The organism is Actinacidiphila epipremni (assembly GCF_012034175.1).
Classification (GTDB): Bacteria; Actinomycetota; Actinomycetes; order Streptomycetales; family Streptomycetaceae; genus Actinacidiphila; species Actinacidiphila epipremni.
This window is the reverse complement of sequence record NZ_JAATEJ010000005.1, coordinates 1-57,671: the sequence shown is the minus strand read 5'-3', so window position 1 is coordinate 57,671 and position 57,671 is coordinate 1. Positions and strand designations below refer to the sequence as shown.

The window sequence follows — 57,671 nt, the reverse complement described above, 5'->3', positions numbered from 1 at the left end:
GCTGCCGGATCCGTACGGCGACGGCCGTGGCGATGGCGGCGACCACCACCGCGGTGATCGCGACCGGCAGGACCGAACCGGACGAGTGGCCGACGGCGGCCGTGGGTTCGGCGTCCTGGGTGACGGGCGCGGAGGCGGTTCCCGAGGGGGTCGGGCCAGACGGTGCCGGGGTGGCCGGCGCCGGGCACGGCGACGCGGTGGGGGTCGGGGTGGGCGTTGCTGTTGCCGTGGGCGTGCGGGTCGGGGTCGGGGTCGGGGTGGGCGTTGCTGTTGCCGTTGCCGTGCGGGTCGGGGTCGGCGTCCGGGTCGGGGACGGGGGCGTCGCCGTCATGCAGGGCGTGGCCGTCGGGGACGGGGTGCCCGACGGGTGCGGGGACGCGGACGGCGGGGACGTGCTCGCACCCTTGGCCGGCGGCGCCGACCTCCCGCCGGAACCGCCCTGCGCCGGGGGCTTGGCGCCGCCGCTGCCGCCCGACGCCGATCCGGAGCCGCCGGACCCCGAACCGCCGCCCACCGGAGTGGTGTTGTGGGCGCGGACGGTGTCGGGGGAGAAGGTGGGCCGCCCCTGGGTGCCGGCGATGTTCGTCGCCCCGAAGATCCACAGGTCGACGCTGCCCGGCTTGGGGTGGTAGCTCATGGCCCCCAACTGGCTGTAGCTCCACGTGTTCTGGCCCGGGTCGGCGTGCCAGTACGACCAGTACGCGGTGGCCGGCGGGGTGAGCACGCACGCCTCGTCCTTGGGCGTCGGATACTGCTTGCCGCCCTGGTAGCCGGCGTAGCCGATCCGGCAGATGAAGGCCGGGCCGTCGTGCTGGGTGCCGGTGGTCTGCCAACCCCCCTGGTTGAGCAGGGTGTAGCCGGTGGTGGGCGTGGTGCCGCAGGAGCGCAGCAGCGGGCCGCCCCAGTGGCTGAAGTCGACGGCGAGGACGACCCCGGAGCTGGTCGTGCACTGGCCGATGGGCAGCGGGCCGGCCGCCGCGGGCGAGGCCCCCGCCGCCACGGCGGCCAGGACCAGCGCCCACACGGCGGCCAGGCACGCGGCCGTGCGCCGCAGGGAGCCGCGGATCACCGGTGGCCCCCGCTGCCGCGGGCGCCGGTGCGCCGGGTGGCGACCAGGACCGTGCCGGAGACGGCGAGCAGCAGCGCCAGGCACGCGGCCAGGAGCACATCGGTGCCGGTGGCGGCCAGCGCGCCGCCGCCCCCGGAGCCGGTGCCGCCCGAGGTGCCGCCTCCGCCGGACCCGCCGGACCCGCCCGTCGAGCCGCCGGAGGACCCGCTGCCAGGCGCCGCGGTGATCGGCGCGAGCGCGTGGGTGAGGGAGGTCAGCGGCGTGCCGGCCAGGGCGGGCACGGCCTGCGTGGAGGACCGCAGGTCGGAGTCCCCGGCCGCGTCGGTGATCCGGAAGCCCCCGTCGCCGTTCTGCACCGTCCGCAGGAACTTCTGGCCCTCGGTCGCCTGGACGGGCCGGATCTTGTCGGTGGCCAGCAGCGCCTGGACGGCCAGCGCCGTGGAGTTGCTGCTGACGCCCGCCGCGCCCTGGTAGCCGCCGCTCTTCTGCTGGGCCTTGACCAGGTAGCCGCGGGCCTTCCCGACGGCGCCGGCCTGCCCGGGCACCAGGGTCAGCGCCTGGAGGGCGTAGCCGGTGGTGTCGACGTCGGAGGCGCAGTCGGCGCCGGCGGCGATCAGCGTGGAGGAGAACCCGCCGTCGGCGCACTGCAGTTGCAGCAGGCGCGTGACGGTGGCCGCCGGCGGCTCGACGCCGCCGCGGGTCAGGGCGAGCACGCCGAGGGCCTGCGAGACGGTGGAGTACGCCTGGCCGAAGTCGCCGGCCGCGGTGCAGCTCCCGTCGTCCGCGGCACCGGTGCACACATGCCCGGTGAGGGTGGTGAGCAGGTCGAAGCCGCCGAAGTGGTGCGGGTCCTGGCCCATGACCTCGGCGAGCAGGGCGAGTTTGGCGGCGGAGCCGCTGTAGGGGCCCGGGTAGGCGGAGGCGCCGGCCGGGTCCGCGTAGTCCGCGACATGGGCCGCGAGGTAGGCGGTGACCTTCGTCAGCGCGTCGTCCTGGCCGCCGATGGCGGCCAGCGCGAAGGCGAGGTCGGCGGTCAGGCCGTAGTCCGGGCCGTAGCTACTGGACAGGTGGTCGGTGCCGCCGAGCTGCTTGACGAGGTAGGCGGCGCCGGCCGCGGCGGCCTTCTGGTCCTGCGTGTCGCGCAGCAGCGTGCCGAAGGAGGTGCCGACGGTGCCGCCGGTGGCCTGCGTGGAGGCGCGGACGTCGGACTTCGCCTGGTCGCTGTCGGCGGCGACCTTGAACCCGCCGTCGGCGTTCTGCTGCCCGGCGAGGAAGGCGCGGGCCTTGGTGATCTGCGGCGCGTACGTGGCGGCGTCCAGGCTCAGGCCCTGGATCGCCAGGGCGGCGGTGTTGACCGAGTCCCCCGCGGTGCCGTGGAAGCCGCCGTCGGCGAGCTGCTTGCCGGCGATCCACGCGGCGGCCTTGGCCACGGCCTTCGCGGCGGCGTCACCGGGCGCCAGGTCGAGGGCCATCATCGCCATCGCCGTGCTGTCGATGTCCTGGTCGCCCGCGGAGGGGATCAGGCTGGGGAAGGCGCCGTCGGGGTCCTGGAGGCTCTCCAGGTACGCGACCGGGCCGGCCGCGTGCGCGGAGTCGCCCGCCCGCAGCTGGGCGATGACACCGAGGGACTGCGAGAACACCGACGTGGCGTAGGCGTAGTTGTCCTTGGCGGCGCAGCCGCCCGAGGTGTCGGCCTTGGCGCAGACCGTGCCGTCCAGCGCGGCGATCAGGTCGTGGCCGCCGAAGGCCCGCGGGTCCTTGCCGGTGGCCTCGGCCGCGACGGCCTCCTTGGCGAGCGAGCCGCCCTGGGCGTAGGCGGTGCCGATCAGCGTCCAGTCGTCGATGCCGCGGCCGGCGCCGTCCTTGCCGTGCTGGAGGAAGTCGGTCATGCCGGCGAGCGTGTCGTCCGCGCCGCCGGTGGCCGCGAGGGCGAACACGCCGTCGATGGTGAGGCCGAAGTCCGCGAAGCCGGTGCGTTCGGAGCCGGGCGTGGACTCGTAGTAGTGGCCGTCCTCCAGGTTGTCGCCGTCGATGAGGAAGGCGACCGCCTTGGCCAGGTCGGGCGATGCGGCTGCCGGGGAGGTCGGGCCGGTCGAGGGGCTGGTGGGCGGCGTCGTCGGCGGGGTGGTCGGGGGCGTGGTCGGAGGCGTGGTCGGCGGAGTGGTGGGCGTCAGCGGGTGGCTGAGGCTGCCCAGGTCGGTGCCGGCGGCGGCCACGGTCGCGGCCGTCGAGGCGTACAGGTCGCCGTCGGTGCCGCCCGATCCGTCGGGGGCGAAACCGCCCGTCGCGGTCTGCCGGGCCGCGAGCCAGCTGCGCGCCCAGGTGGCCTGGTCGGTCTTGCCCGCCGCGGCGAGCGCCTGGGCCGCCCACGCGGTCGTCCCGGTGTCGCCGGAGGACGCGCCCTCGTACGGCAGGTAGCCGCCGTCCGCGGACTGCTGCTCGACCAGGTAGGCGGCGGCCTTGCCCACGGCGGCGCCGGTGCCGGGCAGGTGGCTGAGGGCGAGGACCGCGTCGGCGGTCGTGCCGGGGTCGGAGGTGCAGGTCTCGCCGGGCGAGAGCATCGAGCCGGAGAAGCCGCCGTCGGCGCACTGCATGCCGGTCAGCCGCGCGACCGCCGCGTCGGGCGGTGTCACGCCGCCGCGGGCCAGGGCGAGCAGGGCCAGGGCCTGGGTGCCGGGCGAGAACGCGCCGTAGAAGTCGCCGGCGGCGGTGCAGTTGCCGAGGCTCCCGGCCGCCGTGCAGACATGGCCGGTCAGGTCGGCGAGCAGGTCGTGCCCGCCGACCTCGGCCGGGTCGCCGCCGAGGACCTCGGTCAGCAGCGCCAGGTTCGCCGCGGCGCCCGGGGCGGGCACGGACGCCGGGCCGTCGGGGAGCAGGTAGTCGTCGGCGTGCGCGGTGAGGTACGCGTCGATCGCCCGCAGCGTGTCGTCGTGGCCGCCGCCGGCCGCGGCCAGTGCGAGCGCGGTGCCGGCGGTGGCGTTGAAGTCGGTGCCGAAGCCGTCGAAGACGTGGTCGCCGTCGGTGAGTTGGCTCGTGAGCCAGGCCGCCGCCGCCGCGACGTCCGCGGTCCGGGCGGGCGGGGTGGTCGGGGCAGTGGTGGGCGGTGTGGTCGGCGGGGTGGTCCCGCCGGTGGCGCGCACCGAGGCCGGGGTGAACGAGGGGCCGCCGGTGCTGCCGCCCACGTCGGTGGGGCCGAAGACCCACGCCTCGACCTCGCCGTCGGCCGGGTGGTCGCTGAGCGCGCCGAGCGGGCTGTAGGTCCAGGTGTCCTGGCCGGCGGGGGCGATCCAGTAGGACCAGTAGGCGCTCGCCGGGGGAGTGAGCACGCACTTCTCGTCCGCGTCGGTGGGGTACTGCGTGCCGCCGTCGAAGTCGCCGTTGCCGATGCGGCAGATGAAGCCGGGGCCGTCGTGGACCGTGCCGGTGGTGGTGAACCCGGCGTTGTGCAGCAGGTTCATGCCGGTGGTCGGGTGGGCGTCGCAGCCGCGGACGACCGGGCCGTCCCAGTGCCCGAAGTCGACCGCGACGACCGCGCCGGTCGTCGCCGTGCAGTCGCCGATCGGGTCGGCCTGGGCGGTGCCGGCCAGGGACACCAGCCCGGCGGCCAGCGTACCGGCGACCATCGCGCCCGCGGTGGACAGGACGAGCGTGCGCGGCGGTCTGGGCCGGCGGCGCGGAACGAGACGAAGCACAGGTGCCCCCCGGTTCGGCCGGCGAAGAGGGCGGGCCGCGGAGGAACGGCCGGCCGCCCAGGGGCGCCGACCGGGTCGTCCGTGCCGTAGTCCTCGACGGCGATCGTGACTTGCTGTTCAGCGCAGGTGGTCCGGCTCGCCCGCCTCACGGCGGGCCTACGGTTGCGGGTCAGCGCCGGACTCGGACCGGCTTCCCCTGGCTGCTGAATCGGAAATGCGCTTCATCGCACCACGCCGGACGCTGTGACGTCAACGTCGCGCACCGTCGCCTTCACCACGCCCGGCCACCCCTCCACCGCCCGCCCGTCCGCAACCTGTCCCGCCGGGTGCCGGCCTCTGCCGCGCACCGGGTCCCGTGACGGGCGAGCGGCCCGGGAACGGAGTGGCCGGAGGGGCGGGTGGCCGGAAAGCAGCACCCTGGGGTTCCGCTTGTGAACATCTCGTAGACGCATAGTTATGCGGCGGATACCGTAGACATCCCCCACAAGCACGAACCGGAGGTACGTCGATGAGCACAGCGATCAGCCGGCGTCTCGCCCGTACGGTGGCCGCGGTCGCCGCGTTATCCGGCGCGATGCTGGTCACCCCGACGCAGGCGCACGCCGCCTGGGGGAGCCAACTCCCCTTCACGGAAGTGGCCAACGTCTCGGCCGGCGGCAGCAATTACCAGGTCGGCAGCATCCACGGCTGGGTGCAGTTCGACTCCGGCGGCCAGGACGCGCGCTACTCCCTGGACGTCTGCCGGCAGAGCGCCTACGTCGTCTACGTGACGGTCGCGTACAACGCGACGCAGAACTGGTCCACCGGCGCCTGGAGCCAGACCGTCGTCAGCAACGGCACGCCGCCCTGGCAGAGCGCGACGTCACCGTGCTGGAACTCCGAGGCCACCCTCACCGGCACCATCCACGCGGCGGACCTCTCCAACTTCCACGTCCAGCTCACCGGCGGCACCTTCGTCAACGGCCAGAACCTCGTCACGGACGACGACGACTACCTCCTCACCAACCCGTACTGACCCGCCCACCGGTACGGACCTGCTCCCGGCCCGGTGCCGACCCGTACGAACCGGAGCCCGGTCCCGGCGCCACGCGCGCCCGGGCCGGGCTCCGGCCGGGAAGGGAGCGTGTCTTCCTTGCCGGGGAGGTTGTTCAGGCGTCGCGTACGCGCAGCAGCAGGCCGCCGGTCAGCAGGGCCGCGGCGGCCCATCCGGCGGTCACGCCGAGGCCGGCCCACGGGCTGAGGGGCAGGCTGCCGAGGTCGGTGGTGGCCTGGACGGCGAGTCCGGCGCTCATCGGCGCGGTCTTCTGGAGCAGCCGCTGCCAGTGCGGGTCGCCGACGGTCCGGGAGACGATCGGCAGGACGTACAGCAGGCCGAGGACGACCCCGATGCCGGCGGCGGAGTCCCGTACCGCGGTCGCGGCACCGAGGCTCAGCAGGCCGATCAGGACCAGGTAGAGGACCGTCCCGACGACGGCGCGCAGCGTCGGCCCGTGGGACAGGGACAGGGCGCGGTCGCCGGCGCCGGGCAGGATGAGCCGCCCGGCGAGCACCGACCCGAGGACGGCGAACGCACCGCCGGCGGCCACGACGCCGGTGAGGGTGAGGGCCTTGGCCGCGAGGACGGTGGCCCGCCGCGGCACCGCCGCCAGGCTGGTGCGGATCATGCCCGTGCCGTACTCCCCGCTGATGGACAGCACCGCCAGGACGGCGACCGGCGCCTGACCGAGATAGACCCCCATGAGGGCGAGCTTGGTCGTGTCGCCGCCGCAGCCGCCGGCCGTGCAGTGCGCCACCGAGGCCGCCCCGGCACCCAGGGCCACCGTCGCCGCGACGGCACCCAGCATCAGCCACAGCGGGCCGGCGACCGTCCGCATCTTCGTCCATTCCGCGTGCAGCGCCCGCCTCATGCGTCCCTCCGGTCGATGAGGACGGCCGCCACGGCCAGGCCCGCCACCGCGTAGCCGGCCAGGACGGCGAACCCGGCCCACGGCGGCAGCGGGAAGTAGCCGTAGTACGGCGTGTAGTTGGCGGCCACCTGGGCGTACGGCACAAGCGTCTGCTGGACGGCGAAGGCGGCGCCCGGCGTCACCGCGGCCACCCCCTTCGACAGGCCGGCGGGCGTGAACGGGACGGCGATCAGGACGTAGGGCAGCACCATGGCCACGACGACCGCGGTGACCGCGCCCGCGCCGTGCCGGAGGACCGCGCCGACCGCGAGGGCCAGGACCGCCGCGGTCGCGAGCAGCGCCGCGGTCCCGAGCGCCACCCGCAGTTCGGTCGAGGACGACACGGGGAAGACGTAGACGCCGTGGCCCCGGGCGAGCCGCTCGCCGAGCGGAATCGCGAGTGCCGTCCCCACCGACCCGGCGACGAACGTCGCGGCCCACAGCACGAGCGCCTTGGCCACCAGGACCCGGCTCCGCCGTGGACTGGCCGCCAGAGTGAGGCGGATCATCTTCCTGCGGTACTCCTCGGTGATGAACCGCGCTCCCACGACGACCACCGCGATCAGCGCGGCGAACGTACCGGCGAGGATGTCCCGCAGGACGCCGCCGGTCGGCAGGCTGTCGCGGACGGCGGGCGCCATGTCGCCGGCACCGGTCACCGTGAACGCGGCCCCCGACCCCGCCGACGCGGCCCCGGCCCCCGTGAACGAACCCGAGACGTTCTCCGGGTAGCCGGCGAAGGTGGGGGAGCGGGCCCCCACCTGACCGCCCGTCCAGTCGCCGCCGGCCCAGCCGCCCCGGGTGCGGAGATCCCCGAAGGCCGCCGTGGACACACTGGTGGCGGTGCCCCCGCCCTGCACAACCGGCGGCGAGGCGACGAACAGCCCGCCCTGCACGGTCGAGCCGAGCCCCCGCACCTGGGCGGTGCCCACCCCGATCCACCTCGTGCCGTCCGTCGAGGCGTAGCCGGTGACCGTGTCGCCCGAGCGGTCCAGCCGCAGCCAGCGCGGGGACCCGGCGGAGACCCGGCCGGCGGGGCCGGCGTGGTCATTGACGTAGCCGTCCTGCATCCGGACGCCGTGGCCGCCGGTGGCCATGATCGCCGCGTACGGCGATCCCTGCCGGGTGCTCTCCTTGATGACGAGCCCGGCCTTCGCCCACGGTACGGTGCCCGGCCGCAGGTCCCCGGGCCCCCGGGGGACGCTGCTGTCGAGCGCGGCGACGGAGACGGTGATGCTGCCGTTCCCGGTCAGCGGCCGGTGCACGAAGTAGAAGCTGTCGGCCACCGGCTCGCCGCCGGGCCCGACCGGCACGGGCGGCGCGCCCTTCTGGTCGCTGCTGACCCCGGTGAGCAGGGCGAACAGCACGACCATCAGCCCGGCGGCCACGATGCCGGCCACCCAGCCGCGCACGGTCCGCAGCTTGGTCCACTCCGCGTGCAGGACGTGGGCGAAGCCGTCGCGCCCGGCCCGCCGCCCGGAGCGGGACCGTACGGCCGTGCCGCTCACCGCGAGACCTCCGCGGGCGGCGCGGCGCGGAACTCGGCTGCCCCGCCGGTGAGTTCCAGATAGACGTCCTCAAGGGTGGCACGGTGCGCCGACACCTCGGAGAACGGCACCGCGCTCCGGGTGAGGAGCGCCACGATCCGTTCCGCCGCCAGCCCGGAGACGGCCAGGGTGTCCCGGCCGCTCGCCGCCACGCTCGCGCCGGCGTGAGCGAGCACCCTCGCCGCGTGCGCGGCAGCCGTGGTCCGCACGGCGACCCGGTTCCGTGAGGCGGCCGAGAGCAGGTCGGCCATGCCGGCGTCGGCGATCGCCCTGCCGCGCCCGACGACGACCAGATGGTCGGCGGTGTCCTGCATCTCGCCCATCAGGTGGCTGGAGACCAGCACGGCGCGCCCCTGAGCGGCCGACGACCGCAGGAATCCGCGCATCCAGACGATGCCGTCGGGGTCCATGCCGTTGAACGGCTCGTCGAGCATGATGATCGGCGGGTCGCCCAGCAGGGCCGCGGCGATCCCCAGCCGCTGCCGCATGCCGAGCGAGTAGCCGCCGGCCTTGCGCCGGGCCGCCGGGGCCAGGCCGACCTGCTCGATCACCTGGTCCACCCGCCGCGCCGCCAGGCCCTGCGCGTGCGCCAGCCACAGCAGGTGGCCCCGCCCGCTGCGGGCGGGGTGCAGCGCCGCGGCGTCCAGCAGCGAACCGACGTGGCTCAGCGGGCGCCGCAGGCTGCGGTACGGCGTGCCCCCGATGAGCGCGGTGCCCTCGTCGACCGCGTCCAGGCCGAGGATCACCCGCATCGCGGTGGACTTCCCGGCCCCGTTCGGCCCCACGAGACCGGTCACCACCCCCGGGCGGACGGTGAAGGACAGGCCGTCGAGGGCCAGGGTCCCCCCGTATCTCTTGCGCAGTCCCGCGACCACGATCCCCGGGGTACTCATCGCCGCCACCTCACAGTTCGACATGCACTCATGCCGCCGGTTGTACGCGGCACCCGGTTCCCGCCCGGTCGCATCGGCTGCGACCCGGCTGCGACCTGGCGTCTGGCATCGTGGACGCATGCCACCTCGACCCGGGGGCCGGTTCGGCCGCCCCGCCCGCACGGCGACCGGCGGCGAGGGGCGGTGAGGGTCCTCGTCGTCGAGGACTTCGAGATCCTCGCCCGCTCCCTCGGAACCGGGCTGCGCCACGAGGGCATGGCCGTCGATGTCGTCCTGGACGGAACCGCCGCCCTGGACCACCTCGCCGTCACCCGCTACGACGTGGTGATCCTCGACCGGGACCTGCCCGGCGTCCACGGCGACGACATCTGCCGGCAACTCGCCCACGGCCGCAGCGCCGTCCGGGTCCTGATGCTCACCGCCTCCGGCACGATCGAGGACCGCGTCGCCGGGCTCGGCCTCGGCGCCGACGACTACCTGCCCAAGCCGTTCGCGTTCGCCGAACTGGTCGCCCGCGTCCGTGCCCTGGCCCGCCGCGCGACCCCGCCGCTGCCGCCCACCCTGGCATGCGGGGACATCGCCCTCGATCCGGCCCGCCGTATCGCGCTGCGCGCCGGGCGGCGCCTGGAGCTGAGCCCCAAGGAGTTCGCCCTGCTCGAATGCCTGCTCGCCGCACCCGGCGTCGTCGTCTCCGCCGAGGAACTGCTCGAACGCGCCTGGGACTCGGCCGCCGACCCCTTCAGCAGCGCCGTCAAGCACACCATGCACCGGCTGCGGGCCAAGCTCGGCGAGCCACCCGTGATCGAGACCGTCCGCGAGGGCGGCTACCGCATCGGCTCGTCATGACCCCCGGGCGGCTCGCCGGAAGATCGTTGCAGACCCGGCTCGCGCTCGCCTACGCGGCAGGCGTCTACGCCGCCGGGGTCCTCGCCCTCGTCCTCGTCGCCGTCCCGCTCGCGGGCGTCGATGCCGCCGCACCCGTGGGCCGTTCCGCGTCGAGTACGACCGGCGGAACCGTGCACGGCGTCGGCCTGCCCCACCTCCTCACCGGATCCGCCGTCGCCCTGGTCGTGCTGGTGCCCGTCGCCCTGGCGCTCGGCTGGCTCGTCGCCGGCCGGTTCCTGCGGCCCTTGCGCGCCATCACCGCGACCGCCAGGAGCATCTCGGCCGGCGACCTCCACCGGCGCCTCGACCTCGGCGGGCCCACGGACGAGCTGACCGAGCTCGGCCACACCCTCGACGACCTGTTCGCCCGCCTCCAAGCCTCCTTCGACGCCCAGCGCCACTTCGTCGCCAACGCCTCCCACGAGCTGCGCACCCCGCTGGCCGGCCTGCGCACCCTCCTCGAAGTCGCCCTCGCCGACCCCGGCGCCGACACCGACACCCTGCGCGCGGCCTGCCGGGAAGCCCTCTGCCTCGGCCGGCACCAGGAGCGGCTCGTCACGGCACTGCTCGCCCTCGCCACCAGCGAGCGCGGAATCTCCCGCCGGGACACCCTCGACCTCGCCCACGTCGCCGAAGGAGTGCTCGCCTCCCGCCGCGACCGGGCGAAAGACAGCGGCATCGACCTGGCCGAGCACCTCGCGCCCGCCATGACGGCCGGGGATCCGGGGCTGGTCGAAAGCCTCGTCGCCAACCTCGTCGACAACGCCCTCCGCCACAACCACCCGCACGGCCATGTGGAGATCACCACCCGGAGCGACGGCACCCGGGCGATGCTCACGGTGACCAACAGCGGGCCGGTCGTCCCCGGCGACCAGGTCCAGCGGCTCTTCCACCCCTTCCAGAGAATGGCGCCCGACCGCAACGGCCGCCGCGAGGGCTACGGCCTCGGCCTCGCCATCGTCGCCGCCGTCGCCCGGGCCCACGACGCCGGCCTCACCACCGGCGCACCCCCCGAAGGCGGCCTGTGCGTCACCGTCCGGTTCCCGCACCCGCCGCCACCCGGCCGCGTCCGCCGGCGCGGCTGACGGACGGCCGCGGGCTGCCGGCTATTTGCGGTGGCGGTGGCTGCCCCCGCGGGGCCGGGACGTGCCGGCCGCTCCCGACGGCCGCCGGTCGGCGTTGACGACGAGCGCGGCGAGCAGGGTGGTCAGGGGGACGGAGGCGACCAGGCCGATGCTGCCGACGAGGGTGCGGACGATCTCCTCGGCGACCAGTTCGCTGCCGGCGACCTGCCCGACGCCGGCCCGGGCGATGGAGAACAGCAGCAGCAGCGGCAGGGCGGCCCCCGCGTACGCCATCACCAGGGTGTTGACGGCGGAGGCGATGTGGTCGCGGCCGATCCGCATCCCGGCGGCGTAGAGCGTGCGCCAGTTCGCGCCGGGGTCGGCGTCCTTCAGCTCCCATACGGCCGAGGTCTGGGTGACGGTGACGTCGTTGAGCACCCCGAGCGAGCCGATGACGATGCCGGCCAGCAGCAGGCCCTTGAGCTGGATGTCCGGGTAGAGCGTGTGGACGACGCCGGTCTCGTCGGAGGTGTTGCCGGTCAGGTGGGACCAGGAGATGAAGCCCGAGCCGAGCAGGGCGATCAGGAAGAGGGAGCACAGGGTGCCGATGACGGCGACGGACGTACGCGCGTTCAGCCCGTGGCACAGGTACAGCGACGCCAGCAGGATCGCCGAGCCGCCGACGACCGCGACCAGCAGCGGATTGTGGCCGCGCAGGATCGCCGGGAGGATGAACAGGGTCAGCACGGCGAACGACACCACCAGCGCGATCAGCGCCGTCACCCCGCGCAGCCGGCCGACGAGCACCACCACCGCGGCGAAGGCCACCGCCAGGACGGTCATCGGGAAGCCGCGATCGACGTCGCTGACCGAATACCGCAGGCCGGGCGGGGCGTTGGGCGCGTAGGCCAGGACCAGGCCCTGCCCCTTCGTGAAGCGCCGCGTCTCGTCCGGGTGGACGATCTCGGTGAACGTGGTGCCCTTGTCGGGGCCCGACGTGACCTCGATCGTCGCCTTCTGGCAGGCGTCGCTCACCGTGCCGCCCCCGGGCGGCGCGGGCGGTACGGAGCCCACGGCCTTGCAGGACACGTCGACCAGCTGGGCGACCTTGCCGTGCCGGGACTGCTGGTCAAAGCCGATCCCGGTCCGCGGGTGGCTCGGCGCGCCGCCCGGCCACAGCACGGCCAGGCCGACGACCACGGCCGCGGCGAACGGGACCAGGATCGCGGCGATGACCTTGCGCAGATGCCGCGACACCGGCGGCACCGGACCGTGCGCGTGCGTGTGGCCGAAGGCGTGCCCGTCGGACGGGGGGAGATCCACGGCCCGATCATCCCAGTCCCCGGCGGGAAGTTCCGCTCCGGCCGAGGAAAAGGCGCCCTGGTGGCGTGTCAGTGGGCCTGCGCCATTGGAATGATAACCGTTTCCGAGTGTAGATTCGCCTCGGGCACGCCCCGCGGGGCGACCGCCGATGAGGGCTTGCCCTGCGGGGGTGAAGGGCGGAGGACGGGGTGCGGGTCGGTGACGAGTGGGCCTACCGTGCCGCGCCCCGGAAGCTCGGTGGTCCGCTGGGCCGGGTGGAGGTCGTCGACGCCGACGGGTCCGCCCCGCCCGACCGGGTCCGCGTGCGGTTCCTCGACGGCTCCCGCGCCGGGGAGCTGGACTGGGTCGGCCGGCGGACTCTGCTGGCGCCCTGGCGCGAGGTCGCACACCTCGTCAGGGACGAGCACCGGGAGAGCGCCGTCGCCGCCGCCTCGCGCGCGGTCAGGGGCAGCGTCGACTTCGAGGCGGTGTCGCTGGTGCTGGGCGTCGCGCGCCCCAGGAACCGGCTCAAGCTGCGCGGCCGGATCGCCGACGCCGGAGTGCTGGAGATCCGCGACCTGGACCTGGTGGCCTCATGGCTGACGCTGAGCGCGCATCAGCTGCGCCGCGAGCCGCTGGTGTTCGAGGACCGGCGCGGCCGGTGCCTGGCGCCATGGCCCGTCACGCTCCTGGTGGCCCGCGCGGTCGTACGGGAGTTCACCGAGCAGGTGCTGGCGGAGGTCACCCGGCGCGAGCAGGGCTTGGCCCATGAGCGCCCCGTACCCACCTGGCGGCGCGCCCGGGAGCAGGAGCGGCGCGCCTTCCGGGAGGCGGTCCTGTCGCGCGTACGGGAGTGGTGCGAGCTGCGGACGCCGGCGCGCACCGACACCGCGCCGGACCCCCGGCCCGGCCGCGCCCGCCCGGGCCCGGCGCGCGACCGGCGGGGCGGCGACCGGTGAGCGGCCGGCCGGGGCCCACGAGCGCGGCCCGCTCCGCCCGGAGGCCCGCCGGCGCGTCAGGTACGGCCCGCGACCGTCTCGGGGATGCCGACGGCCCGGTGGAAGAGGCGGTCGACCGCCGTGACCAGGCGGGGCGTGTCGTCGAGGTCGGCGCGGTGCCAGACGCGGTCGAAGGTGCGGTGCAGGGCGCTGCACAGCAGCAGGGCGGTCAGTTCCGGCTCCTCGACGTCGTACGCGCCGGCGGCGATCCCGGCGGTGAGCAGGCGGGTGAGGCTCGCGACCAGGTCGTGCGGCGGATCGGCGGGGGCGCCGGAGGGCGGGGCCGGGCTGTCGACGGCGTGGTGGTAGAGCACGTCGTGGAGCTGCCGGCTGGTGGGGTGGTCGGCGAAGACGGCCCGGACCCACGCGTCGAGCCGGTCCGCCCAGTCCTGCCCCGCCGTCGCGACCGCGGCGTCCACCCGGGCCACCAGCGTCTCCTCGAAATCGCGCTGCAACGCCGCGAGCAGATGCTCCTTGGAGGAGAAGTAGAGGTAGAAGGTGCCCTTGGCGACGCCGGCCTCGCTCGCGATGTCGTCCACCGTCGCGGCGCCGACACCGCGCCGGGTGAACACCGCCAGCCCGGCGTCGAGGAGGTCCCTGCGGCGCTCGGCCTCCGGCTTGGTGCGCGGCTGCCCGCGGCGGCGGGCTGGGGTCGTGGGCACACCCTTCTCCTGACTGGTCGTTCGCGGACGCTTGCCGACCACAGCATGTCAGGCCGCCGCCGCGCCGGGCGGCCCCGCCCGCGTCGGGCACGGGTCGCGGGGCCGGCGCCCCTTGTGCCGACTGACCGTCAGTCATAACATGCGCGCCATGAGGCTTTCGGTGAGGAATCCGGTGCTGGAGCTGGCGAGCGGGGTGTGGCCGCGGATCGCCGCGGTCACCGCGCTGCGGCTGGGCGTGGCGGGATGCTACGTAGGCCAGGGCGTGCTGATGGCCCGGGTGCTGCGCGGCCTGCTGCACGGGGACGGCCTCGGCGCGCAGGCCGGCGCCGTGACCGGGGTCGCCGCGCTGGTCGCGGTCCGGTTCGCGCTGCTGTGGGCCGCCGAGGTCGCCGCGGAGCTGACCGGCCAGGTCAGCGAGGAGCGGTTACGGGCCCGGGCCTTCGACCGGCTCGCCGCACTGGGCCCGGCGTACACCGCCGGCGCGCGGGCCGGCGAGGTGCGCGAGGCGTTGAGCGAGGGCATCGACTCGCTCCAGTCCTACTACGGCGGATACCTGCCCACCCTGGTCGCCGGCCTGCTGACGCCGGTCGCCGTGATCGCCGTGCTGGCCACCCAGGACGGATGGCTGGCGCTGCTGGTCGCCGCGTTCGCGGCAGCGGCGCTGGTGCTGCCCCCGCTGTGGCAGCGGCCCCTGGTCGCCCGGAGCACGGCGCGGATGGGCGCCTACATCGGTCTCGGCGCGGAGTTCCTGGACACCGTGCAGGGCATGGTGACCCTCAAGACCTTCGGCGCCGCCGGCCGCCGGCGCCGGTCACTGGCCGAGTCCTCCGACCGGCTGGTGCGGCAGTGGATCCGGGAGATGGCCGTGGCGCTCGTGCCCGGCGGGATCTACGCGCTCGCCATCACCGGCGGACTCGCCGCGACGGGCACCACCGCGGCCGTACGGGTCGCCGGCGGCGGACTGGCGGCCGGGACGATGTTCCTGGCGCTGTTCCTGACCCGGGAGGCGCTGCGGCCCATCGGCGTCCTGGCCGGCGCGTTCCATTCGAGCTACGCCGCCCACGCCACCGCCGCCCGTATCCAGGCCCTGCTCACCGCCGAGATCGCCGCGCCGGAGCGGACCGCCCCCGGGCAGGAAGGACCGCGGCCCGCCCTGCCCCCGGGCGTCGAGTTCGACCGGGTCCGGTTCACCTACCCGGGCCGGAACCGCCCGGTGCTCGACGACTTCGGCCTGAGCGTGCAGCCGGGGCAGACCGTGGCGGTCGTCGGGCCCTCGGGCGCCGGCAAGACCACCGTGGTGTCGCTGCTGCTGCGCTTCGCCGACCCCCAGGCCGGCACGGTCCGCGTCGGCGGGGTGGACGTACGCGACCTGCCGCTGCGCGAGCTGCGCCGGACGGTCGCGCTGGTCGCCCAGGACACCTACCTGTTCGCCGGCACCGTCGCCGAGAACCTGCGCATGGCGCGGCCCGGGGCGACCACCGAGGAGGTCAGGGCAGCGGCCGAGGCCGCCGACGCCCACGACTTCATCACCGCCCTGCCGCACGGCTACGACACCGTCCTCGGCGAGCGGGGCCAGAACCTCTCCGGCGGCCAGCGGCAGCGGCTGGCGATCGCCCGCGCCGTCCTCGCGGACGCTCCGGTCCTCGTCCTGGACGAGGCCACCTCCGCGGTCGACGCGACGAGCGAGGCAGGCATCCAGGCAGCCCTCGACCGGGTCACCGCCGGCCGTACCACCCTGGTCGTCGCCCACCGGCTGTCCACCGTGCGCGGCGCCGACCGCATCGTCGTGCTCGACGCCGGACGCGTCGTCGAAGCGGGAACCCATCGAGAACTGCTCGCCCGCGACGGCGCCTACGCCCGCCTCGTCGCAGCCCAGGAGGTGGCCGCATGAGCACGACCCACACCCACACCCACGCCCACGGAGCCGCCGCCGTGGCGGAGCCGGACACCGCCGCCACCGAACCGCTGCGGCGGCCACTGCTGCGCGTGCTGCGGGAGATCACCGCCGGGCGCACCGCCCTCGCCCTGGCGCTGGCCGGCGCCGTCCTGGAGCACGGCGGCGCGATCACGAGCGCGGGCGCACTGGGCTGGGCCGTCGGCGCCGCCGCCACCGGACGCCCGGTGGGAGACCTGACCACCGCGGTCGTGATCATGGCGTGCGCGGTGCTCGCCTCGGCCGCGGGGAACTGGATGCTCGGCCACTTCGGGCACGCCTTCGCCTTCCGCAGCCAGGCCCACCTGCGGTTGCGGCTGTTCGACGCCCTGGAGCGCTCGGCTCCGCGCGTCATCGCGGGCCGCCGCACGGGCGACCTGGCCGCCGTCGTCATGGGTGACGTGGACGCGCTGGAGGGCTTCTTCGCGCACCTCGGCATCGGCGCAGTGGCCGCCCTGCTCACCGCCGGCGCGAGCACCGCCGTGCTGGGCGTGCTCTACCCGCCGCTGGCCGCGATCGCCGCGGCCGGCATGCTCGCCGCGGCGGCGCTCACGCTGTGGCTGGCCCGCCGCGGACGCGAACGCGCCGCCGCGCTGCGCTCCGACCTCGGCCAGGTCAACGCCGATGTCGTCGACGGCGTGCAGGGAGTGCGCGAACTGCTCGTGTTCGACCACGTACGGCCCTGGTACGCCCGGATCGCCGCCCGCACCGCCGCGCTGCGCCGCCGCCGTGTCGAGCACGCGCGCGTCACCGGGCTGCAGACCGCCGCGACCGACGGCCTGGTCGCCGCCACCACCGTCGGCGTGCTGCTCACCGTCGTGGCCGCGACCGCCCGCGGGGACCTGCCCTTCACCTCCGCGACCATGGCGATCACCCTGACCGTCGCCGCGTTCGCCCCGGTGACCGCCGCCGTCGGCATGGCCGGCCCGCTCGCGCCGCTGCGGGCCGGCGCCCGCCGTGTCCTGCGGCTGCTCGCCGAACCCGCGCAGGTCTCCGACACCGCCGGCCGCCCCCTCGACGTGACCGGGACCGGCATCCGCTTCGAGCAGGTCGGCTTCGCCTACCCCGGCACCGGCGCCGCGGGCGACGAGGGCAGGCCGGCACTCGACGGGCTCGACCTCGACATCCCCGCCGGGCGGATGACCGCACTGGTCGGCCACTCCGGCGCGGGGAAGTCCACCTGCGTCAACCTCCTGCTGCGGTTCTGGGACCCCGACCGCGGCAGGATCACCCTCGGCGGCCACGAGCTGCGCCGCTTCCCGCTCTCCCAGCTGCGGCAGCTGGTCGGCGTCGTCCCGCAGGACGTCTACCTTTTCGCCGGCACCGTCGCCGACAACCTCCGCCTCGCGCGCCCCGACGCCACCGACGAGGAGCTGCGGTCGGCCGCCCGCGCCGCGAACGCCGACGCCTTCGTCCAGGACCTCCCCCAGGGCTACGACACCCCGGTCGGGGAACGCGGGGCCATGCTGTCCGGCGGCCAGCGGCAGCGGCTGGCGATCGCCCGGGCCGTGCTCGCCGACACCCCGGTCCTGGTCCTGGACGAGGCCGCGTCCAACCTCGACGCCCACAACGAGCGCCTGCTCCAGCAGGCCGTCCAGGCCGTCCGCGGCGACCGCACCCTGATCGTCATCGCCCACCGGCTGTCCACCGTCCGCGCCGCCGACCATGTCGTCGTCCTCGACCACGGACACGTGGCCGAGACCGGGACCCACGACGAACTCCTCGCCCGCGGCGGCCGGTACGCCGACCTCATGGCGGGCCAGCTCGCCACCTGACCGCTCCTCCCACGTGGGATCCATTTCCATATGGTAAAGTTCGCATGTGACAATATCCGCGGACGGACGCCAGGGGCCCACGTGGTGAGCGTGGTGAGGGAGGTTCGATGAGTACCGCCGAGCAGCCGGTGCGCAGCCGGTCGACCCGCCAGCGTGCGGCCGTCGAAGCCGTCCTGCGGGAGACCGGGGAATTCCGCAGCGCGCAGGAACTGCACGACCTGCTCAAGCTGCGCGGCGACTCCGTGGGGCTGACCACCGTCTACCGGACGCTGCAGGCCATGGCGGCGGCCGGTGACGTCGACGTGCTGCGGACCGCGGACGGGGAGTCGGCCTACCGGCACTGCTCGCGGGGCCACCACCACCATCTGGTGTGCCGCCGGTGCGGCAGGACCGTCGAGGTGGACGGGCCCGCGGTGGAGAAGTGGGCGAGCGCCGTCGCCGCGGAGCACGGCTTCGTCGAGGTGTCGCACACCGTCGAGGTCTTCGGCACCTGCGCGGTCTGCGCGAAGGCCGGCTGAGCGGGGCTTGCGGGCGCGGCCCGTCCGCTACTCCTGGGCGTGGCGGATCGCGTCGAGGACGATGTGCGCGATGTGCGTGTCGGTGAGGGTGTACTCGATCTCCCGCGCCTCGCGGCGGGCGGTGACGATATGCGCGGCGCGCAGCACCCGCAGGTGCTGGGAGACCAGGGGCTGGGGGGCGCCGAGGGCGGCGACGAGTTCATGGACCCGCCGGCCGCCCCCGGCCAGTTCGCTGACGATGCCGAGCCTGAGCGGCGAGGCCAGCGCCTTGAGCAGCTCGGACGCCGCGAGCAGCGCGTCCTTCCGGCTGCTGCCGTCGACCGGCCCCGGCTGAGGCGAACCGTCTGGCATATGCATACATTACCATGTGAAAATGGGTCTCATCTGCCTTGGCCCGCCCGGCCGTTCACCCGTCCCGTCGCCGCTCAGGCGGGCTGCGGGACGACCCCGCGGCTGCCCCACCGCCGGGTCCGGTAGCGGCCCACCAGCCGGCAGCCGACGTAGATGGCGAACGAGATCGTCGTCACGTAAGGGCTGATGGGAACGCTGCTGCCCAGCGCGAGCAGGATGCCGCCCTCGATCGAGGCCACGGCGAAGACGACGCTGAGCACGGGCAGCAGGATCGGGGAGGCCGTGACGCGGGCGGCAGCCGCCGCCGGGGTGACGATGAGGGTGAGGACGAGCAGCGCGCCGACCACCTGCACCGACAGGGCCACGGTCAGCCCGAGCAGCAGCATGAAGACGAAGGACAGCGCGCGCACCGGTACGCCCCGCGCCTCGGCGACGTCCGGGTCGGCGCTGGCGAAGGACAGCGGGCGCCAGATGAGCGTCAGGACGACGAGGACCAGCGCGGACGTGCCGAGCAGCCAGGTCATCTCGGGGGTGTCGACGGCGACGATCTGCCCGGTGAGCAGGCCGAACTTGTTGGCCGCCCGGCCCTTGTAGAGGGCGAGGAAGAGCACCCCGAGCCCGAGGCCGAAGGGCATGAGGATGCCGATCACCGAGTTGCGGTCCCTGGCCCGTGCCCCCAGCACGCCGATCGCCCCGGCCGCCAGCAGCGAGCCGACGATCGAGCCGGCCACGATGTTGACGCCCATCAGCAGCGCGGCCGACGCGCCCGCGAAGGACAGCTCGCTGATGCCGTGCACCGCGAAGGGCAGGTCGCGCATGGTGACAAAGACCCCGGCCAGGCCGCCGACCAGGCCGAGCGCGGCGCCGGCGATGAGCGAGTTGCGCACCAGCGCCAGCAGCTCACCGTAGTTGTCGAAGGCGAAGATCTGGTGCCAGATCCCGTCGGCGAGCATCATGGCCGCACTCCGTCGCTCGTGTGGGACCCGGTGGTCCCGGTGGTCTCATGGCCGGGGTGGTGCGGGGGCGCGGCCACCTCGTCCGGCGCCCCCACGACGACGACCCGGCCGCGGACGCGGACGACGTCGACCTGGGTGCCGTACAGCTGGGAGAGCGACTGCGACGACAGGACCTCGTCCGGTGTGCCGATCCGGTGACCGCCCCGGGCCAGGTAGAGAACCCGGTCCGCCATGCCGAGCACCGGGTTGATCTCGTGGGTGACGAAGACCACGCCCGTGCCGTGGGAGCGGCGCCGGGCGTCCACCAGCTCGGTGATGGCGCGCTGGTGGTTGAGGTCCAGGGACAGCAGCGGCTCGTCGCACAGCAGGATGCGCGGATCGGTGGCCAGCGCCTGCCCGATGCGTACGCGCTGCCGCTCGCCGCCGGAGAGCATGCCGACGGGGACGTCGGCGTAGGCCGACGCCCCCACCGAGGCGAGGACGTCGTCCACCCGGCGGCGTACCGCCTCGGTGCGCCGCCACGGCCCGAAGCGGTGCCCGTCCATGCCGAAGCGCACGAGGTCGCGGGCACGCACCATCGCCTGCGCGGACAGCGCGGCCTGCTGCGGCACGTAGCCGATGTGCCGGCCGCCCTTGTGGGCGGCCCGGCCGAGCACCGTCAGGGTGCCGGCGGACAGCGGCTGCCGCCCCAGCAGGGCGCGGACCAGGCTGCTCTTGCCCGACCCGTTCGGTCCGAGCACGGCCAGGAACTCCCCGGGCCGCAGGTCCAGATCGAGTCCCTGCCACACCAGGCGCTGCCCGTAGGACACGGCGGCGCCGCGCAGGCTGAGCAGCGGCGCGGTGTCGCCGGAGGTGCCGTCCTGGCTCCGGCGGGCCTGGGGTACGGGAGCCACAGCCGCTCGTCTCACTGGGCGAGCGCGCTCGCGAGCGCGTCGACGTTCGCCGTCATCCAGCCGAGGTAGTCCTTGCCGTCGGGCAGCGTCTCGGTCACCGGGACGACCGGGATGCCGGCCGCCTTCGCCGCGTCCTTGACCTTCTCCGTCTGCGGTCCCGAGGTCTGCGCGTTGTAGACCAGCGCCTTGACCTGCTTGCCTCTGTAGAGGGCGAGGGTCTCCTGCAGCACCTTCGGGGACACGTCGCTGCCCTCCTCGATGCCCTCGCTGAACTCCTCGGGCGTCTTGTTGACCAGCCCGCTCGCCGCGGTCATGTACAGCGGTACGGGCTCGGTGATGCCGATGCCCTCGCCGCCGTGCTGCTGCTTGATCTGCGCCTCCTTGGCCTCCAGCGGCGCGAGCTGGTCCTTGAAGGCCGCGGCGTTCGCGGTGAACGCGGCGGCGTCGCCCGGGTCGGCCTTGCCCAGCGCGGCGGCGATGCTGTCGGCGAGCTTGGCGACGGTCGGGAAGTCGTACCAGACGTGCTCGTTGAGTTCGCCGCCCTCCGGGGCGGTCTTCCCGGAGACCTCGACGGCGTTGATCACCTCGGCGGAGGAGTTGCCGCTCTTGAGCATCCGGTCGATGAAGTCGTCGTAGCCGCCGCCGTTCTCGATCACGACCTTCGCCTTGGACAGGGTCAACTGGTTCTGGGTGTTGGCCTCGTAGGAGTGCGGGTCCTGGTCGGGGTCGCTGATGATCGAGGTGACGTCGACCTTGTCGGCGCCTATCCGCCCGACGATGTCGCCGTAGACGTTCGTCGAGGCGACCACGGCGATCCTGGACGCGGGGGCGGAAGCCGGCGACGAGGCCGAGGACGAGGCCGACGGGGAGCCGTCGTCGCTTCCGGAGTCCGACGAACTGCCGCAGCCTGCCACAAGGGCCAAGGACGCGCCGGCGCCGACGATGAGCGCCAGGCTGCGGGACGGGGACGAGTGCATGGGTCCTCCACGACGGACTCGGTACGGAACTCTTCACGTGCGGGCCCGGCCGTGGTGGGGCCGGGCAGCGATCACGTTAGATGAAAATGAATGTCACGACCATACCAGAACCCGCTGATATGAAAATCGTTGCCAAGACTTGATGCACTCGCCGGCGCTCGCCGCGTGCGCGCCGCCTGCCCGCCGGGTGCTCACCGGCCGGCCGGCGGCCGGCAGTCCCGGCAGACCCCGGTGAGCTCCACGGTGTGCTCGAGCTCGGCGAACCCGGTGGCGGCGGCCACCGCGCCCGCCCACTGCTCCACCGCGTCGGAGTCCAGGGCCAGGCTGAGGCCGCAGTGCCGGCAGACCAGGTAGTGGCGGTGCCCGTCCGAGGGGCGCAGGCGGTAGAGCCGCTCGCCGGACCTGTCCCGTACGACGTCGACGAGGCCGCGCCGCTCCAGGGTCTGCAAGGTGCGGTAGACCGTGGTCAGCCCGGCCGTCGAGCCGTCCTTCGCCAGCGCGTCGTGCAGTTCGCGCGCGGAGGTGAAGCCGGGGCGGTCGCCCAGGGTGCGCAGTACGGCGTTGCGCTGCCGGGTCGCGCGCCAGGCCGGCGGCGGCCCGGCGACTGGTGGGTCGTGCATGGCGCGCTTACCTCCGCTGGTGCTGGGAGTGGTCCACATCGCACGGTAATTGAACATGGTTTCCATGACTATGTGAATGGACGGATGTCCGGTGCGTGCCCGCCCCGGCGCCAAGGCCGCTCCAGGGGGCGGCTCTTGACAGGCTGTCACCTGCGTGATCATGTTGTTGTGATATTCGTTTCCAATTGGCGTTGACGGGCGCGGCGGTACCGCCGCCCGCCCGTCCGCCGCGCGGAAGGAGCTACCGGCCTTGGTCCAGCCGCTCTACCTCAGGCCGCGGGCCGAGGAGCCGCTCGCCTCGCTGCTGGCGGACGGGGCCCTGCTGCACTCCCTGGCCGACGGCCTCGGTTCCCCGCTCAACGTCCTCGCCCCGCAGCGCGCGGTGGACAACGCCGGCGCCTTCCTCGCGGTCTACCGCCGCCACCGCCTCGGCGGCCGGGTGTACTTCGCGCACAAGGCGAATCGTTCCAGCGCGCTGCTGCGCGAACTGGCGGCGGCCGGGCCGCGGATCGGCGCGGACGTCGCCTCCGTCGCGGAGCTGTCGCACGCGCTGGGGTGCGGGTTCACCGCCGACAGGATCATGGCCACCGGCCCCAAGGACGCGCGGTTCCGGTGGCTCGCCGCCCGGGTCGGCGCGACCGTCAACATCGACTCGCCGGGCGAGCTGGAGCGCCTGGCCGCGCTGGTGCGCACCTGCGGCTTCGCTCCGGTGCCGGTCGTGCTGCGGCTGAGCGCGTTCGAGGAGGGCCGCGGCTCCGCCGGCGGCGTACGGCTGCTCGCCCGGCGCAGCCGCTTCGGCACCCCGGCCGGCGAGGCGGACGCCCTGGTGGCCGCCGCGGCACGGCACCGCGACGCGGTGGAGCTGACCGGGATCGGCTACCACCTGGACACCGTGGGCCTGGACGAGAAGGTGCGGGCGCTCGAACGCTGCGTGGAGGTGATGGACTCCTGCCTCGCCCACGGCCTGCACCCCCGCGCGGTCGACGTCGGCGGCGGCTTCGGCGTCGGCTACGTCGAGGACGCGGGGGAGTGGGACCGCTGGACGACCGCGCTCACCGACGCCGTCAGAGGCGCGAGGCCGCCGCTCACCTGGCGCGGCCACGGGTACGGGCTGCGGCACGAGAACGGCACCGTGCGCGGCGCCGCCGCGCTCTACCCCGCACATCGCGCCGTCTCGGGACCGGCCTACCTCGACGAGCTGCTGCGGCACACCGCCCCGTCGTTCGGCCGCCCGGCGGCCACCTTGCTGCTGGAGCACCTGCACGAGCTGCACACCGAGCCGGGCCGCGCCCTGGTCGACCAGTGCGGGCTGTCGCTGGCCCGCGTGGTGGAGGTGCGCCCGGCCCCCGGCGGCGACGGCGAGCGCATCGTGCGGCTCGCGGCCAACGCCGGCGACATCAGCCTGGAGGAGCACGGCGTCCTGGTGGACCCGGTGCTGGTGCCGCGCGGGCCCGGCGGAGCGCCGCCGGGCGAGCCCGCGGGGGTGTACCTGGCCGGCAATCTGTGCCTGGAGGCCGATCTGCTGACCCGCCGCAAGGTCTTCCTGCCGCGCCTGCCCCGCCCGGGCGACCTGCTGGCCTTCGTCAACACCGCCGGCTACGCGATGGACTTCCGCGCCCACCGGGCGCAGATGCAGCCGGCCGCCCGCACCGTCGCGGTCCGGCGGCACGGCGACGGCTGGCGGTGGTGCCCGGACGAGGACTACTGGCCGGCGGGCGGCACGGACGAGGACGGGGCACCGCAGCAGGAGCGCGAGCGGCGGCCGGAAGGGGAGCGGGCGTGAGGTACGACAGCATCACCGAGGCCATCGGCAACACCCCGCTGGTGCGCATCGATCCGGCGGTGCACGGCCTGCGGCACATCGACCTGTACGCCAAGCTGGAGATGCTCAACCCCTTCGGCTCGGTCAAGGACCGGCCGGCCTGGCACATGGCGCGCCCGCTGCTCGCCGAGGCCGCCGCGACCGGCCGGGGAACGGTGGTCGAGCTCTCCAGCGGCAACACCGCCAAGGCCCTGGCGCTGCTGGCCGGTATGCACGGGCTGGGCTTCAAGAGCGTCACCAACCGCATGCGGGTGCCCGAGGTCAAGGAGCTGCTCCTGCTGCTCGGCGCGGAGATCGAGGAACTGCCCGGCCGCAGCGAGTGCCTGGACCCGACCGACACCGAGGACCCGCTCACCCGCTTCCACCAGGCGCTGTCCGAGCCCGGCGGCAGCTATCTGCACACCGACCAGTACTACAACCCGCTCAACGTGGAGGCGCATGCCGCCGGCACGGGTCCGGAGATCGTCGCGGACCTGGACGGGAAGGCGCCGGACTGGTTCGTGGCCTGCGTCGGGACCGCCGGCTCCTCCACCGGCGTGGCCAAGGTGCTGCGCGCCCAGGACCCGTCGGTAAAGGTGCTGGGCCTGGTCGCCGACAAGTCCGACTTCATCCCCGGCATCCGCACCATCGACGAGGTCCACCAGGTGGGCCTGTTCGACCCCGGGACCTACGACACCATCGAGCCGGTGACCTCCCAGGAGGCCATCGACGGGATGCTCACCCTCATCCGCCGCTGCGGCATCCTGTCCGGGCCGACCGGCGGCGCCGCCTACCACGGCGCGGTACGCCGGCTGCGCCGGGTGGACGCCGGACTCGGCGGCGACGAGCGCCGGGCGGCCGTCTTCATCGTCTGCGACCGGGCGGAGAGCTATCTCAGCTACGTGCGTGCCCGGCGCCCGGAGCTGCTGGGCGCCGCCACCCGCGCCGCCGCGCCCCTCACCTCGCCCGACGACGTACCGCCGCGAGAGCCGGTGAAGGTCGTCGAGGTGGCGGAGGCCCGGGAGTGGCTGGGCGGCGCGGAGTCCCGGCCGCTCGTGGTGGACCTGCGCGGCCCGCACGCCTACGCCGCCCTGCACATCGAGGGCTCGGTGAACATCGTCGACGAGCTCTTCGACGAACTGCTGCGCGGCGGCCTGCCGTTCAGCAAGAGCCGGCCGGTGCTGCTGGCCTGCCCGGTCGGCGAGAAGTCCGTACGGTATGCCGCCCTGCTCACCCGCATGGGCCATCCGGACGTCCGCAGCCTCGCCGGCGGCATCGTCGGCTGGCGCGACGCGGGCGCGCCCCTGGTGCACGAGTGAGCGCCGCCGAGCCCGCACCGGGCGGCCGGCGGGAGGAAGAGGACGAGCTCGCCGGCTGGCAGCGGGACCTGCGGCGGCAGTTCCCCATCGTGACCGGCCACCCCGGCCTGGCCTACCTCGACAGCGCCGCCACCTCGCAGAAGCCGCAGGCGGTCCTGGACGCCGTGCACGCGTACCTGACCACCACCAACGCGAACGCCGGGCGCGGCACCTACCCGTGGGCCAACGAGACGACCCGGATGGTGGAACGCACCCGCCGCCGCGTCAAGGACTTCCTCGGCGACCCCGACCCCGACCGCTCCTCCGTGCACTTCACCAGCGGTACGACGGAGGGCCTGCGGATCATCGCCCGCGACTGGCTCACCACCCACCTGGCCGACGGCGACGAGATCTTCGTGCCCTTCACCGACCACCGCGCCAACCTCGACCCCTGGCGGGAGGCGCAGGCGCTGCTCGCCGCCCGCGGCGTGCGGGTACAGGTGCGGGCGCTGCCCGTGCAGGCGGAGTCCTTCGACTACGACCACCGGGCCCTTGCCGCCCTGGTGGGGCCGCGCACCCGGTTCGTCGCGGCCACGCACGTCCACCACGTCTACGGCGGCGACATGAACGTCCAGCGCATCCGCGCCGCGGTCGGCCCCGACGTGCCCATCTGCCTGGACGCCGCGCAAAGCGTCGGGCACCAGCCGATCCGGCTCGGCCCCGGCGGCCTGGACGTCGACTTCGTGGTCTTCTCCGGCCACAAGGCACTCGCGCTGCCCGGCACCGGGGCGATCTGGGCGCGCGGCGCCCGCGGGCCCGCCCTGCGCCCCGGCGGCTGGCCGGGCACCCCCAACACGGTCGGCATCGCGTCGCTTGCGGCTGCCCTGGACTGGCTCGACGCGGCCGGCCCCGAGCGCATCGCCGACTGGACCACCGCGCTGGCGACCCGGCTCACGGACCGGCTGCGGCACCTGCCGGCGTACGAGATCCTCGGCTGCCAGGCGAGCCTGGGCGCCGACACCGCGCTGCCGCCGCAGCAGCGCCGGCGCGGCATCGTCTCGCTGCGGCACCGCGGCATCCCCTCCGACGACCTGGGGTTCGTCCTGTTCAGCCACGGGTTCATGGTGCGTGCCGACAGCCTGTGCCAGTCGGGCGCGGACGACCGCGCGGTGGTCCGGGTCAGCCTGCACGTGTACAACACGGAAGAGGAGGTCGAGCGGCTCGCCGGCGTGCTCGCCACGCTGAGCTGAGTTGCAATGAAAACCGTTTCCGGATGTAGATTCGTTCCTGACCCGCGCGGGGTCACGAGCGAAAGAGGTGGCCATCTGCCATGGGTGTGAGCACGGTCGCGGCCAAGGCGTGGGTGGAGCGCTGGGAACGCCAGCAGCAGCACTACGCGGTGGACCGGGAGGAACGCTTCACCGTCATCGCCGACGTCGTCGAGCATGTCGTCGCCGGCCGGCCGGCGCCGCTGCTGCTGGACCTGGGATGCGGACCCGGCTCGCTCGCCGTCCGGCTCGCCGCCAGGATGCCGGCCGCGGACATCGTGGCCGTGGACATGGACCCGGTGCTGCTCGCGCTCGGCCGCGCGCACAACGGCGCCGCCGCCCGCTACGTGGACGCGGTCATCGGCGAGCACGGGTGGACCGACGCGCTCGACCTGGCCGGCCCGCTGGACGCGGCGGTGTCCACGACCGCGCTGCACTACCTGTCCGAGCCGGCCCTGCTGCGCACCTACCGGCAGCTGGCCGGGCTGCTCCGCCCCGGCGGTGTCGTGGTCAACGGCGACCACTTCCCGCCCCGTTCGGCCTCCTGCTCGCGGCTGACCGCGCACGTGGGGCGGTGCCGGGCCGAGCGGTCGGAGCGGTCCGGCGGCCGGACGGCCGAGGACTGGCACGCATGGTGGCGGGCGGCGGCGAAGGATCCACTGCTCGCCCCGCTCTTCGCCCAGCGGGAACTGCGGGAGAAGGCCGGCCGCGGCCACTCGGCCCGCTGGCACCTCACCGCCGACGACCACGCCCGGCTGATGCGCCGGGCTGGCTTCCACGACGTCACCCCCGTCTGGCAGGTGGGCGACAGCTGCGTACTCGTCGGCGTCAAGGGCTGAAACGGTTTTCCTGAATGGGCCGCCCGGCGGAGCGCGTATTCGGCGGCGGGAAATTCCATGCCGATACCCTAAAAGCGGTTGAGCGGATGAGGTGGCCTTTTGATTCATTCCAATGGGCTACGGATTCGCCGGGCCCGGCCGGTGCGGGCCGCGATAGAGTTCTGTCGAATTCGCGTGCGTCGTTCACATTTCCGATGCGAGCGGCGGTGCGCGCACCCCCGCCCATTCGCATGGGCAATTTGAAAGAAAGGCGTTTTTTCATGATGGCAAATCGACGGCTCGCGCTGTCGCTGCTGTGCGCCGCCGCCCCGATCAGCGCCGCGCTGCTGACCGCCGGCCCGGCCGTCGCCGCCGACCCGGCGCAGGCCGAAGCCGCCTGCGGCGCCTCGGCCGCCGACTACGCCGGCACCTTCCTGGGCGTCTTCGACAACGAGTCGGGCGACACCCTCCGGGTGCAGTTCGCCGAGCCCGACGCGGTCCTGACGCGGTGGAGCGTGCAGGGCTGGCAGGGCGAGGGCAAGGGCAAGTTCGACGTCGGCCCTGGCAGCGTGCAGTGGACGAACTCCGGCACCGTCTCCGGGCCGCTCACCGGCGTGGACTCCGAGGTCTACCAGAGCGTTCAGGTCCAGTGCGAGGGCGGCGGCAGCCGGGTCACCTCGATCGCCGGCCTCGTCGACTCCGGCGACGCGCAGATCCCCTTCGTGCTCCAGCGCGCCTAGCCGCAGCCGGCTCCGCCCGTCGCGTACTCCGGGGCACACCCCCGTATCCGCGCCAACCCCCCCACAGCCATGAGCATTCCTGCAGAAAGGCGTTCTTCCATGATGGCAAACCGACGACTCGCGCTGTCGCTGCTGTGCGCCGCCGCCCCGCTCAGCGCCGCGCTGCTGACCGCCGGCCCGGCCGTCGCCGCCGACCCGGCGCAGGCCCAGGCCGCCTGCGGTGCCTCGGCCGCCGACTACTCCGGCACCTTCGAGGGCACCTTCGACAACGCCCCCGGCGACACCCTCGCGGTGACCTTCGCGGCGCCGCAGTCCGTCGAGACCAACTGGACGGTGGAGGGCTGGCAGGGCGCCGGCCGCGGCACCTACGAGGTCACGGGCGGCGGCGTGGAGTGGAACAACGCCGACACCATCACCGGTCCCGCCACCGGCGTGGACACCGAGACCTACCGGGTCATGTCCGTCAGCTGCGCGGCCGGCACGACCGAGGCCGAGACGCTGCGCGGCGAGGTCGTCGCGCCGACCGCATCGGGCACCGTGAGCTACCCGTTCACCGTGGTGCGCCAGGCGTAGCCGCCCCGGACCCCGCGGGTCCACCTGGTCGACGGGCCGCCCACCGCGCCGGTGGGCGGCCCCTCGCGTTGCGCCGCGGTCAGCGCACCAGGACGCCCAGCTCGGGGGTCAGCTGCTTCGCCGTCAGGCCCGTCTCGGCGGCCAGGTCCTGGATCCCGAAGGTGTACCACTCGTGGGTGACGTCCACCTCGCGCACCACCCGCTCCCCGTTCAGCACCCGCCAGGTCGCCGACCAGCGCATCCGCCCGGCGCCGCAGGGCTCGCCGGACAGCCACGCCTCGTAGTCCTGCTCGCCCAGCCGCTGCCGGGCGATCCGCATCGGGGCGACGGGCTGCGGCGCGCTGAGCGCCATCAGCTCCACCACGACGGGCGCCCCGGACGGCAGGCGCTCCAGCAGCCGGCCCCACAGGGCGGCGCGCTCCTCGCGGTCGAGGTAGCCGAGCACCCCGCAGATGACCGCCGCCGACAGCCGGTCCGGCAGCTCCACCTCCTGGGCGCGGTCCGCCACGACGGTGACCCGGTGCCGCAGGCCCTCGTCGCGCACCACCCGGCTGGTCAGGGCCGCCCGCATACCCGGCGACGGCTCGACGGCGAGGATCCGGGCGCCGGGCAGGGCACGGGCGATCACCTCCGTCGTACGGCCGGTTCCGGCGCCGAGGTCCAGCACCGGGCCGTGGCCGGTGTCGATGCCGGTGAGGGCCGCGGCCAGCGCGGGGTCGCTGTGCGCCCAGTGCTGGCCGCCGACCAGGTCGTAGAACTCGGCGGTGGGGGAGTAGTAGTCGATCACAGCATTCCTCGCTCGACGGTTGGCCGGTGACCGGGCGCCGTACGGGGCGGCCGGTCACCGGCAGGGGGTTCGGGGATGCGGGCAGGCGGCCCCGGGGCGGGGCGCAGGCAGTCGGCGAGCGCCCGCACCACCTGCCCGCGGTGCGGGACCAGGTAGAAATGACCGCCGGGGAAGGTGCGCAGCGCGAACGGCCCCGCGGTCGCCTCGGCCCAGCCGGCCGCCTGGCCCACGGTCAGCTCGCCGTCGTCCTCGGCGGCGAACGCCGTGACCGGGCAGCTGAGCCGGCGGCCGGGCACCGGCCGGTAGGTCTCGATGAGCCGGTAGTCGGCGCGCAGGACCGGCGCCAGCAGCTGCCACAGCTCGGCGTTGTCGAGCAGCTCCCGGCTGGTGCCGCCCAGGCGGACCAGCTCGGCCCGCAGCGCCGCGTCGCCGCCGAGGTGGACGCTGCCGGGCCGCACGTGCGCGACGGGCTCGCGGGCCGACACCACGAGGTGGGCCGGCTCGGGACGCCCCGCCGCGGCCAGCGCGAGCGCGACCTCGTGGGCCACGGCGCCGCCCATGCTGTGCCCGAAGAGGGCCACCGGCCGGCCGTCCACGGCCGCGAGTTCGGCGGCCACCGCCCGGGCCGCGACGGGCAGTTCGGTGACCGGCGGTTCGCAGAAGCGGTCCTCGCGGCCCGGATACTGCACCGCCAGCAGCTCGATCCACGGCGGCAGCAGGTCCGGCCAGCCGCGGAACGCGCTCGCCCCGCCGCCCGCGTGCGGGAAGCAGACCAGCCGCAGCGCGGCGCCCGGCCGCGGCTCGGGGCAGCGCAGCCAGCGTCCGTTCACCGCGGCACCTCCGAACCCGGCAGGGACGGCGCATCCTCCGCCGCGAGGTCGCTCAGCCGCAGCGGCGGCGACGCGGCGGCCACCATCAGCTCGGGCCGGCCGAGCCGCGTGGTGAGGTCCAGCCACATCCGGCTGACCGTCAGGGCGTTCTGCGCGGCCGAGGCCCGCCCGCCCGGGTCGCCGACCGCCCGGCGCAGCTCGGCCAGGGCGTGCCGCACCCCGTCCGGCCACAGCGTGCCGAAGGTCTGCCGGAAGGAGAGCGGTGCGCCGGCGTCCAGGACCGAGGTGCTCGGCTGGTCCAGCCGGCCGGTGTGCGGGCCGTCCAGCGCCAGCAGGCCGTCCGCGTCCCGGTCGACGTGCAGGCGGGGGCTCCACAGGACGGGGCCGTGCGTGTCGGCCAGGGTCAGCGCGCCCGCGTCCGTACCGAGCGTGACCCGGTGCAGCAGGTGGGCGTGGTTGTCCGGGTCGGCGGGATCGATCTGGTTCTGCACCCGCAGCGTGAGGGGAACGCCCGCGATCGCGCCGTGCAGCACCCGGAAGGGCACCGCCGCCCCGGTGGCCGCGCGCACGTCCGCGACCGGCGCCGGATCGGCGAAGGCCCACGGGCCCAGCCCGCCCAGCGCCCGTCCGAGCAGGTCGAGCAGCGGGAAGAGCACCTGGCTCGAACACGCCGCCTCCGCGTGGCGCAACGGCCGCAGGGCGCGCAGCGCGCGGGCCCGTGCGAGGAAGCGGCGGACCGGGGCGAGGTGCGGGTAGAAGGAGTTGACGCGGTACTGCACCCCGTGGGCCCGGGCGAGCCGGAGGCAGTCGGCCACCTCCTCGGGATGGGCGGGCTGCTCCTGGAGGACGTGCACGCCCCGTGCCAGGAGCGCCTTCGCCAGCTCCGTGCCTCCGCCGCCGGCCACCCCGGCGCGCACCACCACGCAGGCGGCGTCCACATCGTCCGGCAACTGGTCGACGGCCGTGTAGTACGGCACCCCGTACCGCGCCGCGGTCGCGCGTGAGCGCGCGCCACCGCCGGCCAGCACCCCGGCCAGTACGAACCCGGGCGGTGCGGGGCGCAGCGCGTCCAGGTAGAACCGGCCGAAGACGGTGCCGCACACGACCGTGCGCAGCGGCGGCCCCTCCGGTGCGCCGGCCGCCCCGGGAAGGCCGCCGTCCGGCGGCGCCCCGGTCACAGCGCGCCCACCACGGCGGCCGGTTCGAGCGGCAGGTGCGACACGTCGAGGGTGGCGCCGAGCGCCGGCCCGATCAGCCGGGCCGCCCGGCCGGGATCGAGGACCTCCGCCGCGAAGTGCAGCCCCGGCGGTACGCGTCCGGCCAGCGTCTCGGTGACGGCCAGGGCGCCGACGGCGCCGGTGAGCCGGCAGCTGTCGGCGGTGCCGAGCGTCGCCGTGGCGGTGGCGCCCGCGGCCGACCGCAGCGCGAAGACCATCCGGTAGTACGGCCGGTGTCCGGCCAGGTCCATCGCGCACGCCCTGGCCAGCCGGTCGGCGTCCTCCCCCGGCGGGCGGCCGGAGCCGCCCAGCGTCGCCAGCACGTCCCGGACCCGGCGGCCCGGGAAGGCGTTGAACCAGTCCACGCGGTCCAGCCGCAGCGCCCGGGCCAGCCGCTCGGCCTCGCCGCTCAGATACGGCCGCAGGGCGACAGGGCCGGGGAAGAACGGCAGTTCGACGTCGTCGCGCGAGCGCAGGGCCCGGCTCTCCCGGCGGCCGGAGCGCCACGCCGCCAGCGGCTCCCCGTACGGCCCGCCACCGTCCGGCGCGGCGCCGGCCGACAGCACCAGATCGGCGGCGACCGTACGGCTGCACCGCTCAAGACCGCCGCTCCACACCGTCAGCTCCCCGCCGTGCGCGCCGCCCGGCTGCTGTGCGGCCAGCCACCGGGGCAGCAGCCCGGACAGCCCGGGCAGCATGCCCGCCGACAGCACCGCGCGCCGCCCGAGCCCTGCCAGGTCCCGCCCCGACAGGTCGGCGTGCGCCGGTTCGTCCCCTGCGACGTCCACGTAGTCGGCGCCGGCGGCCAGCGCGGCCTCGGCCACCCGCCCGCGCACCCGGTAGGACGGCCCGGCGCAGTTCAGCACCACCGCGCACCCCGCGCAGAACCGCGCGAGGCGGTCCGGCCGGTCGAGGTCGACGGCCATGACCTCGGCCTGCGACCCGGCAAGAGCCGCGATCCCGCGGGCCCCCAGCCGCAGTCCGCCGACGCCCTGGGCACGCAGCGCCAGGACCGCGGCGCTCCCCACGGCGCCCGAGGCGCCCAGCACCCCCACCGGCCCGCTCATCGCGCCCCACCGTCCAGCAGCGCCCGTACGGCGGCGGCGCGGTCGGCGTCGATGCAGCGGAAGTGGTCGCCCGCGATGTCGCGCACGCGCAGCTCGCCCAGGCACACCTGCTGCCAGTACGCGGTCATGTCCTGCTGGAGCCCGGGCAGGAAGCCGTAACGGCCGGTGTGCCGCAGGAAGGTGATGTCGCCCGCGTACGGCTCGGGTTGGTAGCGGGTGACGGCGAAGAGGCTGTGCCGGAAGACCTGGTAGCGGCGGGCGAGCCGGCCCCGGTCGAGCGGTCCGCCGAGCCGCTCGGCGGCCAGGGCCAGCGCCTCCAGGCGCGCCTCGGGCGAGCGGCCCTCCAGCTCCCGCAAGGACCGTACGACCTGCGCGTGGGCGGTGCCGCCGAGCGCGGTGAGGGCGCCGGACTCCAGCCGTGCCGGGGTGCCGTCGAGTGCCGCGGCGATGGCGTCGCCCAGGGCGCCGGCGTCGGCGGGGAAGCCGACCGCGGCCGGGTCGAGGCCGAGGGACAGCACGAAGGTGTATTCGGCGACCAGGTCGTCGTGCACCTCGAACGGCGGCCGGTAGCAGCTGATCACCGTCAGGTCCTGCACGTCGGCGCCGGCCTCCGCGAGCGCCCGCGCGGCCTCGGTCGCGATGAGGCCGCCCATGCAGTAGCCGATCACCCGGAAGCGCCGGGTGCCGTCGGCGAGCAGCGCCTGCGCGTACTCGCCGCCCAGGCGGGTGACGAGCCGGGCCGGGTCGGAGCCGAGGTAGCGTTCGGGCGAGGCCGCCTCCAGGCCGAGCAGCCGGCCCGCGGCGGGCCGCCGCCGGAACTCCTCCAGCAGCGCCCGGTACGGCAGCAGGGTGCCGCTGCCGTCGTGCACCAGCACGGTGACCGGCGCGTCGGTGGGGCCGTCGGCCAGCAGCACAGGGGCGATCCGGCCGTCGTCGGCCCGGGGCTCGGGGATGAGCGGGCCGGCGGCGGCGCCGCGCAGGTAGCCGGCGAGCGCCGCGACGGTGGGCTGCTGCAGCACCTGCCGCAGCAGGTGCTCCCATGCGATGCCGCGGGCGGTCGGCTCGGTCTCGCGCAGGCGGCCGACGAGCCGGGCCACCAGCAGCGAGTCGCCGCCGAGCCGGAAGAAGTCGTCGTCGCGCCCCACCAGGGGCCGTTGCAGCACCTGGGCCCACAGCTCGGCGAGCCGGCGTTCCAGCGCGTCCGCGGGCGGCCGGCCGGGCTGCCGGTCGCCCGCCGGGTCGGTGGCGGCCCGGCGGGAAGCGGTCAGCCGCAGCCGCAGCCGCGCGCGGTCGACCTTGCCGTTCGCGGTGAGCGGGAGGTCGTCCAGGACCTCCAGGCGCTCGGGCAGCAGGTGGTCGGGCAGCCGCTGGGCGAGGTGGCGGGACAGCTCGTCCGCGGTCACCCGGGCCCGGCCGGTCTTCATGCGGGTGAGGAAGATCTGCTGCCCGGCCTGCGCGAGGACGTCACCGGCCGGCGGGAAGCACAGCCCGGTCTCGGCGCCGGCCTCCGCGAGCAGGCCGGTCCACTGGCCGGTGGTCAGGAACGTCCGGTCGGCGGCCTGCCGTACGTCGGCGAAGCCGCCGCTGAGCCCGTCGACGAACTCCATGGACACCAGCAGCGGATGGCGCTCCACGGTGGCTTCCATGAACACCAGCCAGCCGCCGGGCACCAGCACCTCGCGCAGCCGGGCCAGTGTCCGGGCGGCGTCGTCGGAGTTGTGCAGGACGTTCGCGCACAGCACCACGTCGAAGGAGTTCGCCGCCAGTCCCTGCGCAACAGGGTCCTCGTTGATGTCGAACAGGCCGTAGCGCACCCACGGGTGGGGCGCGAAGCGCTCCCGGGCCTCGGCGAGGAAGAACTGCGAGACGTCGGTGAAGAGGTAGTCCACGTCGTGGCCGGCGAGCGCGGGGACCAGGTCGGTGCTGGTGCCGCCGACGCCCGCGCCGACCTCCAGCACCCGCAGCGGCTCGGGCCCGCGGTTCCCCGCGGCCAGTTCCCGCAGCGCGGCGACCGCGACGGCGTTCAGCGAGCGGCTGACCAGGTTGTCGCGGTAGGCGGCCCGGGCTACGTCCAGGCTGCCGTGCGGGAAGAGCAGGGCCAGCGGGTCCTCCTCGCCGCGCAGCAGCTGGGGCAGGTGCTCGCTGCTGGTCCGCACCAGGCGCAGCAGGTCGGACCCGTAGTCGAGGCGCCGCGCGAGCTCCTCCAGCTGGGGCCAGGCTTTCTCCGGGTCCACCGGGCCACCGCCGAGCCGGCCCCGGTAGCGCCCGGTGGCGCTGTCGTGGCGCAGCCGGCCGGCCCCGGCGAGGGCGCGCAGCCAGCGCCGCAGCGTCCGGGTGTGCTTGGGGTGCGCGCCGAGCGCGGCCACCGCGTCCTGCGCGGTGTGCGCGGCGTCCGGGCCGGTGAACAGCCCCGCCGCGCGCAGGGTGCGGGCCATCGCCGCCAGGGCGACGTCGTCGGCGAGCTCCAGGAAGTCGCCGAGCAGCGCGGGGTCGACCGCCGACCTGGCGCGGTCGCCGGCCTCGCGCGCCGCGGCCAGGGCCGCTCGGCCGGCGGCGGTGAGGGACTGCTCGCCCGGTGCGGTGGCCGCGAACGCGGCCAGTCGGCGGTCGGCGGGAGCCTCGCCCGTCACCAGGGCGACGGCCGAGGCCACCGCCGGGTGCGACTCGGCCGCCGCGGCCAGTTCGGCCGGCTCGACACGGTGGCCGCGGATCTTCACCTGGTCGTCGGTCCGGCCGAGCAGTTCGACGGTGCCGTCCGGCAGGTAGCGGCCGAGATCGCCGGTGCGGTACATCCGCTCGCCGGTGCGCGGATGGGTGGGGAAGCGCTCCGCGGTGCGCACGGGATCGCCCAGGTAGCCGAGCGCCAGCCCGGCCCCGGTGATGTAGAGCTCGCCGGGCACGAGGTCGGGGCAGTCCTGGAGCCCGGCGTCGAGCACGTACCAGCCCTGGTTGGCCAGCGGGGTGCCGTACGGGACGCTCGGGCCGGTGAGCCGCCGGGCGTCGATCGGGTGGGCGATCGACCAGATCGCCGCCTCCGTGGCGCCGCCGAGGCCGACGAGCCGGCAGGACGGCAGCCGCTCGGCGGCGCTGCGGGCCAGGGGGAGGGGGATCCAGTCGCCGGACAGCAGCGCGAGCCGCAGCGATCGCGGCGCCGGCGCGCCGTCCGCGGCGAGGAAGGTGTCGAGCATCTGGAGCTGCGCGGGCACGGAGTTCCACAGCGTGACGCCGTGCCGGGCGACGAGCGCCGCCCAGTGCGAGGGGTCGGCGCGCCGGCCCGGTTCGGGCAGCACCAGGCAGCCGCCGCGGGCGAGCGGGCCGAAGATGTCGTAGACCGACAGGTCAAAGCCGAGACCGGCGAGCCCGAGGATCCGGTCGTCCGGGCCGACCGCGAAGCGCTCGTTGACGTCCGCGACGGTGTTCCAGGCCGCGCGGTGACTGACCATCACCCCCTTCGGCCGGCCGGTCGAGCCGGAGGTGTGGATCACATAGGCCCGGTCGTCAGGAGCGGTACGGGCCGGCGGTACGGCGGGGCCCGGGGCCATCGCCGCGTCGACCGTCACCACCCGCACGCCCGGCGGGGCGAGCGCGAGCCACGGCTGGGTGAGCACCGCGCAGACCCCGGCCTCCGCCAGCATCGCGTCCCGGCGGGCGGCGGGCTGGTCGGTGTCCACCGGTACGTAGGCGGCGCCGGCCAGCAGCGTGCCCAGCACCGCGGCGACCTGCTCCCAGCCCTTGTCCATCACCACGCCGACCAGCTGCCCGGCGACGTCCCCGTGGCGGGTCAGGGCCCGCGCCACGGCGTGCGCCCGCTCCACCAGCTGCCGGTAGGTCAGCTCGGTGCCGCCGGCGACGACCGCGGTACGGTCGGGGGTCGCGATCGCCTGGGCCAGCACGCCCTCGTGCAGGGTGCGCTGCGGGATCGGGCTCGCCGTCCGGTTCGCCCGCTCGCGGCGCTCGCGCTGGCCGTCCGGCAGCGCGACCAGGGCGTCGGCCCGCCAGGCCGCGTCGGAGTCGGCGAGCCGCCGCACGGCGGCCTCGAAGGCGGCGAAGGCGTCCTCGGCCAGCCCGTCGGGGAACACCCCGAGGCGCACGTCCCAGCCGAGCAGCAGGCCGCCGCGGTGCTCCATCGCCTGGCAGTCGATCCACACCTGCGGGGTGCGGCTGCTGCCGCGCACGATCTCGCCCTCCCGCAGCCGGGGCAGCCCGTCCGGGACGCCGTCGCCGAGGCCCACGGTGCTGGTGAACACCACCGGCATGACGGCCGCCTGCTGCCCGCGGCGGCGGGCGACCTCGCGCAGCACCTCCACACCGGAGCAGGCCGCGTGGTCCAGGTCCTCCCACAGCTGCGACTGCACCGCGGCGGCGCGTGCCGCGAAGGGGCCGCCGGACGTCCAGTCCACGGTCAGCAGCTCCACCGACGTGAAGTCGCCGACCAGTAGGGCCGATTCGGGGTGCAGCGGGAGCCGGTGGAACATCGGCAGGTCCAGCGTGAACAGGCGCCGCCCGCTCCACCGGGCCATCACCTCGGCGTACGCCGTGAGCAGCGCCACGGTGGGCGTGACCTGGTGCCCCGCGGCCCGCTGCCGCAGCCGCTCCCACGCCCCGGCCGGCAGCGCGCCCTGGAGGCGTACGAAGCCGGGCGCGCCGCCGTCCGTCCCGGCCGGCCGGGACCGCAGCGGCAGGGCGGGCGCGGGGGCCAGCGGCACGGCGTCCTCGGCGGGGCTCTCCTCCAGCCGCCGCCACCAGTACCCGCGGTCCCGCTCCGCCCGTGCCTGCGTGTGCGCGCGCTGGGCCAGCAGGTGGTCGCGGTAGCGGATGCCGAGCGGGGCGAGCGGTTCTGCGGGGCGCAGGCACAGCTGCTCCAGCTCGCCGAGCAGGAGCTGGACACTGCCGTAGTCGCAGATCAGCAGGTCGATGGCGAGGTGGATGCGGACGTCGTCCGGTCCCGCGGTGACCCGCAGGTCGTGCAGCGGCCAGCGCTCGGGGTGGAATTCGCGGGCCGACAGCTCGGCCCTGACCTGCTCGCGTGCCTCCCGCAGCGCTGCCGCGTCCGCGTCCCGGAGGTCGGTGATCTCCACCTCGGCCTCCGGCAGCCCCCGGACGACCTGCTGGTGGCCGTCGGGATGGACGACCGTGCGCAGGGCGTCGTGGCGCTCCACCAGCCGCCGCCACGCCTCGCGCACCAGCGAGGGCTCGAAGCGGGGGAAGCGCGCCTCCAGATACGCCCGGCAGCCGGTGCCGCCGTATTCGTACGCGGTACTGCGGCCCAGCAGGTAGGACGACTGGACGTCCGTCAGCGGGAAGGGCTCGAAGCGGTCCTCGGGGGCCGCCACGAGCACGGCACCGCCGGTGCGCCGCAGCTCGTCGAGGACGGCCTCCTTGTGCTGCCGCAGCCGCTGGAGCCGGGCCTCGGTCATGGCCTGGCGCGGGGCGCGGTAGCGCAGCAGGCCGTCCTCTTCCCACAGCCGCACGCCGACGTGGTGCAGCTCGTCGATGAGTTCGCGGACCGTCACAGGGAGCCGTCCTCCATGTCGTGGTGTTCGGTGCCGGGGTTCGTGCACGCGATGAGCCGGGCGACCCCGGCGACCGTCGGTTCTGCCAGCAGCTCGCGCAGCGGGATGTCACGGCGGAACTCCGCGCGCAGGCGCTGCACGAGGCGGGTGGCCTGGAGGCTGTCCCCGCCGAGTGCGAAGAAGGTGGCGTCCCGCGGCACCGACTCGCGGTGCAGCACCGCGGCCCACACCGCGGCCACGGCCTCCTCGACCGGCCCGCGGGGCGGCTCGTCCGCCGGCCCCGCGGCGCCGGGCGCCGGAGGCACGAGGGCCGCCCGGTCGATCTTGCCGTTGGCGGTGAGCGGCAGCTCGTCCAGCAGGGTGTAGCCGCTCGGGCAGGCGTGCCGGGGCAGCCGCTGCCGTACGAAGTCCCGCAGCTCGTCGGGGTGCACGCCGTCCGCGGTGGCGGTGACGAAGGCGTGCAGGCGGCGGCTGCCGCGCTGCCCCGCGGGCACGACCACGGCGCGGCGGACCGCGGGATGGGCGTGGAGGGTGGTTTCGATTTCCGCGGGTTCGGTGCGGTGGCCGTTGATTTTGAGTTGGTGGTCGGTGCGGCCGAGGAATTCGAGGGTGCCGTCGGTGAGGTAGCGGGCGAGGTCGCCGGTGCGGTACCAGCGGTTGCCGTGGTGGTGGACGAAGCTCCGGGCGGTGTGGGCGGGGTCGTTTCGGTAGCCGGTGGCCAGGCTGGTGCCGCCGATCCATAGTTCGCCGGGGACGAGGTCGGGGCAGTCCTGTCCGAAGGGGTCGACGACGCGGAAGCGCTGGTTGGCCAGCGGGCGGCCGTAGGGGATGGAGGTCCAGGCGGGGTCGAGGTGCGTGATGTCCCAGAAGTTGGACCAGATGCCCGCCTCGGTGGCGCCGCCGAGTGCGACCAGGCGGGAGGCGGCGCGGTGGGCGGCGAGACGGGGCTTGAGGTTGAGGGGGACCCAGTCGCCGGAGACCAGGGCCAGCCGCAGCGGCGCGGTCAACGGGGCTGCGTCAGCCGCGGTGAGCAGCATGTCCAGCAGCGTGGGGACGCTGTTCCACACGGTCACCCGGTGGGTGTTCGCCAGTTCCAGCCAGCGTTCGGGGTCGCGTCGTTCGTCTTCCGCGACGAGGACGAGGGTGCCGCCCTGGCCGAGGATGCCGAAGACGTCGAAGACCGAGAGGTCGAAGTCGAGGGCGGAGACGGTCAGGACGCGGTCGTCGGGGCCGATGCCGAAGCGTCGTACGACGTCGGTGACGGTGTTCATCGCGGCCCGGTGCGTCATCTCCACGCCCTTGGGCTCACCCGTGGAGCCGGAGGTGAAGATCACATACGCGGTCGCGCCCGGATCCACCGCCACCGGCCCCGGCAACGCCCCCGTGGCCTCGGTCCCGTCCTGCTCGCCGATCGTCAGCCGGACCCCCGCGGCGGCCAGCATCCGGTCGCGGCGCACGGGCGGCTGGTCGGGACCCACCGGCAGGTAGGCGGCGCCCGCCGCGAGCACCCCCAGCACCGCGGCGATCTGCCGCGGGCCCTTCGGCAGCGTCACCCCGACCGGCTCGCCCGGCCGGACGCCCCTCGCCCGCAGGCCGGCGGCGATCCGCAGCGCGCGGTCGGCCAGTTCGCCGTACGTCAGCGGACCGCCCGCGCCCACGCAGGCGGTCCGGCCGGGGTGCTGCCGGGCCTGCGCGAAGAACCCCTCGTGCAGGGCGTTGTCGGGCAGCGCGGCGGCGGTCGCGTTGACGGCCTCGCGGACCGCGCGCTGCTCCCGCGGCAGCAGATCGGGCGGCCCGCCGGACCAGTCGGACGAGCACACCCAGTCCAGGAGGCGGTCGTGCGCGGCGAACATGGCGTCGAGCATCCCGGCGGGGAAGAGCTCCGCCGCCGCGTCCCACGTGAGCAGCAGCCCGCCGTCCCGCGCCATCACCTGCTCGTCCAGCCAGACCTGCGGCGTCTGCGACACGCTCCACACCGGCCGGCGCAGGCCGTCGCTGAGCGTGTCGTCCACCCCGAGGGCGCTGGTGAAGACCACCGGCAGCGCGGCCTCGGTGCCCGCCCGCGGCCCCGCCGCCTCGCGCAGCAGCTCCAGGACGGGCGCGCCCCGGTGGTCCAGGTCGCGCCACAGCCGCTCCTGCAGCCCCCGCAGCCGCTGCCCGAAGGACTCCCCGGGCGCCGGGCGGTGGGCCACCGGCAGCAGCGACGTGAAGTCGCCGAGCACCCGGTCGATGTCGGGGTGGACCTCGCGCCGGTCGAAGAGGGTGAGCGCCACGGTGAGGTCGCGGCGGCTGCTCCACGCCCCCAGCACCTCGGCGAAGCAGGCGAACAGCACCGCGGAGGGCGTGCAGCCGTGCTGCCGCGCCCGGTCCCGCAGCGCCTGCCACCGTCCGGCGTCCAGCCAGGTCTCGCGGCGCTCGAACCGCGGGCGGACGACCGCGGCGGGGTCGGTGGCGAGCGGCAGCCGGGGCGGTGGCGGCAGCTCGGGGATGTGCCGGGCCCAGTAGCGGCGTGAGCGCTCCGCCTCGGCGGGCGGCGGCTGCACCTGGGTGGCGTAGTCCCGGAAGGACACGCCGACGGGTGGCAGTTCGGCGTCCGGATCGCGCTGGAGCAGGTCGAGTTCGGCGAAGAGGACCATCATGCTCAGCCCGTCGACGAGCAGGTAGTCCAGGCCGATGCCGACCCGGGTCCGGTTGCCGTAGCGCACGGCCCGGACGTCGAACAGCGGCCAGCGGGCCGGGTCGAGCACCTGGTGGGACATCGCGGCCCGCAGCGCGGCCAGTTCGGCTTCGGCGCCGCCCTCCGCGGCCACGGCGACCGGAACGGCCAGCGGGGGCACCTGCGGGAGGATCCGCTGCCGGCCGTCCTCGTCGAACACCGCGCGCAGCATCTCGTGCCGGTCGATCAGCCGGTTCCAGGCCGCTTCGAGGCGGCCGGGGTCGAGGTCCTCCTCGTCGAACTCGCAGTAGTAGTACGAGCCGACGCCGCCGAGGGTGAAGGCGGCGGAACGGCCGACCCAGTAGGCGCGCTGCAGCTCGGTCGGCGGGAAGGGCAGATGGCGCGCGGCGGGATCCGCGGTGACGGCCGGGCCGCGCTCGCGCACCCGCCCCACCGTGAGGCCGGCGGCGAAGTCGGCGAGGACCGGCGAGGTGAACAGTGCGCCGAGCTCGGCACCGGTCACGCCGGCCGCACGCAGCCGGGCCACCGCCTTGGTCGCCAGCAGCGAGTCCCCGCCGAGCCGGAAGAAGTCCTGCTCGCGGGTCGGCTCGGGCACAGCCAGCAGGTCGGACCACACCGCCGCCACCAGCCGCTCGGCATCCGTACGCGGCGCCTCACCGGCGGCGCCCGCGGTACCGGCCGCCGCCCGTGCCGCCAGCGCCGCCCGGTCGACCTTGCCGTTCGCGGTGAGCGGCAACTCCTCGTACAGCAGGACGGCTTCTGGCACCGCATGCCGGGGCAGCCGCTCGCGGAGGAAGGGCAAAAGGTCGTCCGGCACGGCCGGGCCGCCGGCCGGTACGGCATGGGCCACCAGCCGGCGCCGCGGGCCGGCCTGCTCCGCCGTCACGACGGCACGGCGGACGGCCGGGTGGCTTTCGAGGGTGGTTTCGATTTCCGCGGGTTCGGTGCGGTGGCCGTTGATTTTGAGTTGGTGGTCGGTGCGGCCGAGGAATTCGAGGGTGCCGTCGGTGAGGTAGCGGGCGAGGTCGCCGGTGCGGTACCAGCGGTTGCCGTGGTGGTGGACGAAGCTCCGGGCGGTGTGGGCGGGGTCGTTTCGGTAGCCGGTGGCCAGGCTGGTGCCGCCGATCCATAGTTCGCCGGGGACGAGGTCGGGGCAGTCCTGTCCGAAGGGGTCGACGACGCGGAAGCGCTGGTTGGCCAGCGGGCGGCCGTAGGGGATGGAGGTCCAGGCGGGGTCGAGGTGCGTGATGTCCCAGAAGTTGGACCAGATGCCCGCCTCGGTGGCGCCGCCGAGTGCGACCAGGCGGCAGGCGGCGCGGTGGGCGGTGAGACGGGGCTTGAGGTCGAGGGGGACCCAGTCGCCGGAGACCAGGGCCAGCCGCAGCGGCGCGGTCAAGGGGGTGGTGTCGGCGGTGAGCAGCAGCATGTCCAGCAGGGTGGGCGCGCTGTTCCACACCGTGACCCCGTGCGCGTTGGCCGACTCGACCCAGCGTTCGGGGTCGCGCCGCTCGTCCTCGCCGACCAGGACGAGGGTGCCGCCTTGGCCGAGGATGCCGAAGATGTCGAAGACCGAGAGGTCGAAGTCGAGGGCGGAGACGGTCAGGACGCGGTCGCCGGGGCCGATGCCGAAGCGTCGCACCACGTCGGTGACGGTGTTCATCGCGGCCCGGTGCGTCATCTCCACGCCCTTGGGCTCACCCGTGGAACCGGAGGTGAAGATCACATACGCCGGCCCGCCCGGATCCACCGCCACCGGCCCCGGCAACGCCCCCACCGGGGAGCACTCCGTGACGTCCACGACCTCGACGCCGTCCGGAACGGCGTCAGATGCCACGCCGCCGCCCGCCGTCAGCACGCAGCAGACGCCCGCGCTGCGGTACAGGCGCTCCCGGCGGAGGGCCGGCAGGCCGTACCCGACCGGGACGTAGGCCGCGCCGGCCGCGAGCACCCCCAGCACCGCGACCAGCTGCCCGGGCCCCCTGGGCACGCTCACTGCGACCGCGGCCCCCTCGGCGACCCCCGCCGCGCGCAGCCGCCCGGCCAACCGCAAAGCGCGGCCGGCCAGTTCGCCGTACGTCAGCGGGCCGCCCGCGCCCACGCAGGCGGTCCGGCCGGGGTCCCGGCGGGCCTGCGCGAAGAACCCCTCGTGCAGGGTGCAGTCCGGCAGCGCGGCGGCGGTCGCGTTGACGGCCTCGCGGACCGCGCGCTGCTCTTGCGGCAGCAGATCGGGGACGGCGGTGTCCCAGTCGGCCGCCGAGAGCCAGTCGAGCAGGCGCCCGTACGCGGCGAACATCGGGTCGAGGACGGCGGGCGGCAGGAGCTGCTCGACCGCGTCCCAGTCGTAGTGCAGCCCGGACGGGGAGTCGTAGACCTGGTTGTCGAGCCAGGTCTGCGGGGTCTGCGACACCGACCACACCTTGGGCAGCAGCCACTCGGACAGGTCGAAGGACAGCTCGGGCGCGGTGCCCAGCGCGCTGGTGAAGACGACGGGCAGCGCCCCGTCCGCCGGGCCGCCGGCCTTGGCCAGCTCGCGGGCCACCCGCACGGACGACCAGGCGCGGTGGCCGAGGTCCTGGCCCAGCCGGTGCTGGAGGGCGCGGGCGCGGTCCAGGAAGCCCGCGCCCTGCTCGGGCCGGTAGGCGAGCGGCAGCAGCGAGGTGAAGTCGCCCACGATGTCGTGGACGGCCGGATGGACCTCGCGGCGGTCGAAGAGCGTCAGGTTCACCGTGAGGTCGCGGCGACCGCTCCACATCCCCAGCACTTCGGCGTAGCAGGTGAGCAGTACCGCGGACGGGGTGAGGCCGTACCGCCCGGCCCGTTCGGTGACCGCCTGCCAGCGGTCGGCGGGCAGCAGGCCGGAGCGCCGTACGAAGCGCGGCGCGGGCACCGCGGACGGAGGGACGGCGAGCGGCAGGGCGGGTGCGGGGGGCAGGTCGGGGAGCCGGTCGGACCAGTACCGTCCGGCGGCCTCCAGCTCGGCGTCCGAGGGGGCGGTCCCCAGCACGTAGTCGCGGAAGGACAGCCCGTCGACGGCCGGCAGCACGGCGGCCGGATCGCGGTAGAGGCGGCCGAGCTCGGCGAGCACCGTCGACATGCTGCGCCCGTCGAGGACGAGGTTCTCCAGGCTGACGCCGAGCCGCACCCGCTGCTCGCCGTCCCGCTCGTAGACCACCGCGCGCAGGTCGAGCAGCGGCCACCGGCCCGGGTCGCGGACCTGGTGCGACATGGCCGCCCGCAGGTCGGCGAGGGCGGCCTCGCGGCAGCCGGGCGCCGCGTGCGTGACCGCGATCGCCGCCTGGGGCACCTCGGCGAGGATGCGCTGGTCGCCGTGCTCGTCCACGACGCAGCGCAGCATCTCGTGGCGGGCGACGAGCTGGTTGTAGGCCTTCTCCAGCCTGCCCAGGTCCAGTCCTGCGCCGTCGAACTCCAGGTAGTAGTGGGCTCCCACGCCGCCCAGCGGCATCCCGGCGGCGCGCCCGGCCCAGTAGGCGCGCTGGACGTCGGTGAGCGGGAAGGGGTCGTGGCGGTGTGCCGGGTCCGCGACCACGCCGGGGTCCTGCCGGCGGCCGTCCCGCGGCGGCTCCGGGGTGAGGTGCCGTGCCAGGTCGCACAGCACCGGGGCGGCGAAGACCGCGCTCAGGTCGACGCTGAAGCCGCCGGCCCGCAGCCTGCTCACCAGCCGGGTGGCGAGCAGGGAGTCGCCGCCGAGGCCGAAGAAGTTCTGGTCGCGCCCCACCCGGGAGAGCCCCAGCAGCTCGCGCCACACAGCCGCCAGCGCGTGCTCGGCCGGCCCGCGCGGGGGGTCGGCGTCCGCGGCCGTGTCCTCGGGCTCGGGCAGCAGCCGGGCCAGGGCCGCCCGGTCCACCTTGCCGTTGCCGGTCACCGGCAGCGCCGGGACGGCCAGCAGCTGGTCGGGGAGCATCGCGGCTGGCAGCCGGGCCGCCAGCCACTCCCGCAGCTCCGCTCCCGGCGGCAGCCCGGCGCCTTCGGCCTTCGCCGCCCGCAGCAGCACCTGCCCGCCGGGCGGGGGAGGGGCGCAGGACACCGGGGCGAGGCCGTGCGCGGACAGCAGGCGCTCCCACTCGTCCGGCCGCAGCAGCGAGGTGCGCCGCTCCCGGCGTACGGGGTCGAGGGTGCTGAAGCCGCGGGTCGGTACGGCCGCGGCGATCAGCGCGAGCGGCGGCAGCCCGGTCCGCTCCCGCGCCAGCAGCGTGCCGCCGGGCGCCAGCAGCAGCGCGGCGAGGCCCACACCGGTCGCCGGGTCGGGGAAGGTGTGCAGGGCGTTGTCCGCCACGACGACGTCGAACGCCGCGAGCAGGTCGTCCGGTACGAGCCCGCCGGTCAGCCGCCGGACACGCGGCCGGCCGGCCGGACTCCCGGCGTGCGCGGGCTCGGGGCGGCCCGGTACGCCGAGCAGCGTGAAACGGTGCGGCGCCGGACACCGGTCCGGCCAGGCGCCCGCGGTGAGGACGCCAACCTTCAGCGGGCGGTCCGCGCCGAGGTCGTCCAGCGCCTGGGCCGGCGCGCCGGCCGGATCGCCGGGCGCGGACGCCAGCGCGGATGGGGCGAGGACGGGGTCGTCCAGCAGGGCGCCCGCGTCCAGCTCGCCCCGGACGACGGCGGCCAGATCGGCGCTCCTGGCCGTCAACTGCCGTGCGACACCGGCCAGCCGCCCCCCGGCCTCGGCTACGGCACCGGTCCCGGCGCCGCGGACGGCCTCGGCCATGCGCGGCCCGGCGGCGTACCCGGCGCCTCCCCGGCTGAGCACCCTGCGGTCGGCGAGCCAGTCGCACCAGAGCGCCAGCAGGGGCTGCCACTCCTCGGCCGCACGCCACCGCCGGGCGAGCCCGGCCAGGGAGACGGGTGCCCCGCCGATCCCCGTCTCGCCGGCCAGCAGAGCGGCGAGAGCCGACTCGACCACGCGGGCTTCGTCCTCGGGTCCGGTTACGCGTCCGTCTCCGGCATCCGTCTCGGGCCCGTCTCCTGCCCCGCGTCCGGGTTCGGCTCCGGCCCTGCGTCCGGCTCCGGCTCCTGCCCCGCGTCCGGCTGCGTCTCCCGACCCGCGTCCGGATTGCGCTCCCGCCCCGCGCCCGCCACCCGAGCCGGTGCCGGCGGGCACCTCCGACCCCGGGCGCTGCCCGGGCAGCACCCCGTGCGGCGGCGCCGCAGCCGCCCCCGCGGGTGTCGCCACCGCGGCCAGGCTCTTGCCGCCGCCCCGGTCCACGACGGTCACCACGCAGTGCCCGACCGCCGGGTGGCAGGCCAGCGCGGCCTCGACCTCGCCCGGCTCGGTCCGTACGCCCCGGACCTTGACCTGCTGGTCCAGCCGGCCGAGGAATTCCAGCGCGCCGTCCGGGCGGTAGCGCCCGCGGTCGCCGGTCCGGTACCAGCGCTCGCCCTGGAGGACGGGGAAACGGCGGGCGGTGAGCTCGGCGTCCCCCATATAGCCGAGGGCCAGCCCGGCGCCGCCGATGAGCAGTTCCCCGGCGACCCAGTCCGGACGGTCGGCGCCGTCCGGTCCGACCACCCGGAAGCGCTGGTTGGCCAGCGGGAATCCGTACGGCACGGAGGTCCAGCCGGGCAGCGGCCCGGTCACCTCGTGGAGGTTCGACCAGATCGCGGCCTCCGTCGCCCCGCCCAGGGCGATGACGCGGCAGCCGGCGGCGCGGCGGGTGAGGCGCGGCGGAAGGTCGGGCGGGATCCGGTCGCCGGACAGCAGTGCCAGGCGCAGCGCGCCGAACGCCGGGTCCGCGCCGGCGCCGCCGGCCGTCCCGGTGAGCAGCATGTCCAGCAGCAGCGGCACCGAATTCCACACCGTGACCCGGTGACCGGCCATCAGCTCCGCCCACGCCCGCGGATCGCGCGTACGGTCCTCATCGACCAGGACCAGCGCGCCGCCCGCGGACAGCAGCCCGAAGACGTCGTAGACCGACAGGTCGAAGTCGAGGGCCGACACCGCGAGCACCCGGTCGTCCGGGCCCACCGCGAACCGCTCGTTGACGTCGTCGACCGTGCCCGCCGCGGCGGCGTGGGAGACGGTGACGCCCTTGGGCTCACCGGTCGTCCCCGAGGTGAAGATCACATACGCGGGCGCATCGGGATCGACCGGTACGGGGCCGGCCAGCGGTTCGTGCCCGCGCAGGGCGCCGGTCGCCAGGACCGCCGGGCCGGCCGCGGACGGCTCCGCGCGGTCGCCCAGCACCAGGCGGACACCGGCCCGTTGCAGGATCCGGCGGCGCCGCTCGGCGGGCTGCCCGGAGCCCAGCGGCAGGTACGTGCCGCCCGCCGCGAGGACGCCGAGGACGGCGGCGATCTGGTCGGCACCCCGCACCGCCGTGACGGCGACGGGCTCGCCCGGCCGCATCCCGTGTCCGTCGAGCGCCGCGGCCGTACCGAGCGCCCGCCGCGCCAGCTCCCCGTACGTCACGGCCGCGCCGCCGCCCGTGAACAGCGCGGGGCGTTCGGGGAACCGCTCGGCATGGGCGAAGAAGGGCTGGTGCAGCGTACGGGGGAGGCGCGGTCGCGCGGTGGCGTTGGCCCGCTCCCTGACGGCTCGCTGCCGCGCGGGCAGGCCGGCCCGGACGGGCTGCTCCCAGTCGGTGCCGGCCGCGCAGAGGCGGTCGACCAACTCCCGGTAGGCCGTGAACATGTCGTCCACCACGCCCGGCGGGAAGAGCGCGTCGACCGAGTCCCAGCACAGGTCGACCCCGCCTGCCGACCCGTACACCTGGTGGTCGAGCCACACCTGGGGCGTCTGCGAGACCGTCCAGCCGGGGGCGCCGAGCACCGGGACGGCCTGGTCCGGCACGAGTGCGCCGCCCGGCGTGCAGGCGAAGACGACCGGCGCGCGGCGCCGCCGGTCCGGGTCGGTACGGGCCAGGTCCCGCAGCACCTCCACACCGGAGTAGGCGCGGTGGGCGGCGGCGCTGCGGAAGTCGGCCTGGAGGGCGCGGACGCGGTCCGGGAAGGGGGCCGCCGCCGAGAGGTCGGCCGTGACCAGCAGCAGGTCGGTGAAGTCGGCCACCAGGCCGTCGGACTCGGGGTATTCGCTGTCGCGGTCGAAGAGCGGCAGGCCCAGCAGGAACCGCGGGCTCTCGCTCCACGCCCCCAGGACCTCGGCGTAGGCGGCTCCCAGCGCCATCGCCGGGGTGGCGCCGGCGTCGCGCGCCCGGCGGCTGAACCGCTGCCAGGCGTCGGGGGCCAGCCAGTGCTGCCGGCGGGTGAAGCGCGGCACGCCCGACCGGTCGGGGTCGGCGGCGAGCGGGAGGGCCGGGCCGCCCGGCAGGTCGGCGAGGCGTTCGCGCCAGTACAGGCGGTCGGCCGCACGCCGGTCGGCGCGGCGCCCGGCGCGCTCGGCGAGATAGCGCGCGAAGCTTGTGTCGCCTGCTTCCCGGCCGGGCGGCGGGAGCGCGCCGGTGGTGTACGCGGCGGCGAGGTCGGCCAGCACGATCGAGATGCTCGCGACGTCGGCGACCAGCAGGTCGACGTCGAGGTGGACGCGGGTGCGCCTGCCGGGCAGCAGGGAGAGCCGGACGTCGAACACCTCGCCGCGCTCCACCCGGAGCCTGCGGTGCGACAGCCTGTCGCGGACGGCCGTCAGCCGGGCCTCCGGGTGGTCCGCGGCCCGCAGGTCGTACACCGTCAGGCCGGGCCAGGGGCTGCGGGGGAGGACCTGCTGCCGGCCGTCCGGCAGGAAGCGGGCCCGCAGCATGCCGTGCCGGGCGAGGACGGCGCGGACCGCCGCCTCCAGCCGGTCCGGTTCCACCGCGGTCCCGTCGAGCTCGACGTACGCGTGGCAGCCGACCCCGCCGAGCGGCTGGTCGTCGCGCCGGCCGATCCAGTACGCGTGCTGGACCGGAGTGAGGTCGAAGGGCTCTCCCGGGGCCGGGGCGGGGGCCGCGGCGGCGGGCGCGCGTCGCGCCGGCACCGCGGCTGCGGCGGCCAGCGCCGTCCAGGCCGCCAGGGTGGGGCGTTCGGCCAGCACGGGGAAGTCGACCGGGACACCGTGCCGGCGCAACCACCCGGCCAGGCTCATCAGGCGGATCGAGTCCATGCCGCAGTCCGTCAGGTCCGCGTCGTCGGGCAGTTCCCCCGGCGCGAGGCCGAGGAGCCCGGCCACCGCGTCCCTGACCGCCTCCGCGCCGACGGCCGACGACTGCGCCCCTCGGGTTCCCGAGGATTCCTGGCCCGGTGAAATCATCCCTCACCCATCGCTGTTCGATTGGATATCCCGAAAGACATACACCAGTCATGCGTCGGCGACAAAATTCACCGGAAACTGCGGGAGGCCGAATGCCTGCTAGGCTGGCGCGAGTTCGAGGGCGGAAGGTTGCCGCACGTGCAGCACCGCGTCGGTAACCCATAGAATTTTCGGATGAACGCAATGGAATTCCGCACGGATTCAATCGACGCCGCGCTGCGTGGACATGCGCGGCGGCACCCGCTCCGACCTGCTCTGATCGCCTCCGGGCAGCCCGGTCGCCCCGGGCAGCGGATCACGTACCAGCAGCTGGACACGGCGGCCGACCGATTGGCCGACCGCCTCGACCGGCTCGGCCTCGGCCCCGGGGACCGGATCGTCGTTCAACTTCCCAACAGCCTGGAATTCATACTTCTTATTGTCGGGCTGCTGCGTATGAGGGCGATTGCGGTCCTCGCTCTTCCCGGTCACCGCAAGAGCGAGATCGACCACCTGTTCCGGTTGTCGGGCGCCGTAGGATATGCCGTTTCGCGGCAGCCGTACGGCAGTGACAGCGGCGCGCTCACCGACGCCGTCCGGGCGTCGCATCCCACGCTGCGGCATGTTCTGACGGCGGATACGGACCGGGCGGGCGACCGCGACCTCGACGACCTCTTCCGCACCCTCGACGGAGCGCCCCTGCCCGGCGCGGGCCCGCAGCGGGCGGGCGGCAGTTCGTACCGGCCGTCCGCGCCGGCGGCCCCCTCGGACCTCGCGCTGCTGCTGCTGTCCGGCGGCACCACCGGGACCCCGAAGCTGATCCCGCGCACCCACGGCGACTACGCCTACAACGTCCTCGCCAGCGCCGAGGTGTGCGGCCTCGGCCAGGACAGCGTGTACCTGGCGGCGCTCCCCGCGGCGCACAACTTCACCCTCGGCTGCCCGGGGGTGCTCGGCACACTGGCCACCGGCGGCACCGTCGTCCTGGCCGCCGACGCCGATCCGGGCCGGGCCTTCCGGCTGATCGAGCGGGAGCGGGTGACGACCACCGCGCTGACCCCGCCGCTGCTGAAGCTGTGGCTGGCCGAGGCGGCCTGGAGCGGGCACGACCTGTCGAGCCTGCGCACACTCCAGGTGGGCGGCGCCCGGCTGAGCCGGGCCGACGCCGCGCGCGTCGGGCCCGAGCTGGGCTGCCGGCTCCAGCAGGTGTTCGGCATGGCGGAAGGCCTGCTGTGCTTCACCCGGGACGACGACCCGGACGACCTCGTGCTCTCCACGCAGGGCCGCCCGCTGTCCGCGGCCGACGAGATCAGGGTGGTGGACGACGAGGAGCGTGACCTCCCCCTCGGGGCGGTCGGCCAGCTGCTGACCCGCGGTCCGTACACCGTGCGCGGCTACTACGGGGCGCCCGAGCAGAACGCCGGCGCCTTCACCGCCGACGGCTGGTTCCGCACCGGCGATCTGGTCCGGGCCACGCGGACCGGGCATCTGGTCGTCGAGGGGCGGATCAAGGACGTCGTCAACCGCGGCGGTGAGAAGATCCCGGCCGCCGAGGTGGAGGACCACCTCGCCGCCCATCCCCGGGTCGCGCACGCCGCGCTCGTCGGGATCCCGGACCCGCTGCTCGGCGAACGCACCTGCGCCTGCGTCGTACCCGGGGCCGGCCCCGACTCCGCCCCCGACCTCCGCCCTCCGACCCTCGCCGAGCTGGCCGGATTCCTGCGGGAGCGGGGCCTGGCGGCGTACAAGGTGCCCGACCGGCTGGAGATCGTCGACGAGCTGCCGCGGACAGGCGCGGGCAAGGTCGACAAGCGCCGGCTCGGCGCGGAGATCGCGGCCCGCATCCCCGCCGGCGCCGCCCCGGCCCCCGCCTGACCGCCCGGCCCCCGCCACCCCTTCATCCGCACCAGCGACCCGGGCCGACCACCCGAGGGAGAGACCGATGCCGCCACGACACCGCTACCGGCAGACCGAGGCCGCCGCACCGCACGACCCGCTGCTCACCGTGGCGAGGCTGGCCGCCGCACACCGCGGCGAGCCCCATGTCGTCCACGAGCGGGAGGGCACCTGGACCTTCTGCGCCGGCGCTCTGGCCGAGCTCACCGTCGACGGCCGCCATGTGCACTACGCCTGCGGTACGGACCGCCGCCGCGTCGCCTGGCGGGACCGGCCGCTGGACGTCCTGTCCGTCCTGCTGGACGACCTGCCCGTCGACGCCTGGCGCGCCTACGGCTGGGCGGCCTTCGAACTCGCCGAGGCGCTCGCGGCGCAAGGGGCCGGCCCGGCACCCCGGGCCGACGCGGACCGGCCGCTGCTGCACCTGGTCGTGCCGCGCCACGAAGTACGGATCACCGCCGGGCGGGCGGCCGTACGGAGCGTGGACCCCGACGCGCTCGCCCGGCTGGCCGGCGACGTCGGCCGCCCGCCGGGCGACGCCGAGCCGGCCCGGGCCGCGGCCGAGCCGGACCTCTCCCTCGACGGCGAGCTGTACCGCAAGGCCGTCGCCGCCGCGGTCGCCGAGATCGCCGACGGGGTGATGGACAAGGTCGTCCTCAGCCGCACGGTACCGGTGCCCCACCCCGTGGACCTGGTCGCGACCTACGTCCTCGGCCGCCGCCACAACACCCCCGCCCGCTCCTTCCTGCTCGACACCGGGGGCCTGCGGGCCGCCGGCTTCAGCCCGGAGGTGGTGGTCTCGGTCAGCGCGGACGGCCGGGTGCAGACCCAGCCGCTCGCCGGCACCCGGGCCCGCACCGGCGACCCGGCCGAGAACGAACGGCTGCGCGCCGAACTGCTCCACCACCCCAAGGAGATCCACGAGCACCGCATCTCGGTGACCGCGGCGACCGAGGAGCTCGCGGCCGTGTGCGAGCCGGCCGGCATCCGGCTGGAGGAGGACATGGTCGTCAAGGAACGCGGCAGCGTGCACCACCTCGCCTCCCGGGTCTGCGGCCGGCTCGCCCCCGGGCTGACCTGCTGGGACGCCCTCGCCGCGACCTTCCCGGCGATCACCGTCTCGGGCGTGCCCAAACCCGCGGCGCTGGCCGCGATCCACCGGCACGAGCAGGACCCGCGCGGGCTGTACGGCGGCGCGGTCCTCGCCGTGGACAGCGACGGCTCCCTCGACGCGGCCCTGGTGCTGCGCACCGTCTTCGAGCAGTCCGGCCGGGCCTGGCTGCGCGCGGGCGCCGGGATCGTCGGCCAGTCCCGACCCGCCCGGGAGCTGGAGGAGACCTGCGAGAAGCTGCGCAGCGTCTCGGCCCATCTCGTACCGGCCCGGGGACGCGCGCGGTGACGGCCGAACCGCCGGCCGCCGGACCCGCCTGACGAGCACCCACCCATCGCACGACCTCCGTGCGCCGGGGCCGCTGACCGGCCCCTCGCCCGGAGCCCCACGCAACGTACGAGGAGAACAACGTGGCCGAACCGACCGACAACCCGACGGTCCTCGTGGTCGGCGGCGGACCCGCGGGTTCGCTCACCGCCGCCCTGCTCGCCGGGTCGGGCGTCGACGTGCTGCTGCTGGAGAAGGAGGTCTTCCCCCGCTACCACGTCGGGGAGGCCCTGGCCTCCTCCTGCCGGCCCGTCCTCGAACTCGCCGGCGCCGCGGACAAGGTGGACCGGGCCGGTTTCCTGCGCAAGCACGGCGGCCTCTTCCGCTGGGGCGCCGAGCAGGACTGGGTCGCCGACTGGTCGGCGATCTTCGGAACCGAGGTACGGTCCTGGTCGGTCGAGCGGGGCGACTTCGACCACGTCCTGCTGGACAACGCCGCGGACCGGGGCGCCCGGGTCGTCCAGGGCGCCACCGTCAAGCGCGTCGTCCTCGACGGCGGCCGGCCCGTCGCCGCCGAATGGACGACCGCCGACGAGCCCGGCGTCGTCCGCACCTCCCGCTTCGACCACCTCGTGGACGCCTCCGGCCGGGCGGGCCTGCTCACGGCGCAGACCTTCAGGAACCGCACCCGGCACGAGGTCTTCCGCAATGTCGCGATCTGGGGGTATTGGGACGGCGACACCCTGCTCCCGGACACCCCGCCCGGCGGCAGCAACATCATCTCCGCGCCCGACGGCTGGTACTGGGTGATCCCGGTATGCGCCGGCCGCCGCAGCGTCGGATGCGTCATGCACGAGACCGCCTTCCGGGAGCGGCGGCGGTCCGGCGGATCCCTCGACGACCTGCTCGGCGAGCTCGTCGCCGAATCGGACACCGTCCGCACCCTCCTCGACGGCAACCGGCAGGTCGCCGCCGCCCGCGTCGAGCAGGACTACTCCTACTCCTCGCAGTCCTTCTGCGGCCCCGGCTACTTCGTCGCCGGCGACGCCGCCTGCTTCCTCGACCCGCTGCTGTCCACCGGCGTCCACCTCGCGTCGTACAGCGCCCTGCTCGCCGCCGCCTCCCTCGTCGCGGTCATCGACGGGACCGTGGAGGAGAGCGAGGCGCTGGCCTTCTACGAGTCCCTCTTCCGCAACGCCTACACCCGCCTGTTCGCCATGGTCGGCCGGATGTACCAGCAGTACCAGGGCAAGGCCGGCTACTTCTGGCTGGCCCAGCAGCTCACCGCCGCGCCCGAGGTCCCCGACCGGCCCGACGCCGCCTTCGTCGAGATCGTCGGCGGCATCTCCGACCTCTACGACGCACGGCACGGCAGGGCCGTCGACCGCGGCGCGACCGCTCCCGCGCCCGCCGACGCCGGCACCGCGGCCACCGCCGGCCCGGACGAATCGGCCCTCGACCTCGTCGACATCGCGCCCAAGGACCTCTACGACACCGCCTCCCGGCTGCGGCTGGTCACCTCCCCGCGGCTGGGCCTGTGCCGTGCGCAGGCGCCCGCCGACCGGCCCGGGACCCTCGCCGCACCGCGTTCCGCGGCGGCCGACGCCGCCGAGCCGGCCGTATGAGCGCGCCGGCCGCACCCGCCCCGGGCGCACCGCGCGCGAGCGCGCCCGGGCGCCGCGGGGTGCACCTCGTCGACCTGACCTCGATCGCGGGAGCGACGTACAGCCCGACCCTGGGCTATCTGCAGGCCGCGGCCGAGGCCGACCCCGAGGTGGCGGCCCGCTGCGCCTTCCGGCGGCACGCCCTGCTCGCCAGGGGCCGCTGGTTCGAGCCGGCCTGCGAGGAACTGCTGTCGGCGCTGGACGATCCCCTCGTGGTCGCCTTCACCATCTACTTCTGGAACCGCGCCCAGTCCCTGGAACTCGCCCGCCGGGTGAAGGAGCGCTGGCCGCGCTGCCGCGTCGTCGCCGGCGGCAACGACGTCAGCTACCAGCAGGACGCGCTGTTCGCCGAAGCCCCCTGGGTGGACGTGCTGGTCCACGGCGAGGGCGAGCTGCGGTTCGTCGACCTCCTGAGGTCCCTCCTGCACGACGGGGAGGGCCTCGCGTCGATCGACGGCATCACGTACTGGTCGGGGCGCGGCGGCGACCGCCGGCCCGTCACCACCAGGCCGGCCGCCCGCATCACCGACCTGTCCACCGTGCCCTCGCCGCTGTCGGTCTACCCCGATGCCGAACTGGCCGCGACCACCCTGCTGGTGTACGAGACGAACCGCGGGTGCCCGTACAGCTGCGCCTTCTGCTACTGGGGAGGGGCGACCAACTCGAAGGTCCGGCAGTTCCCCATGGAACGCATCGCCGCCGACCTCGACCGGGCCGTACGGCTGGCGAGCCCGACCATGATGCTCGCCCTGGCGGACGCCAACTTCGGCATCCTGCCCAGGGACGTGGAGATCGCCCGGATGCTGGTCACGATCTGCGAGCGGTACGGCAAGAAGCTGGACTTCTTCGTCACCTGGGCCAAGAACTGCAACAAGCGGATCCTGGAGACGGCCGCACTGCTGCGCGACGGCGGCCTGCTCGCGCCGGTCACCCTGTCCACGCAGTCCTTCAGCCCCACCGTCCTCGACCTCGCCCAGCGCTCCAACATCCGGCTGGACAACTTCCGCCGGCTCCAGGCGGAGTTCCGGAAGCTGGGGATCCCCACGTACACCGACCTCATCTGGGGCATGCCCGGGGAGACGTACGACAGCTTCCTGGCCGGCGTGGAGGAGACGCTGGCCGCGGGCGGGGCGCCGGTGATGTTCCCGCTGCTGCTGCTCAACAACACCGACTACACCAAGGAGAGCTTCCGCGCGGACCAGAAGATCGTCGTGCGCAACCTCCCGTTCGACGTCAGCGACCCCGAACTGACCGGCGACGTGGTCGTGGCGCACGCCGACATGACCGAGGAGGACTGGCTGCGCGGGCTGGAATTCCGGCTCAGCCTGCACGTCTTCCAGAAGTCCCTGCTCCGGTGCACCCTGCGGGTCCTCGCGGCGCAAACCGGTGCGCGTCTGGTGGACCTGTGCGACCGGCTGCGCGACTACCTCTTCGACGGGGCCGCCGACGGCGTGACCCGCGCGATCGCCCACAACTACCGGGCCGCCTGGACCGATCCCGCCCGCCTGGACCGGCCCCTTCTGCAGGGCGAGCTGGGACTCGAAGTCGGGAACGGCGACCTGTACGGACGCCAGGAGATCCACTACGAGGCGATCCTGCACCGCCTGGTGCAGCGCCCGGACCGGCTCGCCCGCTTCCTCGACGGGGCGGTCGACTTCCTGCTGGGCGGCACTCCCGAGGGCGCCCGGCCCGACCGGGAAAGCCTTCGGCCCGCCCTTGACCTCGACCTGGCCGCGGGCTCGGTGTTCCGCTCCATGATCACGGGCCGGCGAGAGCGGGCCGCCTTCACCGCCCCGGCCGCAACCCTGGCCTCGCTGCGCGAAGCCGGCGACCTCCCGCCCGACCTGGCCCTTCCGCGCGGCGGCGACGCGGCGGGGTGGGTGAGCGCGCCCGCGAAGCTCCTCGAAGGCCACCATCCGCACCACTCGTTCAGCCGCTACGTGGTCCTGTGCTGGCGGGGCATGGTGTCCACGCTGCGCGACGCCGAGGTGGTCCTCGCCGGCGCCGCACCGGTCGGCGCGGGTGTTCCCGCGCCGTCGCGCACTCCTGACCCGACGCCCGTCCAGGCGCATCCAGGGAAGTAGGAAGATGACCGAAGAAACCAGCGTGCTCAGCTACCCCACGGTGTCGCCCTTCCTCTTCGTGGCAGGAGCCGACGCGGCGATCGACTTCTACCGCGCCGTCTTCGACGCCACCGAGCGGATCCGGGTGCGCGAGCCCGACGGCCGGATCGGCCACGCGGAGCTGCAGATCGGCGACTCCGTCGTCATGTTCGCCGACGAGTTCCCCGAGCACGGCGTCCCCGGACCGCGATCGGTGGGCGGCACGCCGGTGGCCATCAGCGTCCACGTCGCCGACGTCGACGAGGTCTTCCGCCGCGCCCTCGCCGCCGGCTCCCGCTCCCTGCGCGCCCTCGCCGACGAGGCATACGGCGACCGGGTCGGCATGTTCGAAGACCCCTTCGGCCACCGGTGGATGGTGGCCACGCACCTCGAACGCCTCTGCGTCGACGAGATCATCAGACGCACATCAGCGGGCTCATGAGCGGCGCTGGTAGATGTCGGGGATGCCGTCGGCGTCCTCGTCCCGCTCCTCGGCCTCGCTCAGCCGGCGGTAGACCGCGTTGCGGCGGCCGAGCAGCAGCGCCGCCGCCGCGGCGGCGATCACCGAGCCGACCAGGACCGCCGCCTTGGTGTGCTCGACGGCCGCCGGGTCGGTGAAGGCGAGCTCGCCGATCAGCAGGGCCACGGTGAACCCGATGCCCGCCAGCGCGGCCAGGCCGAACACGTCTGCCCACGCGAGGTCCGGATTGAGGCGGGCCCGGGTGAACCGGGCGGCCAGGTACGTACCCGCGAAGACGCCCACCGTCTTGCCGGCGACCAGGCCGAGCACCACGCCCAGCGGCTCCGGGCGGGTGAACACCTCGCCCAGCGCCGGCACGGAGACGCTCACCCCGGCGGCGAACAGCGCGAACAGGGGCACCGCCGCACCGGCCGAGAAGGGCCGCAGCAGATGCTCGACGTGCTCGGCGGGCGAACCGGCCTCACCCGGGTCGCGCCGGGTGCGCAGGATGAGCCCCATCGCCACGCCGGCCACCGTGGCATGGACCCCGCTCCTGTACATCAACGCCCAGACGACCACCCCGAGCGGCACGTACCACCACCAGCCGCGCACCCGGTGGCGCTGCAGCAGGAAGAAGACGACGAGCCCGGCGACCGCTCCGGCCAGCGCGGCGAGGTCGAGGCCGCTGCTGAAGAAGACCGCGATCACCAGGATCGCGCCGAGGTCGTCGACGACGGCCAAGGTGAGGAGGAACGCCCGCAGCGCGGCGGGCAGGTGCGTGTTCAGCACCGCCAGGACCGCGAGCGCGAAGGCGATGTCGGTGGCCATCGGCACCGCCCACCCCGCCCGGCTGCCGCCGGCGATCCCGGTGGTGGCCAGGTAGAGCCCGGCCGGTACGCCCATGCCGCACACCGCGGCGACCACGGGCAGCACCGCGGTGTCGGGAGTGCGCAGTTCGCCCACCACGAGCTCGCGTTTCAGCTCGATCCCGGCGACCAGGAAGAAGACGGTCAGCAGCCCGTCGGCGGTCCAGTGCCGCACCGACAGGTCCAGCCCGAGCGCCCGTACGCCGAAGTGGACGTCGCGAATACGCTCGTACGTCCCGCTCCACGGACTGTTCGCCCAGACCAGGGCGGCCACGGCCGCCACCAGCAGCACCAGTCCGCCCACGGTCTCGGTGCGCAGGGCGCGCACCACCGCGGCCCGCTCCGGCCAGGGCAGCAGACCGAGGAAGACCGAGCGCTCACGCCGGGCAGCACACACAGGACAAACCTCCGGGAATCGATACGTGGGCGCACATGCCTCCCACCGGTCAGGCCGGA

At 75.2% G+C, this 57,671-nt stretch carries 37 protein-coding genes and 1 riboswitch (1 of these 38 running past the window's edge); of the genes, 18 read left to right on the top strand and 19 right to left on the bottom strand.

Translation table 11 applies throughout. The features are described from left to right. Together HCN08_RS08860 and HCN08_RS08855 are read right to left on the bottom strand one after the other, a co-directional pair. On the bottom strand, positions 1-1,066 hold the 5' portion of the coding sequence (locus HCN08_RS08860) for a hypothetical protein (protein WP_167982579.1). 20 nt of this gene lie to the left of the window's left edge; the window shows 1,066 of its 1,086 coding nt (coding positions 1-1,066); it begins with the start codon at positions 1,064-1,066; its stop codon lies beyond the left edge, outside the window. After that, positions 1,066-4,761 carry a prenyltransferase/squalene oxidase repeat-containing protein gene (locus HCN08_RS08855; protein WP_167982385.1) on the bottom strand — a complete coding sequence of 1,232 codons (3,696 nt, stop codon included), beginning with the start codon at positions 4,759-4,761 and terminating at the stop codon, positions 1,066-1,068. Before HCN08_RS08855 ends, HCN08_RS08860 begins: the two co-directional genes overlap by 1 nt. 104 nt (positions 4,762-4,865) lie before the next feature. Next, positions 4,866-5,013, bottom strand: a riboswitch (cobalamin riboswitch). A 256-nt stretch (positions 5,014-5,269) separates the two neighbouring features. On the opposite strand from HCN08_RS08855, the gene HCN08_RS08850 reads away from it, so the two are divergent. Beyond that, positions 5,270-5,776, top strand: coding sequence for a hypothetical protein (locus tag HCN08_RS08850; protein ID WP_167982384.1), 507 nt, complete (start codon positions 5,270-5,272; stop codon positions 5,774-5,776). A gap of 133 nt (positions 5,777-5,909) precedes the next feature. Here the strand turns inward: HCN08_RS08850 and HCN08_RS08845 are convergent, their stop codons facing one another. Genes HCN08_RS08845 through HCN08_RS08835 form a run of 3 tightly spaced genes read right to left on the bottom strand, consistent with a single transcriptional unit; the run spans position 5,910 to position 9,147 of the window. Then, positions 5,910-6,668, bottom strand: a complete 759-nt coding sequence (locus tag HCN08_RS08845) for an ABC-2 transporter permease (RefSeq protein WP_167982383.1) — start codon at positions 6,666-6,668, stop codon at positions 5,910-5,912. Then, entirely contained in the window at positions 6,665-8,215 is a 1,551-nt protein-coding gene (locus tag HCN08_RS08840; protein WP_167982382.1) for an ABC transporter permease subunit, read from the bottom strand. The genes HCN08_RS08845 and HCN08_RS08840 overlap by 4 nt, the downstream gene beginning before the upstream one ends. Beyond that, positions 8,212-9,147, bottom strand: a complete 936-nt coding sequence (locus HCN08_RS08835) for an ABC transporter ATP-binding protein (protein ID WP_167982381.1) — start codon at positions 9,145-9,147, stop codon at positions 8,212-8,214. Before HCN08_RS08835 ends, HCN08_RS08840 begins: the two co-directional genes overlap by 4 nt. A gap of 183 nt (positions 9,148-9,330) precedes the next feature. Here HCN08_RS08835 and HCN08_RS08830 point away from each other — a divergent pair, with 183 nt between their 5' ends. Both HCN08_RS08830 and HCN08_RS08825 read left to right on the top strand, forming a co-directional pair. Further along, on the top strand, positions 9,331-9,993 hold the full coding sequence (locus HCN08_RS08830) for a response regulator transcription factor (RefSeq protein ID WP_167982380.1): 663 nt from the start codon (positions 9,331-9,333) through the stop codon (positions 9,991-9,993). Next, positions 9,990-11,117 carry a sensor histidine kinase gene (locus HCN08_RS08825; protein WP_167982379.1) on the top strand — a complete coding sequence of 376 codons (1,128 nt, stop codon included), beginning with the start codon at positions 9,990-9,992 and terminating at the stop codon, positions 11,115-11,117. Before HCN08_RS08830 ends, HCN08_RS08825 begins: the two co-directional genes overlap by 4 nt. Before the next feature lie 21 nt (positions 11,118-11,138). Here the strand turns inward: HCN08_RS08825 and HCN08_RS08820 are convergent, their stop codons facing one another. Beyond that, positions 11,139-12,419 (bottom strand): YibE/F family protein, encoded by a 1,281-nt coding sequence (locus HCN08_RS08820; RefSeq protein ID WP_322974330.1) that lies wholly within the window; start codon positions 12,417-12,419, stop codon positions 11,139-11,141. Between the two features lie 188 nt (positions 12,420-12,607). Between HCN08_RS08820 and HCN08_RS08815 the strand changes: the two genes are divergently transcribed. Further along, positions 12,608-13,357 (top strand): PE-PGRS family protein, encoded by a 750-nt coding sequence (locus HCN08_RS08815; protein ID WP_167982352.1) that lies wholly within the window; start codon positions 12,608-12,610, stop codon positions 13,355-13,357. Positions 13,358-13,413: 56 nt separating this feature from the next. On the opposite strand, the gene HCN08_RS08810 is transcribed toward HCN08_RS08815, so the two are convergent. Beyond that, a complete protein-coding gene (locus tag HCN08_RS08810; RefSeq protein ID WP_167982378.1) occupies positions 13,414-14,058 on the bottom strand; it encodes a TetR/AcrR family transcriptional regulator in 645 nt (214 codons plus the stop codon). A 148-nt stretch (positions 14,059-14,206) separates the two neighbouring features. On the opposite strand from HCN08_RS08810, the gene HCN08_RS08805 reads away from it, so the two are divergent. The 3 genes from HCN08_RS08805 (at position 14,207) to HCN08_RS08795 (ending at position 18,284) form a co-directional block, all read left to right on the top strand. After that, positions 14,207-15,949 (top strand): ABC transporter ATP-binding protein, encoded by a 1,743-nt coding sequence (locus HCN08_RS08805; RefSeq protein ID WP_167982377.1) that lies wholly within the window; start codon positions 14,207-14,209, stop codon positions 15,947-15,949. Further along, entirely contained in the window at positions 15,946-17,766 is a 1,821-nt protein-coding gene (locus HCN08_RS08800) for an ABC transporter ATP-binding protein (protein ID WP_167982376.1), read from the top strand. Before HCN08_RS08805 ends, HCN08_RS08800 begins: the two co-directional genes overlap by 4 nt. Positions 17,767-17,873: 107 nt before the next feature. Continuing rightward, the gene (locus tag HCN08_RS08795; protein WP_167982375.1) at positions 17,874-18,284 is read left to right on the top strand and encodes a Fur family transcriptional regulator; all 411 of its coding nucleotides are present in this window, start codon (positions 17,874-17,876) and stop codon (positions 18,282-18,284) included. A gap of 27 nt (positions 18,285-18,311) precedes the next feature. On the opposite strand, the gene HCN08_RS08790 is transcribed toward HCN08_RS08795, so the two are convergent. The 5 genes from HCN08_RS08790 to HCN08_RS08770 all read right to left on the bottom strand — a co-directional run bounded on the left by HCN08_RS08790 (position 18,312) and on the right by HCN08_RS08770 (position 22,081). Then, positions 18,312-18,635, bottom strand: coding sequence for an ArsR/SmtB family transcription factor (locus HCN08_RS08790; protein WP_167982374.1), 324 nt, complete (start codon positions 18,633-18,635; stop codon positions 18,312-18,314). A gap of 74 nt (positions 18,636-18,709) precedes the next feature. After that, entirely contained in the window at positions 18,710-19,591 is an 882-nt protein-coding gene (locus HCN08_RS08785) for a metal ABC transporter permease (protein ID WP_167982373.1), read from the bottom strand. Further along, positions 19,588-20,484, bottom strand: coding sequence for a metal ABC transporter ATP-binding protein (locus tag HCN08_RS08780; protein ID WP_322974329.1), 897 nt, complete (start codon positions 20,482-20,484; stop codon positions 19,588-19,590). Before HCN08_RS08780 ends, HCN08_RS08785 begins: the two co-directional genes overlap by 4 nt. A gap of 11 nt (positions 20,485-20,495) precedes the next feature. Next, complete coding sequence (locus HCN08_RS08775; protein WP_167982372.1) at positions 20,496-21,461, bottom strand: metal ABC transporter solute-binding protein, Zn/Mn family; 966 nt, start codon at positions 21,459-21,461, stop codon at positions 20,496-20,498. A 191-nt stretch (positions 21,462-21,652) separates the two neighbouring features. Beyond that, positions 21,653-22,081, bottom strand: a complete 429-nt coding sequence (locus tag HCN08_RS08770; RefSeq protein WP_167982371.1) for a Fur family transcriptional regulator — start codon at positions 22,079-22,081, stop codon at positions 21,653-21,655. A 250-nt stretch (positions 22,082-22,331) separates the two neighbouring features. Here HCN08_RS08770 and HCN08_RS08765 point away from each other — a divergent pair, with 250 nt between their 5' ends. The 6 genes from HCN08_RS08765 to HCN08_RS08740 all read left to right on the top strand — a co-directional run bounded on the left by HCN08_RS08765 (position 22,332) and on the right by HCN08_RS08740 (position 28,579). Beyond that, the gene (locus tag HCN08_RS08765; RefSeq protein WP_167982370.1) at positions 22,332-23,864 is read left to right on the top strand and encodes a type III PLP-dependent enzyme domain-containing protein; all 1,533 of its coding nucleotides are present in this window, start codon (positions 22,332-22,334) and stop codon (positions 23,862-23,864) included. Further along, a complete protein-coding gene (locus tag HCN08_RS08760; RefSeq protein ID WP_167982369.1) occupies positions 23,861-25,201 on the top strand; it encodes a pyridoxal-phosphate dependent enzyme in 1,341 nt (446 codons plus the stop codon). The genes HCN08_RS08765 and HCN08_RS08760 overlap by 4 nt, the downstream gene beginning before the upstream one ends. Beyond that, on the top strand, positions 25,198-26,430 hold the full coding sequence (locus HCN08_RS08755) for an aminotransferase class V-fold PLP-dependent enzyme (protein ID WP_167982368.1): 1,233 nt from the start codon (positions 25,198-25,200) through the stop codon (positions 26,428-26,430). Before HCN08_RS08760 ends, HCN08_RS08755 begins: the two co-directional genes overlap by 4 nt. An 80-nt stretch (positions 26,431-26,510) precedes the next feature. Continuing rightward, the gene (locus tag HCN08_RS08750) at positions 26,511-27,287 is read left to right on the top strand and encodes a class I SAM-dependent methyltransferase (protein WP_167982367.1); all 777 of its coding nucleotides are present in this window, start codon (positions 26,511-26,513) and stop codon (positions 27,285-27,287) included. A gap of 260 nt (positions 27,288-27,547) precedes the next feature. Further along, positions 27,548-28,006, top strand: coding sequence for a hypothetical protein (locus HCN08_RS08745; protein WP_167982366.1), 459 nt, complete (start codon positions 27,548-27,550; stop codon positions 28,004-28,006). 99 nt (positions 28,007-28,105) lie between these two features. Next, positions 28,106-28,579, top strand: a complete 474-nt coding sequence (locus HCN08_RS08740) for a hypothetical protein (RefSeq protein WP_167982365.1) — start codon at positions 28,106-28,108, stop codon at positions 28,577-28,579. A 79-nt stretch (positions 28,580-28,658) separates the two neighbouring features. Here the strand turns inward: HCN08_RS08740 and HCN08_RS08735 are convergent, their stop codons facing one another. The 6 genes from HCN08_RS08735 to HCN08_RS08710 are packed head-to-tail and all read right to left on the bottom strand — an operon-like array spanning position 28,659 to position 48,870. Further along, complete coding sequence (locus tag HCN08_RS08735) at positions 28,659-29,366, bottom strand: class I SAM-dependent methyltransferase (protein ID WP_167982364.1); 708 nt, start codon at positions 29,364-29,366, stop codon at positions 28,659-28,661. Continuing rightward, positions 29,363-30,196: a thioesterase II family protein gene (locus tag HCN08_RS08730; RefSeq protein ID WP_167982363.1), complete on the bottom strand. Its 834-nt coding sequence runs from the start codon at positions 30,194-30,196 to the stop codon at positions 29,363-29,365. The genes HCN08_RS08735 and HCN08_RS08730 overlap by 4 nt, the downstream gene beginning before the upstream one ends. Further along, on the bottom strand, positions 30,193-31,374 hold the full coding sequence (locus HCN08_RS08725; protein ID WP_167982362.1) for a Gfo/Idh/MocA family oxidoreductase: 1,182 nt from the start codon (positions 31,372-31,374) through the stop codon (positions 30,193-30,195). The genes HCN08_RS08730 and HCN08_RS08725 overlap by 4 nt, the downstream gene beginning before the upstream one ends. Next, complete coding sequence (locus HCN08_RS08720; RefSeq protein WP_167982361.1) at positions 31,371-32,480, bottom strand: saccharopine dehydrogenase NADP-binding domain-containing protein; 1,110 nt, start codon at positions 32,478-32,480, stop codon at positions 31,371-31,373. The genes HCN08_RS08725 and HCN08_RS08720 overlap by 4 nt, the downstream gene beginning before the upstream one ends. Next, the gene (locus tag HCN08_RS08715) at positions 32,477-37,993 is read right to left on the bottom strand and encodes a non-ribosomal peptide synthetase (protein WP_167982360.1); all 5,517 of its coding nucleotides are present in this window, start codon (positions 37,991-37,993) and stop codon (positions 32,477-32,479) included. The genes HCN08_RS08720 and HCN08_RS08715 overlap by 4 nt, the downstream gene beginning before the upstream one ends. Next, entirely contained in the window at positions 37,990-48,870 is a 10,881-nt protein-coding gene (locus tag HCN08_RS08710) for a non-ribosomal peptide synthetase (RefSeq protein WP_167982359.1), read from the bottom strand. Before HCN08_RS08710 ends, HCN08_RS08715 begins: the two co-directional genes overlap by 4 nt. A gap of 174 nt (positions 48,871-49,044) precedes the next feature. On the opposite strand from HCN08_RS08710, the gene HCN08_RS08705 reads away from it, so the two are divergent. The 5 genes from HCN08_RS08705 (at position 49,045) to HCN08_RS08685 (ending at position 56,331) form a co-directional block, all read left to right on the top strand. Beyond that, entirely contained in the window at positions 49,045-50,724 is a 1,680-nt protein-coding gene (locus tag HCN08_RS08705; RefSeq protein WP_167982358.1) for a (2,3-dihydroxybenzoyl)adenylate synthase, read from the top strand. Between the two features lie 67 nt (positions 50,725-50,791). Continuing rightward, on the top strand, positions 50,792-52,144 hold the full coding sequence (locus HCN08_RS08700; protein ID WP_167982357.1) for a salicylate synthase: 1,353 nt from the start codon (positions 50,792-50,794) through the stop codon (positions 52,142-52,144). A 122-nt stretch (positions 52,145-52,266) separates the two neighbouring features. Next, positions 52,267-53,748 (top strand): NAD(P)/FAD-dependent oxidoreductase, encoded by a 1,482-nt coding sequence (locus HCN08_RS08695; RefSeq protein WP_167982356.1) that lies wholly within the window; start codon positions 52,267-52,269, stop codon positions 53,746-53,748. Next, the gene (locus HCN08_RS08690) at positions 53,745-55,871 is read left to right on the top strand and encodes a radical SAM protein (protein ID WP_167982355.1); all 2,127 of its coding nucleotides are present in this window, start codon (positions 53,745-53,747) and stop codon (positions 55,869-55,871) included. The genes HCN08_RS08695 and HCN08_RS08690 overlap by 4 nt, the downstream gene beginning before the upstream one ends. 4 nt (positions 55,872-55,875) lie before the next feature. Next, on the top strand, positions 55,876-56,331 hold the full coding sequence (locus HCN08_RS08685) for a VOC family protein (RefSeq protein ID WP_167982354.1): 456 nt from the start codon (positions 55,876-55,878) through the stop codon (positions 56,329-56,331). Here the strand turns inward: HCN08_RS08685 and nhaA are convergent. Next, positions 56,326-57,612, bottom strand: coding sequence for a Na+/H+ antiporter NhaA (gene nhaA, locus HCN08_RS08680; protein WP_167982353.1), 1,287 nt, complete (start codon positions 57,610-57,612; stop codon positions 56,326-56,328). The two genes, HCN08_RS08685 and nhaA, sit on opposite strands and share 6 nt — an antisense overlap. Positions 57,613-57,671: the final 59 nt, after the last annotated feature.

Coding starts and splice junctions, on each gene's coding strand:
- HCN08_RS08850 (WP_167982384.1), top strand. CDS start 5,270: ATGAGCACAGCGATCAGCCGGCGTCTCGCCCGTACGGTGGCCGCGGTC.
- HCN08_RS08845 (WP_167982383.1), bottom strand. CDS start 6,668: ATGAGGCGGGCGCTGCACGCGGAATGGACGAAGATGCGGACGGTCGCC.
- HCN08_RS08835 (WP_167982381.1), bottom strand. CDS start 9,147: ATGAGTACCCCGGGGATCGTGGTCGCGGGACTGCGCAAGAGATACGGG.
- HCN08_RS08825 (WP_167982379.1), top strand. CDS start 9,990: ATGACCCCCGGGCGGCTCGCCGGAAGATCGTTGCAGACCCGGCTCGCG.
- HCN08_RS08805 (WP_167982377.1), top strand. CDS start 14,207: ATGAGGCTTTCGGTGAGGAATCCGGTGCTGGAGCTGGCGAGCGGGGTG.
- HCN08_RS08800 (WP_167982376.1), top strand. CDS start 15,946: ATGAGCACGACCCACACCCACACCCACGCCCACGGAGCCGCCGCCGTG.
- HCN08_RS08795 (WP_167982375.1), top strand. CDS start 17,874: ATGAGTACCGCCGAGCAGCCGGTGCGCAGCCGGTCGACCCGCCAGCGT.
- HCN08_RS08790 (WP_167982374.1), bottom strand. CDS start 18,635: ATGCCAGACGGTTCGCCTCAGCCGGGGCCGGTCGACGGCAGCAGCCGG.
- HCN08_RS08785 (WP_167982373.1), bottom strand. CDS start 19,591: ATGATGCTCGCCGACGGGATCTGGCACCAGATCTTCGCCTTCGACAAC.
- HCN08_RS08775 (WP_167982372.1), bottom strand. CDS start 21,461: ATGCACTCGTCCCCGTCCCGCAGCCTGGCGCTCATCGTCGGCGCCGGC.
- HCN08_RS08770 (WP_167982371.1), bottom strand. CDS start 22,081: ATGCACGACCCACCAGTCGCCGGGCCGCCGCCGGCCTGGCGCGCGACC.
- HCN08_RS08750 (WP_167982367.1), top strand. CDS start 26,511: ATGGGTGTGAGCACGGTCGCGGCCAAGGCGTGGGTGGAGCGCTGGGAA.
- HCN08_RS08745 (WP_167982366.1), top strand. CDS start 27,548: ATGATGGCAAATCGACGGCTCGCGCTGTCGCTGCTGTGCGCCGCCGCC.
- HCN08_RS08740 (WP_167982365.1), top strand. CDS start 28,106: ATGATGGCAAACCGACGACTCGCGCTGTCGCTGCTGTGCGCCGCCGCC.
- HCN08_RS08720 (WP_167982361.1), bottom strand. CDS start 32,480: ATGAGCGGGCCGGTGGGGGTGCTGGGCGCCTCGGGCGCCGTGGGGAGC.
- HCN08_RS08710 (WP_167982359.1), bottom strand. CDS start 48,870: ATGATTTCACCGGGCCAGGAATCCTCGGGAACCCGAGGGGCGCAGTCG.
- HCN08_RS08705 (WP_167982358.1), top strand. CDS start 49,045: ATGAACGCAATGGAATTCCGCACGGATTCAATCGACGCCGCGCTGCGT.
- HCN08_RS08700 (WP_167982357.1), top strand. CDS start 50,792: ATGCCGCCACGACACCGCTACCGGCAGACCGAGGCCGCCGCACCGCAC.
- HCN08_RS08690 (WP_167982355.1), top strand. CDS start 53,745: ATGAGCGCGCCGGCCGCACCCGCCCCGGGCGCACCGCGCGCGAGCGCG.
- HCN08_RS08685 (WP_167982354.1), top strand. CDS start 55,876: ATGACCGAAGAAACCAGCGTGCTCAGCTACCCCACGGTGTCGCCCTTC.